The 57671-nt window shown below is 71.8% G+C and carries 48 protein-coding genes and 2 tRNA genes (1 of these 50 running past the window's edge); 20 read left to right on the top strand and 30 right to left on the bottom strand.

Annotated elements, in window-relative coordinates; all coding sequences use genetic code 11:
• Positions 1–98: 98 nt before the first annotated feature.
• The 14 genes from ACIOFR_RS17900 to dnaA form a co-directional block, all read right to left on the bottom strand.
• Positions 99–171, bottom strand: a tRNA-Ala gene (locus ACIOFR_RS17900).
• A gap of 160 nt (positions 172–331) precedes the next feature.
• Positions 332–460, bottom strand: a complete 129-nt coding sequence (locus ACIOFR_RS17905; RefSeq protein ID WP_014137031.1) for a DLW-39 family protein — start codon at positions 458–460, stop codon at positions 332–334.
• Between the two features lie 153 nt (positions 461–613).
• Positions 614–1015: a DUF6191 domain-containing protein gene (locus ACIOFR_RS17910; protein ID WP_400998004.1), complete on the bottom strand. Its 402-nt coding sequence runs from the start codon at positions 1013–1015 to the stop codon at positions 614–616.
• Positions 1016–1033: 18 nt separating this feature from the next.
• Positions 1034–1789, bottom strand: coding sequence for a hypothetical protein (locus tag ACIOFR_RS17915; protein ID WP_400998007.1), 756 nt, complete (start codon positions 1787–1789; stop codon positions 1034–1036).
• 340 nt (positions 1790–2129) lie between these two features.
• Positions 2130–2203 (bottom strand) — tRNA-Ile (locus tag ACIOFR_RS17920).
• Between the two features lie 16 nt (positions 2204–2219).
• On the bottom strand, positions 2220–3611 hold the full coding sequence (locus tag ACIOFR_RS17925; protein ID WP_400998009.1) for a class I SAM-dependent methyltransferase: 1392 nt from the start codon (positions 3609–3611) through the stop codon (positions 2220–2222).
• A gap of 278 nt (positions 3612–3889) precedes the next feature.
• Positions 3890–4582 (bottom strand): DUF3566 domain-containing protein, encoded by a 693-nt coding sequence (locus ACIOFR_RS17930; RefSeq protein WP_400998012.1) that lies wholly within the window; start codon positions 4580–4582, stop codon positions 3890–3892.
• A gap of 143 nt (positions 4583–4725) precedes the next feature.
• On the bottom strand, positions 4726–7266 hold the full coding sequence (gene gyrA, locus ACIOFR_RS17935) for a DNA gyrase subunit A (protein ID WP_400998469.1): 2541 nt from the start codon (positions 7264–7266) through the stop codon (positions 4726–4728).
• A gap of 116 nt (positions 7267–7382) precedes the next feature.
• Positions 7383–9383, bottom strand: coding sequence for a DNA topoisomerase (ATP-hydrolyzing) subunit B (gyrB, locus tag ACIOFR_RS17940; protein WP_400998014.1), 2001 nt, complete (start codon positions 9381–9383; stop codon positions 7383–7385).
• Between the two features lie 270 nt (positions 9384–9653).
• Positions 9654–10166, bottom strand: coding sequence for a DUF721 domain-containing protein (locus ACIOFR_RS17945; RefSeq protein WP_371498311.1), 513 nt, complete (start codon positions 10164–10166; stop codon positions 9654–9656).
• 82 nt (positions 10167–10248) lie between these two features.
• A complete protein-coding gene (gene recF, locus ACIOFR_RS17950) occupies positions 10249–11382 on the bottom strand; it encodes a DNA replication/repair protein RecF (protein ID WP_400998016.1) in 1134 nt (377 codons plus the stop codon).
• 40 nt (positions 11383–11422) lie between these two features.
• On the bottom strand, positions 11423–12298 hold the full coding sequence (gene gnd, locus ACIOFR_RS17955; RefSeq protein ID WP_400998020.1) for a phosphogluconate dehydrogenase (NAD(+)-dependent, decarboxylating): 876 nt from the start codon (positions 12296–12298) through the stop codon (positions 11423–11425).
• 155 nt (positions 12299–12453) lie between these two features.
• Positions 12454–13584 (bottom strand): DNA polymerase III subunit beta, encoded by a 1131-nt coding sequence (dnaN, locus tag ACIOFR_RS17960; RefSeq protein ID WP_371498308.1) that lies wholly within the window; start codon positions 13582–13584, stop codon positions 12454–12456.
• Between the two features lie 1100 nt (positions 13585–14684).
• Complete coding sequence (dnaA, locus tag ACIOFR_RS17965) at positions 14685–16667, bottom strand: chromosomal replication initiator protein DnaA (RefSeq protein ID WP_400998023.1); 1983 nt, start codon at positions 16665–16667, stop codon at positions 14685–14687.
• Between the two features lie 429 nt (positions 16668–17096).
• Here dnaA and rpmH point away from each other — a divergent pair, with 429 nt between their 5' ends.
• The 9 genes from rpmH to ACIOFR_RS18010 all read left to right on the top strand — a co-directional run bounded on the left by rpmH (position 17097) and on the right by ACIOFR_RS18010 (position 23760).
• The gene (gene rpmH / locus ACIOFR_RS17970) at positions 17097–17234 is read left to right on the top strand and encodes a 50S ribosomal protein L34 (RefSeq protein ID WP_033823201.1); all 138 of its coding nucleotides are present in this window, start codon (positions 17097–17099) and stop codon (positions 17232–17234) included.
• A gap of 19 nt (positions 17235–17253) precedes the next feature.
• Positions 17254–17682 (top strand): ribonuclease P protein component, encoded by a 429-nt coding sequence (gene rnpA / locus ACIOFR_RS17975; RefSeq protein ID WP_400998027.1) that lies wholly within the window; start codon positions 17254–17256, stop codon positions 17680–17682.
• Positions 17679–17993 (top strand): membrane protein insertion efficiency factor YidD, encoded by a 315-nt coding sequence (gene yidD, locus ACIOFR_RS17980; protein ID WP_400998030.1) that lies wholly within the window; start codon positions 17679–17681, stop codon positions 17991–17993. Before rnpA ends, yidD begins: the two co-directional genes overlap by 4 nt.
• A gap of 3 nt (positions 17994–17996) precedes the next feature.
• The gene (gene yidC / locus ACIOFR_RS17985) at positions 17997–19148 is read left to right on the top strand and encodes a membrane protein insertase YidC (protein ID WP_400998032.1); all 1152 of its coding nucleotides are present in this window, start codon (positions 17997–17999) and stop codon (positions 19146–19148) included.
• 80 nt (positions 19149–19228) lie between these two features.
• Entirely contained in the window at positions 19229–19774 is a 546-nt protein-coding gene (locus ACIOFR_RS17990) for a protein jag (RefSeq protein WP_400998035.1), read from the top strand.
• A gap of 155 nt (positions 19775–19929) precedes the next feature.
• Positions 19930–20718: a 16S rRNA (guanine(527)-N(7))-methyltransferase RsmG gene (gene rsmG / locus ACIOFR_RS17995; RefSeq protein WP_400998038.1), complete on the top strand. Its 789-nt coding sequence runs from the start codon at positions 19930–19932 to the stop codon at positions 20716–20718.
• Between the two features lie 120 nt (positions 20719–20838).
• Complete coding sequence (locus ACIOFR_RS18000) at positions 20839–21909, top strand: ParA family protein (RefSeq protein ID WP_400998041.1); 1071 nt, start codon at positions 20839–20841, stop codon at positions 21907–21909.
• Positions 21906–23015: a ParB/RepB/Spo0J family partition protein gene (locus tag ACIOFR_RS18005; protein ID WP_400998044.1), complete on the top strand. Its 1110-nt coding sequence runs from the start codon at positions 21906–21908 to the stop codon at positions 23013–23015. The genes ACIOFR_RS18000 and ACIOFR_RS18005 overlap by 4 nt, the downstream gene beginning before the upstream one ends.
• Before the next feature lie 127 nt (positions 23016–23142).
• Positions 23143–23760 (top strand): GNAT family N-acetyltransferase, encoded by a 618-nt coding sequence (locus ACIOFR_RS18010; RefSeq protein ID WP_400998047.1) that lies wholly within the window; start codon positions 23143–23145, stop codon positions 23758–23760.
• 155 nt (positions 23761–23915) lie between these two features.
• On the opposite strand, the gene trxA is transcribed toward ACIOFR_RS18010, so the two are convergent.
• From trxA to ACIOFR_RS18045, 7 genes are all read right to left on the bottom strand, one after another.
• The gene (gene trxA, locus ACIOFR_RS18015; protein WP_400998050.1) at positions 23916–24248 is read right to left on the bottom strand and encodes a thioredoxin; all 333 of its coding nucleotides are present in this window, start codon (positions 24246–24248) and stop codon (positions 23916–23918) included.
• A gap of 226 nt (positions 24249–24474) precedes the next feature.
• Complete coding sequence (trxB, locus tag ACIOFR_RS18020) at positions 24475–25440, bottom strand: thioredoxin-disulfide reductase (RefSeq protein WP_400998053.1); 966 nt, start codon at positions 25438–25440, stop codon at positions 24475–24477.
• Between the two features lie 188 nt (positions 25441–25628).
• The gene (locus ACIOFR_RS18025; protein WP_400998056.1) at positions 25629–26621 is read right to left on the bottom strand and encodes a zf-HC2 domain-containing protein; all 993 of its coding nucleotides are present in this window, start codon (positions 26619–26621) and stop codon (positions 25629–25631) included.
• On the bottom strand, positions 26618–27352 hold the full coding sequence (sigM, locus tag ACIOFR_RS18030; RefSeq protein ID WP_400998058.1) for an RNA polymerase sigma factor SigM: 735 nt from the start codon (positions 27350–27352) through the stop codon (positions 26618–26620). The genes ACIOFR_RS18025 and sigM overlap by 4 nt, the downstream gene beginning before the upstream one ends.
• Positions 27353–27375: 23 nt before the next feature.
• Positions 27376–29775 carry a hypothetical protein gene (locus ACIOFR_RS18035; RefSeq protein WP_400998061.1) on the bottom strand — a complete coding sequence of 800 codons (2400 nt, stop codon included), beginning with the start codon at positions 29773–29775 and terminating at the stop codon, positions 27376–27378.
• A 265-nt stretch (positions 29776–30040) separates the two neighbouring features.
• Positions 30041–32455: a murein biosynthesis integral membrane protein MurJ gene (gene murJ / locus ACIOFR_RS18040; RefSeq protein ID WP_400998063.1), complete on the bottom strand. Its 2415-nt coding sequence runs from the start codon at positions 32453–32455 to the stop codon at positions 30041–30043.
• A 47-nt stretch (positions 32456–32502) separates the two neighbouring features.
• The gene (locus tag ACIOFR_RS18045) at positions 32503–34866 is read right to left on the bottom strand and encodes a DUF6049 family protein (RefSeq protein WP_400998065.1); all 2364 of its coding nucleotides are present in this window, start codon (positions 34864–34866) and stop codon (positions 32503–32505) included.
• A 362-nt stretch (positions 34867–35228) separates the two neighbouring features.
• On the opposite strand from ACIOFR_RS18045, the gene ACIOFR_RS18050 reads away from it, so the two are divergent.
• The gene (locus ACIOFR_RS18050) at positions 35229–36665 is read left to right on the top strand and encodes a CCA tRNA nucleotidyltransferase (protein WP_400998471.1); all 1437 of its coding nucleotides are present in this window, start codon (positions 35229–35231) and stop codon (positions 36663–36665) included.
• Positions 36666–36693: 28 nt separating this feature from the next.
• Here ACIOFR_RS18050 and ACIOFR_RS18055 read toward each other — a convergent pair whose 3' ends face one another.
• On the bottom strand, positions 36694–37512 hold the full coding sequence (locus ACIOFR_RS18055; protein ID WP_400998068.1) for a hypothetical protein: 819 nt from the start codon (positions 37510–37512) through the stop codon (positions 36694–36696).
• A 277-nt stretch (positions 37513–37789) separates the two neighbouring features.
• Here ACIOFR_RS18055 and ACIOFR_RS18060 point away from each other — a divergent pair, with 277 nt between their 5' ends.
• Positions 37790–38506 (top strand): restriction endonuclease, encoded by a 717-nt coding sequence (locus tag ACIOFR_RS18060; protein WP_400998070.1) that lies wholly within the window; start codon positions 37790–37792, stop codon positions 38504–38506.
• A gap of 33 nt (positions 38507–38539) precedes the next feature.
• Here ACIOFR_RS18060 and ACIOFR_RS18065 read toward each other — a convergent pair whose 3' ends face one another.
• The 4 genes from ACIOFR_RS18065 to ACIOFR_RS18080 all read right to left on the bottom strand — a co-directional run bounded on the left by ACIOFR_RS18065 (position 38540) and on the right by ACIOFR_RS18080 (position 42622).
• Positions 38540–39175 (bottom strand): hypothetical protein, encoded by a 636-nt coding sequence (locus tag ACIOFR_RS18065; protein ID WP_400998073.1) that lies wholly within the window; start codon positions 39173–39175, stop codon positions 38540–38542.
• 51 nt (positions 39176–39226) lie between these two features.
• The gene (locus ACIOFR_RS18070; RefSeq protein ID WP_400998076.1) at positions 39227–40576 is read right to left on the bottom strand and encodes an MFS transporter; all 1350 of its coding nucleotides are present in this window, start codon (positions 40574–40576) and stop codon (positions 39227–39229) included.
• Positions 40577–40720: 144 nt separating this feature from the next.
• Positions 40721–41803: an inositol-3-phosphate synthase gene (locus ACIOFR_RS18075; protein WP_400998079.1), complete on the bottom strand. Its 1083-nt coding sequence runs from the start codon at positions 41801–41803 to the stop codon at positions 40721–40723.
• Between the two features lie 147 nt (positions 41804–41950).
• On the bottom strand, positions 41951–42622 hold the full coding sequence (locus ACIOFR_RS18080) for a PadR family transcriptional regulator (RefSeq protein ID WP_400998082.1): 672 nt from the start codon (positions 42620–42622) through the stop codon (positions 41951–41953).
• 396 nt (positions 42623–43018) lie between these two features.
• Between ACIOFR_RS18080 and ACIOFR_RS18085 the strand changes: the two genes are divergently transcribed.
• Positions 43019–45598 (top strand): transglycosylase domain-containing protein, encoded by a 2580-nt coding sequence (locus ACIOFR_RS18085; RefSeq protein ID WP_400998085.1) that lies wholly within the window; start codon positions 43019–43021, stop codon positions 45596–45598.
• Between the two features lie 137 nt (positions 45599–45735).
• Positions 45736–47343 carry a glycosyltransferase family 87 protein gene (locus ACIOFR_RS18090; protein WP_400998088.1) on the top strand — a complete coding sequence of 536 codons (1608 nt, stop codon included), beginning with the start codon at positions 45736–45738 and terminating at the stop codon, positions 47341–47343.
• A 19-nt stretch (positions 47344–47362) separates the two neighbouring features.
• Here the strand turns inward: ACIOFR_RS18090 and ACIOFR_RS18095 are convergent, their stop codons facing one another.
• From ACIOFR_RS18095 to ACIOFR_RS18105, 3 genes are all read right to left on the bottom strand, one after another.
• Entirely contained in the window at positions 47363–48391 is a 1029-nt protein-coding gene (locus tag ACIOFR_RS18095) for an alanine racemase (RefSeq protein ID WP_400998090.1), read from the bottom strand.
• 50 nt (positions 48392–48441) lie between these two features.
• Positions 48442–49560, bottom strand: a complete 1119-nt coding sequence (locus ACIOFR_RS18100; RefSeq protein WP_400998093.1) for a lipid II:glycine glycyltransferase FemX — start codon at positions 49558–49560, stop codon at positions 48442–48444.
• Positions 49561–49761: 201 nt separating this feature from the next.
• Entirely contained in the window at positions 49762–50058 is a 297-nt protein-coding gene (locus tag ACIOFR_RS18105; protein ID WP_400998096.1) for a hypothetical protein, read from the bottom strand.
• Positions 50059–50376: 318 nt separating this feature from the next.
• Here ACIOFR_RS18105 and rpsF point away from each other — a divergent pair, with 318 nt between their 5' ends.
• The 4 genes from rpsF to rplI all read left to right on the top strand — a co-directional run bounded on the left by rpsF (position 50377) and on the right by rplI (position 52196).
• Positions 50377–50667 (top strand): 30S ribosomal protein S6, encoded by a 291-nt coding sequence (gene rpsF / locus ACIOFR_RS18110; protein WP_033821230.1) that lies wholly within the window; start codon positions 50377–50379, stop codon positions 50665–50667.
• A 103-nt stretch (positions 50668–50770) separates the two neighbouring features.
• Positions 50771–51379, top strand: coding sequence for a single-stranded DNA-binding protein (locus ACIOFR_RS18115; RefSeq protein ID WP_371498280.1), 609 nt, complete (start codon positions 50771–50773; stop codon positions 51377–51379).
• Positions 51380–51495: 116 nt separating this feature from the next.
• A complete protein-coding gene (gene rpsR, locus ACIOFR_RS18120; protein WP_033821237.1) occupies positions 51496–51732 on the top strand; it encodes a 30S ribosomal protein S18 in 237 nt (78 codons plus the stop codon).
• Between the two features lie 17 nt (positions 51733–51749).
• The gene (gene rplI / locus ACIOFR_RS18125; RefSeq protein WP_400998100.1) at positions 51750–52196 is read left to right on the top strand and encodes a 50S ribosomal protein L9; all 447 of its coding nucleotides are present in this window, start codon (positions 51750–51752) and stop codon (positions 52194–52196) included.
• 144 nt (positions 52197–52340) lie between these two features.
• On the opposite strand, the gene ACIOFR_RS18130 is transcribed toward rplI, so the two are convergent.
• Positions 52341–53669 carry an MATE family efflux transporter gene (locus tag ACIOFR_RS18130; RefSeq protein WP_400998103.1) on the bottom strand — a complete coding sequence of 443 codons (1329 nt, stop codon included), beginning with the start codon at positions 53667–53669 and terminating at the stop codon, positions 52341–52343.
• 452 nt (positions 53670–54121) lie between these two features.
• Here ACIOFR_RS18130 and dnaB point away from each other — a divergent pair, with 452 nt between their 5' ends.
• The 3 genes in view from dnaB to ACIOFR_RS18145 are tightly spaced (at most 55 nt apart) and all read left to right on the top strand, a layout consistent with a single transcriptional unit that may run on beyond the window.
• Entirely contained in the window at positions 54122–55741 is a 1620-nt protein-coding gene (gene dnaB / locus ACIOFR_RS18135) for a replicative DNA helicase (protein ID WP_400998106.1), read from the top strand.
• 55 nt (positions 55742–55796) lie between these two features.
• Positions 55797–56777, top strand: coding sequence for a hypothetical protein (locus tag ACIOFR_RS18140; RefSeq protein WP_400998109.1), 981 nt, complete (start codon positions 55797–55799; stop codon positions 56775–56777).
• Positions 56717–57671 carry the 5' portion of an amidase gene (locus ACIOFR_RS18145; protein WP_400998112.1) on the top strand. Its footprint extends 497 nt past the window's final position, so only the first 955 of its 1452 coding nucleotides appear in the window; the start codon lies at positions 56717–56719; its stop codon lies beyond the right edge, outside the window. The genes ACIOFR_RS18140 and ACIOFR_RS18145 overlap by 61 nt, the downstream gene beginning before the upstream one ends.

Genomic DNA, 57671 nt, shown 5'->3' on the forward strand with positions numbered 1-57671 from the left:
CCTCACCCGCACTATTTCAGGGGGCCCCCCTGCGGCGGCGCGTGGTGTTTTTAGGGCGTGTGTTTTGGGTGCGCGTTTTGAAGGCCCCGCCGCGGTTGTGGAGCTTAGGAGATTCGAACTCCTGACATCTGCCATGCAAAGACAGCGCTCTACCAACTGAGCTAAAGCCCCGCGTTCTGGGCACTAGCGTACCCGCTCCCGGAGCGAATGCTGCGCGGGCCGTCACCTCGGCCCCGCAGGCACCCGGGAGTCGCGGCCCGACCCCGGCCGATGGACCGGGGTCGACCCGCGGGGAGACCGGAGACCGGCCTCGAAAGATCGTTCGCAGGCCTCAGCGGCCGGCGGGAACCGGGTCGGTGGCCTCGGTCCACAGGTCCTGCTCGGCGCGGTCGGCCTGAACCTGACGGTAGACAAAGAAGCCGCCGAGGGCGACCAGGGCGACCAGGAGGAGCTTCTTCACCGTGGGACCTCGTCCTTCTTGCTTGCGGTAGCGGATCGTCGGCCCGACGTCCCGGCCGGGAGGCACAGCCCCCGAAGCCTTGGGTGTACGAGCACGAACCAGCGGCCGTGCTGGAGACCGCCTTGCGGCCGATGATACACACCGGTAACCGGTTCAAGAGGTGCCACTGCCCGGTCCAACCGACCCGTCCGCACCCAGGATTGACGCCGCGCCTCCTGTCGTACGGTCCGCCCGGTCGCCCGGCGGCCGCACCACCGCCGTTCCGGCCGCCGGATCCACCCGCGTCCTCGGCGGCGCGCCCTCGCCCTCCTCGTCGCGCCGCATCAGGGTGCTCCGCCGCCGGTCCAGCGCGTGCTGCTCCCCGGCGGCGAACCGGGCGTGCAGCCGTTCGAACCCGGTCGCGGAGATCCACCCCCCACGCCCAGTCCCCCGCCACGGCACCCACCAGACCCGGCTCGCCCGCAGCGCCGGCCGGTCGACGAACGCGACCGCCACCGGGGCGCAGACCGGCCCCGGGGAAGCGGATGGGGCCGGCGCGGCACCCGCACGCCGCACCGGCCCCGGGACCGTCCGCTACGGCCGCCGGCGCCCGCGCCGGGCCGTCACCTCCTGCCGCAGGATCCGCAGGTCGTCGCGGACCGCCCGCAGGTCCTCCCCGTGCCGGCCGAGCCGCTGCCCGATCGCCGCGACCACCCGGTCCCCGGCGTCCAGCCGCCGTTCGATCGCCAGCAGCCGCAGCTCGACCCGGTCGAACGGGTCCTCGCCGTCGATCCGCCGCTGCCACTCACGGACCGCCGGGTCGGCCACCGCCCGCTCGTACTCGTCCCAGCGCAGCCGGCTGTCCGGCCACGGCCTGGCCCGGAAGGCCTGCACCTGCGGCTCGTCCGGCTCGTTCGGCCCGGACCGCCAAACGCGCTCGGCGACGTCGAGCAGCTGGCACCGCACGGCCCGGGCGACGTCGCTGTCCCGCAGCAGCATCGCCACGTTCAACACCGCCCGCGGGGGCAGCACGGCGAGCCCGGAACGGGCCTGTGGATAACCTCCGGGATAGAGGGACAGCGTGTCCCTCTTGAAAGTCTCCAGGTCAGCACCCCGGAGCACGAGCGCTCCGTTGTTCTTCAGCTCCTGGCGGTGACGGAGGAAGACCTTGCGGACGGTCTCCTCCCCGACCTCGAAGTAGTCGGCGGCCATCCGCAGGGTGATGTAGACGCTGCCCGGGAGCAGGGTGAGCGCCTTGACCTTGTCGAGCGCCTCGGTGCGGCCGCCCAGCCGCTGGGTGAGTTCCCGGCGCAGCGTCGGGGATTCGAGCATGACGGAGTCCATGGACATGGGAATGCCCTCCATGGTTGAAGTGGATCGTGGAGCGCCACGTCACCCGGGGCGTACGGGACCGGTCTTCCGCCGGCAGGAACAGAGGTCGCACACGTCCACGGATCCACCGACCGGTTCTGACGCCCGGCCATCATCGACTTCACAGGAGTTTCGAGTCGTCCATCCCACACTGCCTCTGCGCACCAGGCTCAACGAGCAGGAGGGCACGGGGTCACGCAGCGGATGATGTGACGACCGCCACACGGCGGCCACATCGGGGAGAGGGGCCAGGTCGGCCGTCGGCGCCGCAAACGGCGAAGGACCCCGGTCACTGGGTGACCGGGGTCCTTCTTGCAGGTGGGCCTAACAGGACTTGAACCTGTGGCCTCTTCCTTATCAGGGAAGCGCTCTAACCGTCTGAGCTATAGGCCCTTGCCGCACTGAAAGATTAGCGGACCGAGCGCCGATCTCCCAAATCCGTATCCGCGGCCACCTGCGGCCCGGGCTGCGAGCCGTGCAGCTCACGGTCCCGCGGGCCGGTCAGCCACTGCCCCCGGGTGGCCGGCAGGCCGCTGTGGCCGGCCGTGGTGGCGCGGACGGCGAGGACCTGGTTGATCCCGATCCGGTTCTGCTCGAAGGCCACCGCGGACGCCGCCATGTACAGCCGCCAGACACGGGCCCGCCCCCGGCCGACCAGCCGGACGGCCTGCGGCCAGTGGGCCTCCAGGTTGGCGACCCACTCGCGCAGGGTCAGGCCGTAGTGCTCGCGCAGCGCCTCGACGTCGCGGACCTCGAAGCCGGCGTCCTCCAGCAGGCCGACCGTGCTGCCCACCGGCGCCAGCTCGCCGTCCGGGAAGACGTAACGGTCGATGAACGGGCTGGGCCGGTACGCCTCGCCGGGCAGGTCGGGCCGCCGGGCGATCTGGTGGTTGAGCAGGCGTCCGCCGGGCGCCAGCAGCTCGTACAGGCCGCGGGCGTAGACCAGGTACTGGGCGGAGCCGACGTGCTCGGCCATGCCGACGCTGGAGACGGCGTCGAAGGGCCCGTCCGGGATCTCCCGGTAGTCCTGCAGCCTGATCTCGATCCGGTCGCCCAGACCGGCCTCGGTGACCCGCCGGCGGGCCAGCGCGACCTGCTCCGCCGAGATGGACACCCCGACGGCCGTGACGCCGTAGTGGCGGGCCGCGTGCAGCACCAGCGAGCCCCAGCCGCAGCCGACGTCCAGCAGGCGCTGTCCGGGGCGCAGGCCCAGCTTGCGGCAGATCAGGTCCAGTTTGGCCTCCTGGGCGTCCTCCAGGCTCTTGGCGTCGGGCGTCCAGTAGGCGCAGGAGTAGACGAGGGTGGGGCCGAGGACCAGCCGGTAGAAGTCGTTGCCCACGTCGTAGTGGTGGCTGATCGCCGCCCGGTCGCGTCTGCGGCTGTGCAGGCGGCCGCTGGGGCGGCCGGCCTCCTCGGGCGGCGGCGCGGGCTGCGGGCCGACGGCGCCGATCCGCAGCAGGGTGGCGAGCAGGCCGCGGCCGTGCGCCCCGAGGGCGTCGCCGAGGCCGAGGTCGAGCTGGCGCACCTCGGGCTGCTCGGCGAACGCGGCGACGGCGGACAGCACCTCGTAGAGGTCGGTGTCGGGGCCGAGTTCGAGGTCGCCGGAGACGTAGGCGCGGGCCAGGCCGAGCTCGCCGGGCTGCCAGAGCAGGCGCCGGGCCGCGCGGCGGTTGCGCAGGACGAGCGTGGGGGCGCCGGGCGGCCCCGCGGTGCTGCCGTCCCAGGCGCGGATCCGCACCGGGATCCGCAGCCCCAGCAGCCCTTCCACCGCACCGACCAGTTGTGTTGCGACCTCAGCCATGACGGGCCTCCGACCAGCCGTAACAGCTCCACCGCTTGCCTGCTCCACCGCGCCGCCCACCGGCGCGACGCCGTGCCGGTGTGAATGGTTGCCCGGTCGACGCGGGCACTAACCCCGCGTCGGCCAACCGGTCCACTTATCCACGGACGGGTGCCGCGGGACCGCCCGGCACGCCCGCCGGGCGCGTGCCGTCACCCGAACGCCGGTACCGACGCGGACGGGCCCCGAAGGCGTCAACAGCCTTCGAGGCCCGTCCATTCCGAGCGGGTGACGCGGCGTCAGTCCTCCTCGGCGAGGGTCAGCTCGACCCCGCCGGTGAAGCCGGCCGCGGTGTTGTAGATGAACGCCGAGAGGGTGGCCAGGGCGGTCATCAGCACCACGTCGACCACGGCGATCAGGAAGGTGAACATCATGACCCGGCCGAAGCCGATGAAGTCCATCAGGTTGAAGCTGCCGGCGCTGTCGTTGCCCGTGACGTCCTTGAGCGTGCTGCTCAGCGAGTCGAAGACGCCGAGGCCGTCGAGGGTCATCCAGAGCACGGCCGCCGCGACGATGAGGATCACGCCGACGGCCAGCGAGAGCAGGAAGCTGACCTTCATGACCGACCACGGGTCGGCCTTGACGATCCGCAGCCGGGCCTTGCGGGTCCGGGCGCCGCCCGGCGAGGCGGCCGCGGGGGTGCCGGGGCGGCGCGGGGCCGCACCCGGGACCCGGGTGCCGCGGGCCGGGGTCGGCTGGCCCTTGGTGTAGGTGGTCGGCGTGGAGAACCCGTCCGTGCCGCCGCCGGCCGGGGCGGCCGCCTGTCCGCCATAGGTGACGCCGCCGCTCTGGCCGGCCGCGCCGACCGGCGGCATCAGCGAGGTGGACGCCGCCGTCGGGTGCTCGGTCGGACGGGGTGGCACCCCGCCGCCGTACGGCGCACCGCCCGGCAGGCCGCCCGTGGCACCTCCAGCACCCGTGGCTCCACTCACCCTGGTCCTCCTGCAGTTCCCGCCAGGTCGGCGGTCCGCCCTGGTCATCGCTTCCCGTCCGGTGGCCGGCCCTGTGGCCGGCACCGGTCAGCGGTCCGGCGCCCGCCCCGGCAGGGGGCGGGCTCCGGACCGCCGGCGCGAGGTCAGGCCTGGTCGGCCCCGCCACCCGCCGTCGTCCCGTCCTCGGTCACGGGCACCTCGGCCGTGGCCTCGGTTGCCTCGTCCTCCGAGGTCTCCTCGTCCTCCGCCTCCGCGTTGCGGGCCATGCCCACGACCGCGTCGCGCTTTCCGAGGTTGATCAGTTGGACGCCCATCGTGTCACGTCCGGTTTCACGAACCTCGGAAACCCTGGTCCGGATCACGCCGCCGGACAGCGTGATGGCCATGATCTCGTCGGTCTCCTCGACGACCAGGGCCCCGACCAGCGAGCCGCGGCCCTCGACGATCTTCGCCGCCTTGATGCCAAAACCGCCGCGTCCCTGCACACGGTACTCGTCGACCGAGGTCCGCTTGGCGTAGCCGCCGTCCGTGGCGGTGAAGACGAAGGTGTTCGGACGGATCGAGTTCATCGAGAGGAGCTCGTCGTCCTCGCGGAAGGACATGCCCTTCACGCCCGAGGTGGCCCGGCTCATCGGCCGCAGCGAGTCGTCGGTGGCGGTGAACCGGATCGACTGCGCCTTCTTGGAGATCAGCAGCAGGTCGTCCTCGGCGGAGACCAGCTCGGCGCCGATCAGCTCGTCGTCCCGGCCGTCCTCGTCCTGCCGCAGGTTGATCGCGATCAGGCCGCCGGAGCGCGGCGAGTCGTAGTCCTTCAGGCGGGACTTCTTGACCAGGCCGTTTCGGGTGGCCAGTACGAGGTACGGCTTGTCCTCGTAGGTGCGCACCGCCATCACCTGGGCGATGTGCTCCTCGGGCTGGAAGGCCAGCAGGTTGGCGACGTGCTGGCCGCGGGCGTCCCGGCCGGCGTCGGGCAGCTCGTAGCCCTTGGCGCGGTAGACCCGGCCCTTGTTGGTGAGGAAGAGGATCCAGTTGTGCGTGGTGGTCACGAAGAAGTGGTCGACGATGTCGTCCTGCTTCAGCTGGGCCCCGCGCACCCCCTTGCCGCCGCGCTTCTGCGAGCGGTAGAGGTCGGACCTGGTCCGCTTGACGTAGCCGCCGCGGGTGATGGTGACGACGATGTTCTCCTCGGCGATCAGGTCCTCGATCGAGAGGTCGCCGTCGGAGGGGATCAGGGTGGAGCGCCGCTCGTCGCCGTACTTCTCGACGATCGCGGTGAGCTCCTCGGAGATGATCTCCCGCTGGCGTGCGGGCGAGGCGAGGATCGCGTTGTACTCGTTGATCTTCGCCTGGAGCTCGTCGTGCTCGCTCAGGATGCGCGCGCTCTCCAGCGCGGCCAGCCTGCGCAGCTGCATCTCCAGGATCGCGTTGGCCTGCAGCTCGTCGATCTGGAGCAGGTTCATCAGACCGCTGCGGGCGGCGTCGGCGCTCTCCGAGGCCCGGATCAGCGCGATGACCGCGTCGATCTGGTCCAGCGCCTTCAGCAGCGCGCGCAGGATGTGGGCGCGCTCCTCGGCCTTGCGCAGCCGGAAGGTGGTGCGCCGGACGATGACCTCGACCTGGTGGGTGACCCAGTGCCGGATGAAGGCGTCGAGCGACAGCGTGCGCGGCACGCCGTCGACCAGGGCCAGCATGTTGGCGCCGAAGTTGGTCTGCAGGTCGGTGTGCTTGTAGAGGTTGTTCAGCACGACCTTGGCGACGGCGTCGCGCTTGAGCACGACCACCAGGCGCTGGCCGGTCCGGGACGAGGACTCGTCCCGGACGTCGGCGATGCCGGCGACCCTGCCGTCCTTGACCAGGTCGGCGATCTTCAGCGCCAGGTTGTCCGGGTTCACCTGGTACGGCAGCTCGGTGACCACCAGGCACTGCCGGCCCTGGATCTCCTCGACCTCGACCACCGCGCGCATCGCGATCGAGCCGCGGCCGGTCCGGTAGGCGTCCTCGATGCCGCGGCGGCCGACGATCAGCGCACCGGTCGGGAAGTCCGGGCCCTTGATCCGCTCGATCAGGGCTTCCAGCAGCTCCTCGTTGGTCGCCTCGGGGTTCTGCAGCGCCCAGAGCGCGCCGGAGGCCACCTCGCGGAGGTTGTGCGGCGGGATGTTGGTGGCCATGCCGACCGCGATGCCGGTGGCACCGTTGATCAGCAGGTTGGGGATGCGGGCCGGCAGGACGGTCGGCTCCTGCTGGCGGCCGTCGTAGTTGGCGGCGAAGTCGACGGTCTCCTCGTCGATGTCCCGCATCATCTCCATGGCCAGCGGCATCATCTTGCACTCGGTGTACCGCATGGCGGCGGCCGGGTCGTTGCCCGGGGAACCGAAGTTGCCGTTGCCGTCGACCAGCGGCATCCGCATCGACCAGGGCTGGGCGAGGCGCACCAGGGTGTCGTAGATCGAGGTGTCGCCGTGCGGGTGGTAGTTGCCCATCACGTCGCCGACCACGCGGGCGCACTTGTAGTAGCCCTTCTCGGGCCGGTAGCCGCCGTCGTACATCGCGTAGAGCACCCGGCGGTGCACCGGCTTGAGGCCGTCGCGGACCTCGGGCAGCGCACGGCTGACGATCACGCTCATCGCGTAGTCGAGGTAGGAGCGCTGCATCTCGGTCTCGAGCTCGATGGGCTCGATCCGCATGGTGGCCTGGCTGGTGCTGTTCTCCGGCTGCTCGTCGCCGTCCGGACGGTTGTCGTCGACCACTGGTGGTCAGTTTCCTTTCACGCGGGGCCTGGTTACGTGGGGGACCGCGGGGGTCACACGTCCAGGAACCGGACGTCCTTGGCGTTGCGCTGGATGAAGGACCGGCGGGCCTCCACGTCCTCGCCCATCAGGACGGAGAACAGGTCGTCGGCGCGGGCCGCGTCCTCCAGGGTGACCTGGAGCAGCAGGCGGTGGGCGACGTCCATGGTGGTGACGCGCAGCTCCTCGGCGTTCATCTCGCCGAGACCCTTGAAGCGCTGGATCGCGTCGTCCTTGGGCAGCCGGCGGCCGGCCTCGACGCCGGCGGCGATCAGCGCGTCGCGCTCACGGTCCGAGTACGCGTACTCGAAGTCGTCCCGGCCCCACTTGATCTTGTAGAGCGGCGGCATCGCCAGGTAGACGTAGCCGGACTCGACCAGCGGCCGCATGAAGCGGAACAGCAGGGTGAGCAGCAGGGTGCGGATGTGCTGTCCGTCGACGTCGGCGTCCGCCATCAGAACGATCTTGTGATAGCGGAGCTTGGACTCGTCGTAGTCCTCCTGGATGCCACAGCCGAAGGCCGAGATCAGCGCCTGGACCTCGGTGTTCTGCAGCACCTTGTCGATCCGGGCCTTCTCGACGTTCAGGATCTTGCCGCGGATCGGGAGGATCGCCTGGGTGCGCGGGTCCCGGCCCTGCTTGGCCGAGCCGCCGGCGGAGTCACCCTCGACGATGAAGATCTCGCACTCGGCCGGGTCCTTGGACTGGCAGTCGCTCAGCTTGCCCGGCAGCGAGGCGCTCTCCAGCAGGCCCTTGCGCCGGGTCAGGTCGCGCGCCTTGCGGGCGGCGACGCGGGCGGTGGCCGCCTGGATCGACTTGCGGATGATGTCCGAGGCCTCGTTGGGGTGGCGGTCCAGCCAGTCGTTCAGCTGCTCGTGCACCACCTTCTGGACGAAGGTCTTCGCCTCGGTGTTGCCCAGCTTGTCCTTGGTCTGGCCCTCGAACTGCGGCTCGCCGAGCTTGACCGAGATGATCGCGGTCAGGCCCTCGCGGATGTCCTCGCCGGAGAGGTTGTCGTCCTTCTCGCGGAGCAGCTTCTTGTCCCGCGCGTAGCGGTTGACCAGGCCGGTCAGCGCCGCGCGGAAGCCCTCCTCGTGAGTGCCGCCGCCGTGGGTGTGGATGGTGTTGGCGAACGAGTAGACCCCCTCGGTGTACGAGGAGTTCCACTGCATGGCGATCTCGACCGAGAGCGTCTTGTCCTTGTCCTCGGCCTCGAAGTCGATCACCGACGGGTGGACCGGGTCGCCCTTGCGGGAGTTGAGGTGCGCCACGAAGTCCGCGATGCCGCCGTCGTACTTGTACGTGACGGAGAGCGGGCGGCCCTCCTCGTCGGCGTGTTCGGCGCGCTCGTCGGTCAGCGAGATGGTCAGGCCCTTGTTGAGGAACGCCATCTCCTGGAAGCGCCGGGAGAGCGTCTCGAACGAGTAGACCGTGGTCTCGAAGATGTCCGGGTCGGCCCAGAAGGTGACGCTGGTGCCGGTGCGGTCGGTGTCCTCGTGCCGCTCCAGGGCGGCCGTCGGGGCGCCGGCCTTGTAGTCCTGGGACCAGCGGTGGCCGTCCCGGTGGATCTCGATCGCCAGGCGGGTGGAGAGCGCGTTCACCACCGAGACGCCGACGCCGTGCAGGCCGCCGGAGACGGCGTAGCCGCCCTGCCCGAACTTGCCGCCGGCGTGCAGGACGGTCAGCACGACCTCGACGGCCGGGCGGCCCTGGCCGGGGACGATGTCCACGGGGATGCCGCGGCCGTTGTCGACCACGCGCACCGCGCCGTCGGCGAGGATCGTCACGTCGATGGTGTCGGCGTACCCCGCCAGCGCCTCGTCGACGGAGTTGTCCACGACCTCGTACACCAGGTGGTGCAGGCCTCGCTCACCGGTCGAGCCGATGTACATGCCGGGGCGCTTGCGGACGGCTTCGAGGCCCTCCAACACCGTGATGTTGCTACCGGTGTAGGAAGCCTCGGCGGTCTGGTCGGTGGGGTCTGGGTTCTGGCTGGGGTTGCCGGAATCGGCCACGAAGCGCCCTCTCTGGCACAGCGCGGGTCGCACGCCACCCGGTGATTCGGACGGCCTGCGACCACGGCGTTTCGACTCGGTTGCTGCGAGCAACAGTGTTTGGCTCTCAGTCTACCGGTACGACTGACAGAGAGGGGCGTTTGGCAGCCCCTGAGGGCAGATGTGCCGCCCTGAATCCCCTCTGCACATGTCCCGATACTCGACCAGGGGGCTCAGGGGCCTCACACCGGCCGCCAGCGATTCCGGACCGACCGGCTCCACTCCGGACGGTCACCCCCAGGTGTCGCCCGGTCCCTTGCTCCCCGGTGCGCGCAGCCTCCCGTACCCCCGAACCGGCGCGTCAGGCCCCAGCACCTTGATCACCTTGACCGTGCCGTGCCCCAGCTCGTGGTTCAGCCGGGCCACCAGCTGCCGGGCCAGCAGTCGCAGCTGGGTCGCCCAGGCGGTGGAGTCGCACTGCACCGTCAGCACCGCCTCGGCCTCCGCGTAGTTCTTGGGCACGCAGTGCGCCGCGATGTCCGGGCCCACGATCTGCGGCCAGCGGCCCATCACCCCGCCGACCGCGGCCGGCGCCTCCCAGCCCCGTTCGGTGATCAGACGGTTCAGCGCGGCGCCCAGCGGCACCGGGTCCCGCCCGTCCGCCCGCGCACCGCTGCGCAGGCCGTGCCGCTTCGCCTCGCGCTTCTCCCTGACCTGCTCGCCGCGCTTCCTGGCCTGCTCCTTGGCCGCGCGCAGCGCCACCCGCGCCAGGTCCACACCCGACGGCTCAGGCGTCTCGCTCATGCACCCCGCACCTTTCCCCAGGCTGTGGACAGCCCGCCCGGAGCCGGACGGTGGACCGTCCAGCGTACGAGGTTCCCGGGGCTCACGGGTCCAGACGGGACACCGTGCCGTCCGAGACCGCGAAGCGCGCGCCCGCCAGCGCCTTCGGCACGTCCTCCGGCACCGCCGCCGTGACCAGCACCTGCTCGCCGCCCGCCACCAGCTCCGCCAGCCGGTCCCGCCGCCGCGCGTCCAGCTCCGCGAACACGTCGTCCAGGATCAGCACCGGCTCACCGCCGTCCGCCTTCAGCAGCTCGTACGAGGCCAGCCGCAGCGCCAGCGCGAACGACCAGGACTCGCCGTGGCTGGCGTACCCCTTCGCGGGCAGCGGGCCCAGCCGCAGCGTCAGCTCGTCCCGGTGCGGGCCGACCAGGGTCAGGCCCCGGGCCACCTCCTGACCACGGGCCGCCTGCAGCGCCGCCAGCAGCTGCTCCTCGGCCTGCTCCCGGCTGGCCGGCAGTTCGCCCTCGAAGGAGCTGCGGTACTCCAGCAGGGTGTCGCCGCCCTCGGGCGCCAGCTGCCGGTACGCCTGCGCCACCAGCGGCTGCAGCGCGGCCACCAACTGCAGCCGAAAGGCCGTCAACTCGGCCCCGGTGCGCGCCAGATGGCCGTCCCAGACCTCCAGGGTGGACAGGTCGGCGCCGCGGCCGCCGCCCGCCCGGCGGGCCGTCGCCGCGGTCTTCAGCAGGGCGTTGCGCTGCTTGAGCACCCGCTCGTAGTCCTGCCGGACCCCGGCCAGCCGAGGGGCGCGGGCGGTCAGCAGTTCGTCCAGGAAGCGACGCCGCTCACCCGGGTCGCCCTTCACCAGGGCCAGGTCCTCGGGGGCGAACAGCACCGTCCGCAGCAGCCCGAGCACGTCCCGCGGGCGGACGTTGTCGGAGCGGTTGATCCGGGCCCGGTTGGCCTTGCCGGGGGTGAGCTCCAGCTCGACCAGGGTCTGCCGGGCGTCCCGCACGATCGAGCAGCGGACCACCGCCCGCTCGGCCCCCAGCCGGACCAGCGGGGCGTCGGTGGCGACCCGGTGGCTGCCCAGCGTGGCCACGTAGCCGACCGCCTCGACCAGGTTGGTCTTGCCCTGGCCGTTGGGCCCCACGAACGCCGTCACGCCCGGGTCGAGCGGAACCTCGACCCGGGCGTACGAACGGAAGTCGGCGAGCGACAGGTGCGCGACATGCATGGCTGGGACTGCGCTCGCCTTCTGCGGGACGGGCCGGTGACTACTTGGACTCGACCGCGTGGCCGCCGAACTGGTTGCGCAGCGCGGCGATCATCTTCATCTGCGGGGAGTCGTCCTGGCGGGACGCGAAACGGGCGAACAGCGAGGCCGTGATGGCCGGCAGCGGCACCGCGTGGTCGATGGCGGCCTCGACCGTCCAGCGGCCCTCGCCGGAGTCGGCGGCCCAGCCCTTGAGCTTGGCCAGGTGCTCGTCGTCGTCCAGCGCCCGGACGGCCAGGTCGAGCAGCCAGGAGCGGATCACCGTGCCCTCCTGCCAGCTGCGGAAGACCTCGCGCACGTCGGTGACCTCGGGGGCCGCCTCCAGCAGCTCCCAGCCCTCGGCGAAGGCCTGCATCATCGCGTACTCGATGCCGTTGTGGACCATCTTGGCGAAGTGGCCGGCGCCCACCTTGCCCGCGTGCACGGCGCCGAACTCGCCCTCGGGCTTGAGCGCGTCGAAGATCGGCTGGGCCTTCGCGACGTGCTCGGCCTCACCGCCGTACATCAGCGCGTAGCCGTTCTCCAGGCCCCAGACACCGCCCGAGACACCGCAGTCGACGAAACCGATGCCCTTGGCCGCCAGCTGCTCGGCGTGCTTGATGTCGTCCGTCCAGCGGGAGTTGCCGCCGTCGACCACCACGTCACCGGGGGACAGCAGCTCGGCCAGCTGCTCGACGGTGTCCTGGGTCGGACCGCCGGCGGGCACCATGACCCAGACCACCCGCGGGCCCTGGAGCTTGCTGACGAGCCCCTCCAGGCTGTCCACGTCGGCGAGTTCCGGGTTCCGGTCGTAGCCGATGACGGTGTGGCCGGCGCGGCGGATGCGCTCGCGCATGTTGCCGCCCATCTTGCCGAGACCGATGAGGCCGAGCTCCATGACTAGTCCTTCACTGTGGTGTCGTGCCTGATGACGGCGCCGTTGCCGCGTTTCCCCGAGCCTACGCCGCGAACGGTGCCAGGCCTCCCCCGGCACGGTCTGTCCGGGGAAGGCCTGGCGTGGTCCACAGCCTGTGGACGGGGCTGTGCGGGCCGTCAGCCCGACAGGCGCACCGGCATGATCAGGTACTGGTAGGCCTCGTCCGCCTCGGCGTCGACCGCGACCTTGCCGCTGAGCAGGGCCGGCTTGGTCGGCGTGGTGAAGCTGAGCTGGGCGTACGCGGAGTCGATGGCCTTCAGGCCCTCCTCCAGGTAGCCGGGGTTGAACGCGATCGAGATGTCGTCGCCCTCCAGGTCGGCGTCGATCCGCTCGGTGGCCTGGGCGTCGTCGCCGGAGCCGGCCTCCAGGGTGAGCACGCCCTGCTCGAAGTTGAGCCGCACCGGGGTGTTGCGCTCGGCCACCAGGGAGACGCGCTTGAGGGCCTCCAGGAACGGCTGGGTCTGGATCGCCGCGACCGCGCTGAACTCGGTCGGGAAGAGGCTGCGGAACTTCGGGAACTCGCCCTCCAGCAGCCGGGTGGTGGTGCGGCGGCCGGCGCCCTCGAAGCCGATCAGGCCCTCGCCCGCGCCGCCCGAGGCGAGCGCGATGGAGACCGTGTCGCCGCTGCCCAGGGACTTGGCGATGTCCTGGAGGGTCTTGGCGGGCACCAGGGCGACGGCCGAGATGTCCGACTGCTCGGGCTTCCACAGCAGGTCGCGCACGGCGAAGCGGTACCGGTCGGTGGCGGCCAGGGTGATCCGGTCGCCCTCGATCTCGACCCGGACACCGGTGAGGACCGGCAGGGTGTCGTCCCGACCGGCGGCCACGGCGGCCTGGCTGACGGCGGCGGCGAAGACCTCGCCGGCGACGGTGCCGGTGGCGCTCGGCATCTGCGGCAGGGTCGGGTACTCGTCCACCGGCAGGGTCGGCAGGGTGAATCGGGAGCTGCCGCAGACCACGCTGACCCGCATGCCGTCGGTGGAGATCTCCACCGGGCGGTTGGGCAGGTTGCGGGAGATGTCGTTGAGCAGCCGGCCGGAGACCAGCACCGTGCCCGCCTCCTCGACGTCCGCCTCCAGCTCGACCCGGGCCGAGACCTCGTAGTCGAACCCGGAGAGGGCCAGCGAGCCCTCCTGTGCCGTCAGCAGCAGGCCGGCCAGCACCGGCACCGGCGGCCGCGCCGGGAGGCTGCGAGCAGCCCAGGCCACCGCCTCCGCGAGGACATCACGCTCCACCCGGAACTTCACCGGTAACCGCCTCCTGGCTCCTGCTGTCGCTGTATGCGTTTCGATCTTCGTCGTCCGGCTTCCGGCCCACCGGGGAGTCCCCCGGCTCCAGTCGCCGGAGAACAGTCTGACGTACTCCACCGACAGACGGAGCAGATGGGCGGAAGCAACCCGAACAAGTGTCGGGCCTCCGTTGTCCACAGATTTCGGCCAGCCCCACTGTTGATCAAGCTCATGGGTCTCTAAGGGTAGTAGTAGTAGTAGGGCCTGTGGAAACCGTGGATAACCCTGTTTTCGCAGCTCAGAGCCTGTTTTTTGTCCACAGCGGCTGTGGAGGGCGGATGTGGACAACCAGGGCCTGCTGTGGACAGCGGAGCGTTACCCACAGGGCACGTTGAGTATCCACAGGTTATCCCCAGGTCCGTCCCCAGATCATGGACCGGTTATCCACGGGGCTCGGGCAACATCACGTGACGCCTTTCACACCTGGGCATGAACGTCCCGCCAATGTTGTCGAACTGTGGACGCAGCTGTGGAGAACCTGGGGATAACCGACCCATTCCTGGGGACAAGCGGTGGATAACCCAGATGGCCCTCTGGCGGGCCGTCAGTTGTCCACAGCCTGTGGACAACCGTTGTGCACAAGTCCACAGCCACCTGACCTGCGCGGAAGAGCGTAGCGGCGTAGCCCCTGTGGAGGAATTCTGGATAACTTCGGCCGTCTCCGGGGTGTGGACGGGGAAAACGCACCCGACCTGTGGACTACGCCGTTCGGCGGCGGCCGAGTTCGAATTGCCGGTCAGATGTTCGACCTGGCACGGAAGTCGGCGCGGCGTCGCTCGACGGATTCCTGCCCCGCGGGAGCGTCGGCCACACCTGGTGTGACAACGCGTCATTCGCAGGGCCGGGCGTCGGCGGCGGCGGAGGGTGCCGCGCACGCGGGTGTCGGGCTCGTGGCCGTCGTGGACCACCGCGGGGCCACCGGGGTCGCCCCGGAGCCGCCCTGGAGCCGCCCTGGGGTTGTCCCGGGGACGCCCGTCCGTCCCGTTCGTCCGGACAGGCCGAAGGGGAGCCGGCACGTTCCCCGACTCCCCTTCAACTCCCGCTGCCCAGCAGCAGGTTCAGCTCTTGATCCGGTTGGTCAGCTCGGTGACCTGGTTGTAGATGGACCGCCGCTCGGCCATCAACGAGCGGATCTTCCGGTCCGCGTGCATGACCGTGGTGTGGTCCCGACCGCCGAACTGCGCGCCGATCTTCGGCAGTGACAGGTCGGTGAGCTCGCGGCAGAGGTACATCGCGATCTGCCGGGCCGTCACCAGCACCCGGCTGCGCGAGGAGCCGCAGAGGTCCTCCACGCCGAGCCCGAAGTAGGCCGCGGTCTGCTGCATGATCACCTGAGCGGTGATCTCGGGGCCGGCGTCCTCGTCCCCGCCCGGAATCAGGTCCTTCAGGACGATCCCGGCCAGCTCCAGGTCGACCGGTGCCCGGTTCAGGTTGGCGAAGGCGGTCACCCGGATCAGCGCGCCCTCCAGCTCCCGGATGTTCCGGGTGATCCGGGACGCGATGAACTCCAGCACGTCCGCAGGCGCGTTCAGCTGTTCCTGGATCGCCTTCTTGCGCAGGATCGCGATCCGGGTCTCCAGCTCCGGCGGGGTGACGTCGGTGATCAGACCCCACTCGAAGCGGTTCCGCAGCCGGTCCTCCAGGGTGATCAGCTGCTTGGGCGGCCGGTCGGAGGAGAGCACGATCTGCTTGTTGGCGTTGTGCAGGGTGTTGAAGGTGTGGAAGAACTCCTCCTGCGTCGACTCCTTGCTCGCCAGGAACTGCACGTCGTCGACGAGCAGGATGTCGATGTCCCGGTACCGCTTGCGGAACGCGTCCGCCTTGCCGTCGCGGATCGAGTTGATGAACTCGTTGGTGAACTCCTCCGAGCTCACGTACCGCACCCGGGTGCCGGGGAAGAGGCTGCGCGAGTAGTGCCCGATGGCGTGCAGCAGGTGGGTCTTGCCGAGGCCGGACTCGCCGTAGATGAAGAGCGGGTTGTAGGCCTTGGCCGGCGCCTCGGCCACCGCCACGGCGGCCGCGTGCGCGAAGCGGTTGCTCGCCCCGATCACGAAGGTGTCGAACAGGTACTTCGGGTTCAGCCGGGCGTTCGGCTCGTCCTTGCGCGCTCCACCGGCCGGCGGAGCACCCGGCGGGGCCGGGACCCCCGGGGCGGGCTGGCGCTCGACGGCGCCGCCTGGGGCGGGCCGGGAGCCGGCGGGACGGCGGGCCGGCGCACCGGGCCGCTGGCGACCGGGCGCGGGGGAGTGCTCCAGCACCCCGTCGAACAGGTCACCCTGGGACGGCGTGACGGCCGGCAGGCTCTTGGGGCGCTCGGTGGCCGGCGGCGGCGCCTGCTCCCAGCCGTCCTCGGACCCGCCCTGGGAGTGCCAGGCCGGCGGCTCGTCGCCGTAGCCGGCGGTCCGCTGCGGGTACCCGGAGGGCTGGTCGTAGCGGTCGGGCGGGTACCCCTGGCCGTACTGCTGCTGCGGGTAGCCGCCGCGGGAGTAGTCCTGGGCCGGCGGGTACTCCTGCGGGCCCGGGTAGTTCTCGGACCGCGGCCAGCTGCCCGGGGCGTCCTGGCGGCCGCCGAACTCGGAGTGCTGGCGGTGCTGCGCCTGGTGCTGTTGCTGGTGCTGCTGGGGGTGCGGGTGCTGTGAGTGCTGTTGCTGCGGGGCGTGCTGGTGCTGGGGTGCCCAGTCCTCGGGCTCGGAGCCCTGCTGGTCCTGGTCGTGGCCGCCGTGCGGTTCGCCGTGGCCGCCGGACTCGGCGCCCGGGCTGCCGGCCGGCGGGACGGCGTTGGCGTCCACCATCACCGCGATCCGTACGGGGCGGGCGAACACGCGGGAGAGCGCGTCGCTCAGCTGCGGCAGCAGCCGGCCCTCCAGCACCTGCTTGGCGCGCTCGTTGGGCGCGGCCAGCAGGGCGGTGTCGTGCATCATCCACATCGGCTGGGTCCGCCGGAGCCACATCTTGTCGCTGTCCCCGACACTTGCGTCGTTGACCAGCCGCTCGACGACCGACGCCCAGACCGGGACGAGATCGCTGTTGACATCAGCCACTGGTGCACGCTTTCTCGTTCCCCGTACGGGGGTGTCAAGGGGCTTCGGGGGGTGGTGGTCCGCCCCGAAGAACAAACCAGACAAGTCCTGCAACGGTAGTCAGCGGACAGAGCTGATTCAAGTTGTTGTCCACAGGCTGTGGGTATCGTGGATTTCCGGCCGCGGCGCAGGCCCGGGACCACCCGGTTTGACCCTCCACCCCTGGTCCGCGTACCGTAACCAGGTCGAGTTGTCGATGGCCGCTGCCGCATGTCCGCGGGTCCGCCCGCTTCCATGACGCGCGCAGCACGGGCGCCGTGGATTGCCTCAAACCCCAGCAGATCTGGGTTTTTGGGGCCGGACTTCCCATTGATGGGGGAGATCACGCGGACGCACGGTGACGGCCAAGCGATACCCGGTCACCCTACGATTCACCTCAGGAGCCCCCGAGTGAGCAAGCGCACCTTCCAGCCGAACAACCGCCGTCGTGCCAAGACCCACGGCTTCCGGCTGCGCATGCGGACGCGTGCCGGCCGCGCCATCCTGGCCGCGCGCCGTGGCAAGGGCCGTTCCGCCCTGTCCGCCTGATTCGCGCCAAGGGTCTGCAGTGCTGCCCTCCGAGCATCGGCTGCGGCGGCGCCAGGACTTCTCGATCGCGGTGAAACGCGGTCGGCGTGCCGGTCGGCCCCTGCTGGTCGTCCATCTCAGTAGAGATGGCGTCCTGGCGGGGGCAGCCGGCGCGTTGAGTGACTCCAGCCCGCACGTCGCCGAGGGGCTCCCTCCGGCGCGTGCGGGTTTCGTCGTCAGCAAGGCCGTCGGCCCTGCTGTGGTGCGCAACCTGGTCAAGCGCCGGTTGCGGCATCTGATGGGCGCGCGTATGTCCCGGTTGCCCGCAGGTAGCCTGGTGGTGGTACGCGCGCTGCCGCCGGCGGCGGCGGCCTCGTACCTCGAACTTGAGCACGACCTGGACGCGGCGCTGAGGCGCCTGCTCAGGGCGGAGCCGAGCGGCGGCGCGCCGACGGGAGCAGGGCGATGAAGTACCTGCTGATGGGGCTGATCCGGCTCTATCAGTGGACGATCAGTCCACTGTTGGGCCCGGTCTGCCGTTACTACCCCTCGTGTTCGCACTACGGGTACGAGGCAGTGCAGGTGCACGGAGCGGTCAAAGGCACTGGCCTGACCGCCTGGCGCATCCTGCGCTGCAACCCCTGGTCGCCCGGTGGGGTCGACCATGTACCGCCGCGCAAGCACCCGGTGTGGCACCGACGGCTGCGCGATCTGCTGAGCCCCACGAGCGGGACTGCCGGGCCGGAGCCGGTGGCGAAGCCCGATGCCCAAGGAGTCTGACCGGTGACTTTCGGTTTTCTGAGTCCCCTCTACACCGCGGTGTCCTGGATCATCGTCCAGTTCCACTCGCTGTACAGCCACGTCTTCGATCCCAACGGTGGTTGGGCGTGGGGCCTGTCGATCGTCTCCATGGTCATCGTCATCCGGATCTGCCTGATCCCGCTGTTCGTGAAGCAGATCAAGGCGACCCGGGCCATGCAGGCGATCCAGCCGAAGATGAAGGCCATCCAGGAGCGCTACAAGAACGACCGGCAGCGCCAGTCCGAAGAGATGATGAAGCTCTACAAGGAGGCGGGTACCAACCCCTTCTCGAGCTGCCTTCCGATCCTGGTGCAGGCCCCGTTCTTCACCGCCCTCTACGGCGTGCTGGCCTCGGTGGCCAAGGACAAGCCGATCGGGGTCTTCAACGAGACCCTGCTCGACAGCGCCCAGCAGGCACACATCTTCGGTGCCCCGCTGTCGGCGACCTTCCTCGGTTCCACCGAGATCAGCGTCAAGATCGTCGTCGCGATCATGATCGTCCTGATGTCGCTGTCGCAGTTCATCACCCAGCGCCAGCTGATGACCAAGAACATGGACCTCACGGTCAAGACGCCGTTCATGCAGCAGCAGAAGATGCTGATGTACGTCTTCCCGATCATGTTCGCCGTGATGGGCATCAACTTCCCGGTCGGTGTGCTGGTCTACTGGCTGACCACCAACGTCTGGTCGATGGGCCAGCAGCTGATCGTCATCCGCAACAACCCGACGCCCGGCAGCAAGGCCTTCGAGGAGCGCCAGGTCCGTCTGAGGAAGGCCGGCCGGATCAACCCGGACGGCTCGGTCAAGAAGGTCGGGGTGCTCGCCCTGATCTCCGGCGGCGGCAAGGGTGCGGCGCCGACCAGTGCCGAGGCCGTGGTCGAGGACAGCGTGCAGGTGCGCCGGCAGCAGCCGCGCAAGCAGACCAAGGCCCAGCGGCAGGCCGGTGGCCACACCACCACGACCAGCCTGACCAAGCCGGCCGAGCCGGCGGAGTCCGCCGAGCCGGCCGAGGAGGCCCCCGCCCCGGCGGCGGAGCGGAAGGCCCCGGCGGCGAGGACGGCGGCGGCCAAGCCGGGCCAGCGCCAGCAGCCGAAGCGCGGACAGAGCGGCCAGCGGCCGAAGAAGAAGTCCTGACCGGTCCCAGACCGTCGACACCGGCCCCAGATCTTCGTTCTCGGCCCCACCCGAGGGCCCATCCCTGAAGGAGTCCAGCAGTGACGGAAGGCACCATCTCCGCCGTCGACACCGAGGCCGAGGCCGAGGCCGAGGCCGGCCCTGGCGCCGAGGGCGCCGTTGCCCGCCTGGAGCAGGAGGGTGACATCGCGGCCGACTACCTGGAGGGTCTGCTCGACATCGCGGACCTCGACGGGGACATCGACATGGACGTGGAGGGCGACCGGGCCCTCGTCTCCATCGTCGGCGAAGGGTCCGACCGGTCGCTCCAGCGCCTGGTCGGCCACGACGGCGAGGTGCTGGAGGCGCTGCAGGAGCTGACCCGGCTGGCGGTCCACCGGGAGACCGGTGAACGCAGCCGGCTGATGCTGGACATCGCGGGCTTCCGGGCCCGCAAGCGGTCCGAGCTGGCCGCGCTCGGCGCCGAGGCGGCCGAGCGGGTGAAGAGCTCGGGCGAGCAGGAGAAGCTGCGTCCGATGACCCCGTTCGAGCGCAAGGTGGTGCACGACGCGGTGGCCGCGGCGGGCCTGCGCAGCGAGTCGGAGGGCGAGGAGCCCGAGCGTTGCGTGGTCGTGCTGCCGCGCTGACGCCGGTGGCGGTCTGACCGTCGACCCCGTCCGCCTCGCGCGGGCGGGGTCGTCCCCTTTGTGGCCGGGCTCGGGTCGGTCGGGTGGGGGCTGGATGTTTCACGTGAAACAGTGCTTGTACGGGTGGGTGGATTTCGGTGAGCGGAGAGGTCGAGATGGACACGGACGGCGTGGCCGCGGAGGGCGGTGCGACGGAGGGCGGTGCGGTGGCCGATCTGGCGCCGGCCCCCGCCGTGGCGGCGGAGATCTTCGGCGACCGGTACCCGGTCGCGGTGCGGTACACCGAGCTGCTGGCCACGGCCGGGGTCCAGCGCGGGCTGATCGGCCCGCGTGAGGTGCCGCGGCTGTGGGACCGGCACGTGCTCAACTGCGCGGTGCTGGCGGAGTTGCTGCCGGCCGGCGCGACGCTGTGCGACGTGGGCTCCGGCGCCGGTCTGCCGGGCATCCCGGTGGCGCTGGCCCGTCCGGACGTGTCGGTGACGCTGCTGGAGCCGCTGCTGCGGCGGACCACCTTCCTGGAGGAGGTGGTGCGGCTGCTGGGCCTGGACAACGTGACGGTGCTGCGCGGCCGCGCCGAGGAGATGGTCGGCAAGCTCGCGGTGGACGTGGTGACCGCACGGGCGGTCGCCCCGCTGGACCGGCTCGCCGGCTGGGGGATGCCGCTGCTGCGTCCGTACGGTCAGATGCTGGCGCTCAAGGGGGACACGGCCGAGCAGGAGCTGGCCGACTCCCGGTCGGCGCTGACGAAGCTCGGTGCGGTCGGCTGGTCGGTGCTCGCGGTCGGCGAGGAGACCCTGGAGACCTCGACCCGGGTGGTCCGGGTGGAGGCCGGGGAGAGCCCGGGCGGTGTGAAGGCCGCCACCCGGCGGGCCAAGGCGGCCAGGGCCGGACGCGGGGGAAAGCCGTCCGAGGGCGGTCGCGGCGGAGCGCGCCGGCGGCGCTGAGCCCGGACGACTGTCCTGGTGGGCGACCCGGGCGACGGTGGATGTCGCCCGGGTGCCGGAGTGTCGGTCCGTCAGATTTCCGGCATTTTGGGCATCGTGTTTCACGTGAAACGTCGCTCCATGCTTTCCGGAATCCTCGGCCGCAGCCGGGCGGTGACTGTTGCCGCTCCGGTTTCACGTGAAACACTGACCCCCATGCAGGACTCGGAGACCATCGACCTGATCGATGACACCCCCATCGCGCGGGCTGCCCAGGCCGCCGTTCAGGCCGTCGGCCGTACGGGAGAAGGCCTGCCCCGGCCCGCCGCCACCCGGGTGATGGTGGTGGCCAACCAGAAGGGCGGGGTGGGCAAGACCACCACCACCGTCAATCTGGCCGCCTCGCTGGCCCTGCACGGGCTGCGGGTGCTGGTGATCGACCTCGACCCGCAGGGCAACGCCTCCACCGCGCTCGGCATCGATCACCACGCCGAGGTGCCGTCCATCTACGACGTCCTGGTGGAGGGCAAGCCGCTGGCCGACGTGGTGCAGCCGGTGGTCGACGTGGAGGGGCTGTTCTGCTGCCCGGCCACCATCGACCTGGCGGGCGCCGAGATCGAGCTGGTCTCGCTGGTCGCCCGGGAGAGCCGCCTGCAGCGGGCGATCGCGGCGTACGAGCAGCCGCTGGACTACATCCTGATCGACTGCCCGCCCTCGCTCGGCCTGCTCACCGTGAACGCGATGGTCGCCGGCCAGGAGGTGCTGATCCCGATCCAGTGCGAGTACTACGCGCTGGAGGGCCTGGGCCAGCTGCTGCGCAACGTCGAGCTGGTCCGCGCGCACCTCAACCCGGTTCTGCACGTCTCCACCATCCTGCTGACCATGTACGACGCCCGGACCAGGCTCGCCGCGCAGGTGGCGGAGGAGGTCCGTACGCACTTCGAGCAGGAGGTGCTGCGGACGGCCATCCCGCGATCGGTGCGGATCTCCGAGGCACCGAGTTACGGGCAGACGGTGCTCACCTACGATCCTGGTTCGACCGGTGCGCTGTCGTACCTGGAGGCCGCCCGGGAGCTCGCGCTCCGGGGGGCGCCGGGGGCGCAGGCAGACGGTGACGTGGCCGCCTACGGCGGACTGGGACAGCAGCGGAACGGCGCCGGCGAGCGGCCCGCTCCGGTGGCACAGCAGAGCACGATGGAGGACAACCGGTGAGCACGCGCAGAGGCCTCGGACGAGGGCTGGGGGCACTGATCCCGGCCGCCTCGCCGGCCGCAGGAGCGACCGCACCGGCCGCCGGCCAGGAGTCGGAGGCGGTGGCCACGGTCCGGACGGGCGGGACGGTCTCCCCGGCGGCGGTGCCGGTGCTGCCGACCGGCCGGGGCACGGTGGCCGCGAAGGCGGCGGCCGAGAGCCTGCGGGAGCTGGCTGCGGAGGCCCATCCGCGCAGCGTCCTGGAGGCGGCGCTCTCCCCGGTGGAGGGGGCCCGGTTCGCCGAGCTGCCGCCGGCCGTGATCCGGCCGAACCCCCGCCAGCCCCGCGAGTACTTCGACGAGGACAAGCTGGCCGAGCTGGTCGCCTCGATCAGGGAGGTGGGCCTGCTCCAGCCGGTGGTGGTCCGCCAGGTCGGTGCGGACAGCTACGAGCTGATCATGGGCGAGCGCCGCTGGCGTGCCTCCCAGGAGGCCGGCCTGGAGCTGATCCCGGCGATCGTGCGGGCCACCGAGGACGACAAGCTGCTGCTGGACGCGCTGCTGGAGAACCTGCACCGGGCCGAGCTGAACCCGCTGGAGGAGGCCGCCGCCTACGACCAGCTGCTGCGGGACTTCTCCTGCACCCACGACGAGCTGGCCGACCGGATCGGCCGCTCCCGCTCGCACGTCTCCAACACCCTGCGCCTGCTGAAGCTCTCCCCGGCGGTGCAGAAGCGGGTGGCGAGCGGCGTGCTCACCGCGGGCCACGCGCGTGCGCTGCTGGGGTTGCCGGACGCCGAGCAGCAGGACCGGCTGGCGAAGCGGATCAACGTCGAGGGGCTCTCGGTGCGCACCACCGAGGAGATCGTCGCGACGATGAACCGCGACGAGAAGCCGGCCCGGCCGGCGGCGCCGAAGGCGGGCAGGCTGCTGTCGCCGGCCTTCAACGAACTGGCCGGGCGCCTGTCGGACCGCTTCGACACCCGGGTCAAGGTCGAGGTGTCACAGCGGAACGGCAAGCTCGGCAAGGGCAAGGTGGTGCTGGAGTTCGCCTCGGTGGAGGACCTGAACCGGATCCTGGACGGGCTGGCGCCCGGCGAGGACGGGCTGAAGCTCTCGCAGGGCTGAACCGGGCGGTCCGGACGGCGGTGGGTGCATGTTTCACGTGAAACGTGCACCCCTTTCGTTTGGGTAGGTGTCTCGGTGGAGGGGCGGGCCGCTCGGGCGGCCCGGGCTGCGGAGGAGGTGTGGGGGCGTGGGACGCAGGATCGTTCCGCTGACGCTGGACAGTCTCCAGGACCTGCCGGTGGGGTGTCGCTCCTGCGTGTTCTGGGAGCTGGATCCGGTGACCGGGCGGGCGGCGGTGGAGTCCGGGAAGGCCGAGGCGGAGAAGGAGGGCTGGATCTCGGCGGTGCTGCTGGAGTGGGGCTCCTGCGGCCGGGTGGCCTACGTCGACGACCGGCCCGCGGGGTTCGTGCTGTATGCGCCGCCGGCCTACGTGCCGCGCTCGCAGTCGTTCCCGACCAGCCCGGTGTCCGCGGACGCGGTGCAGCTGATGGTCAGCCGGGTGCTCCCGGGCTACCAGGGGCAGGGGCTCGGCCGGGTGCTGGTGCAGACGGCGGCCAAGGACCTGATCGTCCGGGGCTTCCGGGCGGTCGAGGCGTTCGGTGCGGTCGGCCGGGAGACGCCGAGCTGCGTGCTGCCGGCCGACCACCTGCTGGCGGTGGGGTTCAAGACGGTCCGTCCGCACCAGCGCTTTCCGCGGCTGCGGTTGGAGGCCCGCACCACGCTCAGCTGGCGCAGCGACGTGGAGGGCGCGCTGGAACGGCTGCTGGGCGGGGCGCGGAAGGAGCCGGCGCTGCGGCCGTTCTGAACGATGGGCCCGACGGTGGGCGGGGGAACGACGGACGGCGGAGGCGGGCCCTCGGTGGGCCTGCCTCCGCCGTCCGTTCTCCGCTGCCGGGACTCCGGCGTCGGGGCTCCGCTGCGCCGGGGATCAGCTGCCGGGCTCCGCTGCCGGGTTCGGGCTCAGAGGGCGATGTAGTCCGCCAGCTCGCGCAGCAGCGCGGCCTTCGGGCGGGCACCGGTGATGGTCTTCACCAGCTCGCCGTTCTGGTAGACGTTGAGGGTCGGGATGGAGATCACGTTGTAGCGGGCCGCGGTCTCCTGGTTGGCGTCGACGTCGAGCTTGGCGATGGTGATGGCCTCGCCGTGCTCGTCCGCGATCTCCTCCAGGATCGGGGCGACCTGGCGGCACGGGCCGCACCAGGTGGCCCAGAAGTCGACCAGGACGGGCTTCTCGCTCTTGAGGACGTCGGCGTCGAAGGACGCGTCGGTCACGGTGATGGTGGCGCCGGCCACGGGAACTCCTAAGGGTCACGTACGAGGTGGTGCCCCGCCGCGTGTGGGTCGGTTGGGCACCTTCGAGAGTCACAACAACGGCGGGGGCCGTTCTGTTTCTCGACGGGGGATGGTCCTGCGGGGCCACCGCGCCACGTGTCCGGGGGCGGTTTCACGTGAAACGGTGGCGGGTCCGGGGCCGGCCGGACCGGGGTGGTCCGGCCGGCCCCGGCAGGTGTGCGTTCGCTCAGACCGCGACGGCGGCGGCCTGGGCCTCCAGGTCGGCGAGCGAGGCGAGGTAGCGCTCGGCGTCCAGGGCGGCGGCGCAGCCCGTCCCGGCCGCGGTGATGGCCTGGCGGTAGGTGTGGTCGACCACGTCGCCGGCGGCGAAGACGCCGGGGATGTTCGTCCGGGTGGAGGGGGCCTCCACGGTGAGGTAGCCCTCGGCGTCCAGGTCGAGCTGGCCGGTGAAGAGCTCGGTGCGCGGGTCGTGGCCGATGGCGATGAACAGGCCGGTGACGGCCAGCTCGCGGGTGTCGCCGGTGGTGGTGTCGCGCAGGGTGAGACCGGTCAGCTTGGGGTCGCCGTGGATCTCCTCGACGGCGCTGTCCCAGGCGAAGCTGATCTTCGGGTCGGCGAAGGCCCGCTCCTGCATCGCCTTGGAGGCGCGCAGGCTGTCGCGGCGGTGGACGACCGTGACGCTGCGGGCGAAGCGGGAGAGGAAGGTGGCCTCCTCCAGGGCGGTGTCGCCGCCGCCGACCACGGCGATGTCCTGGTCGCGGAAGAAGAATCCGTCACAGGTGGCGCACCACGAGACGCCGCGTCCGGAGAGCGCGTCCTCCCGGGGCAGGCCGAGCTTGCGGTGCTGGGAGCCGGTGGCGACGATCACGGCGCGGGCGCGGTGCACGGTGCCCTCGGAGTCGGTGACGGTCTTGACGTCACCGGTGAGGTCGACCGCGACGATGTCGTCCGGGACCAGCTCGGCGCCGAACTTCTCGGCCTGTGCCCGCATGCCGTCCATCAGCTCGGGGCCCATGATGCCGTCCCGGAAGCCGGGGAAGTTCTCCACCTCGGTGGTGTTCATCAGGGCACCGCCGGCCGTCACGGCACCCTCGAACACGAGGGGCTTGAGGGAGGCACGGGCGGTGTAGAGCGCAGCGGTGTATCCGGACGGGCCGGAACCGATGATGATCACATTACGGACGTCGCTCACTGCATCTCCTGGTTCGCATCGCGACCCGCGCATCTGCGGGGAGGGCGGTCCTGCTCCGCCGCCCGGGACAACGACTGACCAGTCTCCCGCATTCCCAGGCCCCGGTGCACCAGGCGCCCGGAGTCCGGGCACGGGGGGCGGTGGGACCGGTGGTTCACAAGGTACGGGGACGGATCTTCCTTGGCTGGTCAGGGCGCCGGGACGGTGCGGTGCAGCAGGACCTTCGCGCCCGGGCAGTCCGGGGTGACCAGGTAGACATCCATCAGGTCGGTGCGGCCGTCCAGGGGGTAGACCAGCGCGGTGACCGGGTCGGTGCCGTACCGGCCGGGGCCGGCCGCGAGCGGTGCCCGGCCGGGGTGGCCGGCGGCGAGGGTGACGCAGGCGGGCGGCGGGCTGGTGGGGGCCGTGGGGGAGCCGGTGGCCGTCCCGGGCGGGACGCTGCCCTCCGCGCCGATGCCCGGCTGGACGTCGGTGTGGGATCCGGGGACGGCCGGGGCGGACGCCGAGGCGAGCAGGTCTCGGACCTGTTGGGCGAGCTGGTCCTCGCGGTACTCGGGGGCCCCTTCGGCGGCGGCCTTCGGCGAGCGGTTGCCGGGGGCGAGGGCGGCGGCGTGGCCGCTGTCGGAGCCGGCCGCGCTGGAGGCCGGGCCGGCCCCGGACTGCCAGGGCTGGGTGATCAGGAGGGAGCCGAGGGACAGCACGGCCGCGAGGGCGGCGGTGCCGAGCAGGATGCGGCCGGTGCGGCGCCGGCGCGGACGGCCGGGACCGGTGGCCGGTCCACGCCCGGTGCCGGCCCCGGGACGTGACGGACCGGCCGGGCCGCCGGGCGGGGCGGTGCGGGCGGGGGCGACGGCCGGTGTCCCGGGCTCCGGCGCGGGGGTCCGCTCGGCTGCGGCGGCCGCCAGAGCGGCGTCGATCCGGTCGGCGACGTCCTCGGGCATGGTCGGGGCCGGGTCGGCGCCGAGCAGCAGGGCGACCTCGGTCAGCGCCGCGTAGGTGTCGGCGCAGTCCGGGCAGCCGGTGAGGTGCTGCCGGAGCGGGGCGGCGTCGGCCGGGTCGAGCAGGTCCTCGGCGAGGTCGGCGAGGGTCTCCACGTCCGGGTGGGCGCTCGCGTCGTTCGGGTCGGGCGCGCCGGCGCCGTCCCGGTCGGATGGGGGCGGGGAAGGGGTGTGCGGCGTCATCGCGTGGTCACATCTCCTTCCAGGGCGGTGGCCGGACGTGCCTGGCCCGGTGATGGGACGGTGCCGGGGCCCGGTGGGTTCCCCGGCGGTGTTTCACGTGAAACAGCGCTCGGTGGTCGGCCGGGACCGGGGTCGGTCCGTGCCGGTCCGGTCTCCGGAGGGGCGGCGCCGGGGCGCAGGTGGCGGACCAGCGGGAGCAGCTTGGCGCGGCCGCGGGCGCACCGGCTCTTGACCGTGCCGACGGGGATGTCGAGGAGCTCGGCGGCCTCGGCCACCGAGTAGCCCTCCATGTCGACCAGGACCAGGGCGGCCCGCTGGTCGGCGGGCAGGGTGGCGAGCGCGCCGGTCACCTCGCGGCGCAGTTCGGCCCGGACGGCGGCCGCGTCGGCGCCCTCGGCGCTGCCCAGGACGGTGTCCAGGCGGGCCGGGTCGCCGTCCAGGGGGCCGGTGCGGCGGGTGGCGGTGCGCCGGGCGCGGTCGAGGCAGGCGTTGACCACGATGCGGTGCAGCCAGGTGGTGACGGCCGACCGGCCCTGGAAGGTGTGGGCGGCCCGGAAGGCGGACACCAGGGCGTCCTGGAGGGCGTCGGCGGCCTCCTCGCGGTCGCCCAGGGTGCGCAGGGCGACCGCCCAGAGCCGGTCCCGGTGGCGCCGGACCAGGAGGCCGAAGGCGGCCGGGTCACCCGCGGCGTGCCGGGCGAGCAGTTCGGCGTCGGTCGGCTCCGCTGCCATCCTCGCCCCCTCTCCGGTGTGGTTCAGCCGTTCACCTTGATCTCGGCGATCTTGCCGCGGAACGCTTCCCCATCGTTGGGGATGCTGGTCAGCCAGATCAAGAGGTAGCGGGTGGTGACCGGCTTCTCGGGCTTGAGCTGGACCTGGCTCCCGGACTTGGTGGCGATCGACGGGCCGAGGCTGTTGAAGCCGTTCTTGTCCGCGGTGGGCGGGGAGGTGAGCCCGGTGGGGCCGGCCTTGAGCTCGACCTGGTGGTCGCCGATCAGGGTGACGTCCACCGAGCTGACCTGGTGGGGGGAGCCGAGGTCGACCAGGATGCCGTTGCCCGGGCGGTAGCCGCCGGGGCTGAACTGGTCCTGGTAGCCCTGGGTGGTCCAGGCGGTGGCGGGGTTGCCGTCGCGGGCGAGCGGCAGTTCGGAGGAGTGACCGTCCTTGTCGTCGCCGAAGGCGTTGAAGTTGCGGAGCTCGGCGATGGTGACCGGCCCGGCGGAGGGGGCCGGCGAGGACCCGGCCGAGGACTGGACGGGAGCCGGCTGGTCGGCCGAGGTGTGCTTGCGGTGGTTGAGGTGTTCGACCAGCTGCCAGGAGCCGAGGCCGATCGCGGCCAGGGCGACGGCGGAGGCGCTCCACCTGGCCAGGGCCCGCATCCGGCGGCGGGGCCGGGGAGCCGGGGGGACCGGGCGGGTGGTCTCGGGGTGGGCGCTCTCGCCCCCGGGGCGGGGGCGGGTCGGACCGCCGGCCCCGCCCGGGGCGGGGGTGGGCCGGGCCGGGCGGTGGGCCGGGTAGCGGGGCGGGGTGAAGGCGGGCGGTGCCGGCGGCTCGGGCTGCCGGATCTTGGGCATCAGGGCGATCGCCTTGGCCAGCTGCTCGGGGCTGGTGATCGGCTCCTGGTGGTGCGGCAGGTGCTCGCCGAGCGCGCGGGCGGCCAGCTCGGAGAGCCCCTTGTGGATGCCGGCCCTGACCTGGTCGGGCGGGACGCAGCCGAGGCTCTTGGGCATGCCCTGGAGGTCGTAGCGGTCCTCGGGGTACGGCCAGCGATGGGTCAGCGCCGCGTAGAGCAGCGCGCCGATGGCCTTGGTGTCGGTGAGCTCGGCGTCCTCGACGGGCAGCCCGCGGATGGCGGCGTCCACGGCGATGCCGTTGATCCGGTACTGGCCGGTCTCGGTCCGCAGCACGCAGCTCGGGGTGAGCCGCAGGTGGGCCTGGCCGCGGCGGTGGGCGGCGGCGATGGCGTCGGTGACCTGACGGACCATCTGGTAGGCGTCGTAGGGCTCCATCGGGCCGGCGGCGAACAGCCGGGCGAGGTCGGACGCGTCCGGGAGCCACTCCCGGATGACGTAGACCAGGTCGCCCTCCTGGACGGCGTCCAGGACCTGGACGAAGCGCGGGTCGCCGAGCAGGGCCGCCGACCTGGCCGCGGTGAGGACGGCCTTGGCGCGGCGGTGCCGGGCGGCGAGCAGGTGGACGCCGACGGCGCGCCGGAGCTTCTCGTCGACCGCCCGCCAGCTGCTGAAGACCTCGGAGTGGGTGATGCACTCCTCCAGCCGGTAGCGGCCGGCGATCTTGTCCCCGCTGCGGCGCAGGGGGGCGGCGAGCGTGGCGGGGAGGGTGGCGGTGTCGGCGTCGAGGGTCTCGGTGCTGGTGGCGGGGGCACGCTCGGGACGACGGTCCGGGGCGTCGGTCCGGGTCTTCTCCTTGGCCCTGCGGGCGGCTCCGTCGGCCAGTTCGGCGGCGATCTCGGCGGCCGACAGCGGGGCGGTGCTCTCGGCCGGCTCCTCGGGCTCGGGGGTCTCGTCGGGCTCGGACGTCCCCTCGTCGGAGGCTTCGTCGGCGGTCTCGTCCGCATCCGTGCCCGCGTCCTCGTCCGCGTCCTCGTCCGCGGCGGAGTCCCCGGTGTCCTCGGAGTCCCCGGAGTCCCCGGCGGCGTCGCCGTCCTCGGAGGTCGGGGCCGCCGCGGAGGCGGACTCCTCCTCCGCGGACGCCGGCTCCTCACCGGTCTCGGGCGCAGCCTGGGGCTCGGAGGCCTCCGGGGAGATCTTCGGTGCGCCCGTCGCGTCCGGTGCACCCGGCACGGCCGTCGCGTCCGGTGCGCCCGTCGGGTCGGCCTGGTCGGGCTCCTGCGGGCCGTCCGTCGCACCAGGACCCCGCGGGGCGTCCGGTGCCTTCGGCGCGGCCTGGGCGGCCCGGGTCGCCCCGGTGGCCCGCGCGGTCTCCGCGGGCTTGCCGGACCTGGTGTTCCGCTTCGCCTTCCCACGGGTCTTCGCGGTCGCGCCGGCCGAGGTCGTGGCGGGCCCTGCGGCCTCGCGGGCCGGCTTGCCGGCCGGCTGCGCCGGGGTTTCCTCGGGGAGCTCCCCGAGTGCCATGGCGAGTGCCGCCGCGTCCGTCACGGACGTGTCGACAACCGCCTTGGTGCCATCAGCCACCGTGGTCCTGCCTCCCCTTGTATCGCCCCGGTACCGAGAAGTCCGGCTCCGACCCGTCCCTGGCGGGGGGCGAGCGGTGCCAGGACAATTGTGCCCACTCCCGGCCCCCTGGTACGACCGCTGAGAAGGCCGAGTGGTTGCGTATTCGTGCACACCTGGGGGGATTCGGCCGGGACCGGGCCGGATTCGGTGAAGATCGCCGAATCCGGCCCGAAGTAGGCCACCTGAGGGAGCGGGAGATCCGCGTGGCCGGGTTGACGAAAGGTCAACGGCCGAGCCGACTGCGGACCATGCCGACCATCGCGTTGAGCTCCTCGATCCGCATCCGCCGGGCGAGCACGAGGAACACACCGAGCTGCAGCGTAGCGGCGATCAGGAGGGTCAGCAGGTCACCCGACCACCCGTCGACCACCGAACCCAGCAGCAGCTCCACCGCCAGGCCGACCGCGGCGGCGGGCAGGCAGGCGATGGCCAGCCGCACGTAGGTCTTGGCGATCCGCGGGGTGTCCAGCCCGCCCGTCCTGGCCTTCAGCCTGGGCACCGCGACCAGCACGCCGACGGCGTAGGAGATGCCGTACCCGAAGGCCATCCCGGTCACCGCCCAGCGGTCCGGCAGGACGAGGAAGAAGAACACCGCCGTGCCCGCCTGGGTCAGCGCCACCCAGACCGTGTTGGAGAACGGCGTGCGGGTGTCCTCGTAGGCGTAGAAGCCGCGCAGCAGCACGTACTGCACCGAGTACGGGATCAGGCCGAGGGCGAAGGCGGAGAGCATGTAGCCGACGGCGGTCGAGCCGTGGGCGACCGCGCCGCCGTTGCCGAGGCCGTAGATGGTGCTGCCGATCACCGGGCCGAGCGAGAGGAACAGGAACGCGCCCGGCACGATCGCGACCGCGGAGGTGCGCAGCCCGTACGAGAGGTCGTCGCGGACGGCGCCCTGGTCCTGGTCGGCCGCCGACCGGGAGAGCCGGGGCAGGACGGCGCTCATCACCGAGACGGTGATGACCGCCATCGGCAGCTGCCAGATCAGCAGGGCGTTGGAGTAGGCGGCGAGGCCGACGCCCAGGTAGCCGTGGTTCTCCGCGTTGCTGCCGGCGGCGGTGGCGAGCTGGGTCACCACGAGGTAGCCGGCCTGGTTGGCGAGGACGAACAGGAACGTCCACTTGGCCAGCCGGGCGGCCTTGCCGAGGCCGTGGCCGCGCCAGTCGAAGCGGGGCCGGAAGCGGAAGCCGGAGGCCCGCAGGTACGGGATCATCGACAGCGCCTGGACGGCCAGGCCCAGCAGGGTGCCGATGCCCAGCAGCCGGATGCCCTCGGAGGAGATCCGGTCCGGCGTCACCTCGGTGTGCTCGAAGGTCCCGAAGACCTTGATGTACATCGCGAAGGTGAAGATGACCACGAGGTTGTTGAGGACCGGGGTCCACATCATCGCGCCGAACCGGCCCCGGGCGTTGAGGATCTGGCCCATCACCACGTGGACGCCCATGAAGAAGATGGTCGGCAGGCAGTACCTGGCCAGGGCCACCGTGGTGTCGGCGCTGCCCGGGTTGCGCATCAGCGAGTGCGAGATCAGCTGCACCAGGACCGGCGCGGCGAGCACCGACACGAAGACCACGCCGGCCAGGCCGGTGACCACCAGGGTCAGCAGGCGGTTGGCGTAGGCGGTGCCGCCGTCCTCGTCCTGCTTCATGCTGCGCACCAGCTGCGGCACGAACACGGCGTTCAGCGCGCCGCCGCCGATCAGGATGTACAGCAGGGTCGGCAGGGTGTTCGCGGCGTTGTACGAGTCGCCCATGGTGCCGACGCCGATCGCGGCGGCGATGACCATGGTGCGCAGGAAGCCGGTGGCGCGGGAGACCAGGGTGCCGGCCGCCATCACCGCGCTGGAGCCGAGCAGACCGGCCACCCGGCCCACGACCGGCCGTTCGGCGCCGGGTTCGGCGGTGCCGCTCTCCTCGGTGCCGGGGGCGGGCTGCGCGGCGGGTGAGGCCGTGGCGTTCCGGTCGAGGGCCGCGATGGTGGCCTCCCGCACCGCCGCGTCGGCTTGCAGGAGGGCCTCCTCCTCGGACAGCGGCGGGTCGAACTCGATCGGCGGGACGAACTGCTCCCCGGCCTTGTCCGGGTGCTCCGGCTTCGCAGGCCCGTCCGGCCGGTTCGGTCCGTCCGGCTCGGGACGCTCGGCGGCTTCGGGGGACTCGGCCTCCTCGGGCCGGTCGGCGGGGTCGGGCCGCTCGCGGTCGTCCCCGGCCGCGGCGGGGGGCTGCCCGTGCGGGGCCGCGCCGCCCAGCAGGTCGTCCACCCCGACGTACTCCGTGTCCGGGTCCCAGGAGGGCCCCGGGCGGGGCGGCGCCGACTCGGGGCGGGGGACCGCCGCCAGCCCGGCCCAGCGGGTGGCGGGGGCGGTCAGCTGCGGTTCCGGTGCGGCCGGTGGGAGGTCCTCGTCCGGCTCGCCGGCGGGGTGACCGGTGGACTGCGGGGGCAGCGAGGCGGCGGCCTCGGCGGCCGCCGCGCGGTACGGGTCGGTGTCGTCGGCGGCCGGGTCGAAGGGCCCGGCCGCGAACGGGTCACGGGAGAAGGTGTCGGCGACGTACCAGTCGGCCGCGGATTCGGTGGACCCGGCGCCGCGGACCTGCGGTCCGCCACTGCCCTGGGTGTCTGCTCGCTCCTCGCGCGGCCCGGTCATGCCACCTCAATTCGCTGCTGGGGGCGGGTGTCCGGTGCGGGGCACCCTCAGTGACCAACCTTCTCATCACCGGCTGCCCGATCAGCGTCATCCAGGGCCGACGCCGGGTCCGCGTCGGTGCCGTCACCGCTGCCCTCGCCGCCGTGCCGCGCCCCGCCGGCGGCGTCGGCCTCGGGGGCCTCGCCGTCCTCGGCCTCGGCGTCGTCGGCGTCGGTCGCCGCGGCGGCGTGCTTCTTGCGCTGGAGGTAGAACCGGACCCCGGCCAGCACCATCAGCACCACCCCGCCGCCGATCACGTACAGCACGCCGCTCGCCACCGAGGTGACCTCGACCTTGAAGGTCACCGGCTCGCCGTAGGCCTGCGGATTGGGGCCGGTGGTCCACAGCTGGGCGGTCATCTGGACCGAGCCGTTGACCTGTGCCTCGGCGGGGAAGCGGAACGTCCGGCTGGTCGTGCCGTCCAGGACCACCGGCTCCGCCGGGCCGACGTTGAGCCGGTTCAGCTGGGTGGAGACCAGGCGCAGCTCCAGGTTGCCGACCGCCTGGTTGAGGTCGTTCTTGACACTGATCAGCAGCGTGGCGTTGTCACCCGGCAGGGTGATCTCGCTCTTGTCCGGCACCCGCACCGCGGCGGTGAGGTTGCCCAGGTACTTCTGCACGCCCTCGCGGTAGGAGGCGCCGGGCCTGGCCTGCTCCCGCCATCCGGTCGACATCGAGCGGACCATGGCCGCGCTGAACGGGCCGCGGACCCGCTGGGGCTGGGTCAGGATCAGCATCAGCTTGTCCAGCCCGGCCTGCACCGACGTGGTCTTGCCGAGCTCGGCGGCGGACAGCTCGGAGGCGGCCAGCTCCTGCGGGTAGCCGTCCGGGACGCCGGTGCCGGCCTCCGGGTCGGCCGGGGCGGCGGCCACCGTGTGCAGCGCCGCCGGGGCGACCCAGCCGCCCTGCTGGGCCTTCTGCACGGCCGTGGCGAGGGCCTCGGCGGTGTCCCCGGTGAGGTTGCGCGGCGGCAGGACCAGCAGACCGCGCTGCTGCTCCGGCATCTGCCGCGTGATCAGCAGGGTCTCCACCAGGAAGCGCTGGACGGCGGAGGTCTTCGCCTCGGCCGTCTTCAGGTCCGACTGGAACAGCCCGGACACGGTCGGGTCGGCGACCACGGCGGTCTGCCCCTCGCCGATCGGACGGGCCGCTCCGGGGGTGTACTCCAGGGAGCCGGACTCCCGGATCGAGGACCCGTCCACCAGCACCAGCCGGCCGCCCACCGTCCGGGCGGTGGCGGCCGTCCGCCGGTCCAGCCAGCCCTGGTACGGCCAGGCCACGTCGGACTTCACGTCCACCGACAGCCGGCCCTCGGTGGTCAGCCGGCCGGCCGTGGCGGCCTTGCGCAGCGCCGTCTCCACGCCCGGCAGTCCGGCGCCGTTGTGCGCGATCGAGGCCAGGTCCGGATCGGCGTACGGCAGCGAGACCACCTCGTGCCCGGCGGTGGCGACCGCGGTGCGCAGCAGTGCCAGCCAGGCGGTGGCCGCGTCCCTGCCGGCGCCCGGCACGGTGTTGTCGTCGCGGGCCGACTCGCCGGCGGTGTTGGGCTTCTGCACCCGGTACGGCCTGGTCATCGCGTACACGGTGTCCAGCAGGTCCGGGTCCACGGCCCAGGTGAGGTTCTGCAGGGCGGCGCCGGTGGTGACCAGCCGGTGCAGCCGGCCGCCGGGGGCGAGCTCAGTGGCCAGGGAGTCGTCGCGGAGCACCGGCGTCTGGTCGTTGTCGGGCATGGTCTGGGCGACCAGCTCCGGGGCGTGCGTGATCGGCCAGACCACCGAGACCTGGGTCTGCTTGGGGGTCGCCTCGACGGCGTACGGCAGGAAGGTGCGGGCGATGCCGAGCACCCGCTCGTGGCCGCCGCCCGCGGTGCCCCAGACGTCCACGGCGAGCTCGTACACGCCGGGCCGGGAGAGCTCCAGGTCCGCGGTGGTGACCGGGATGCTGAAGTCGTGCGACTGGCCGGGGCCGATGTCGCCGAGCTGGATCTGGATGCCGGGTACGTCGGTGCCGTCCGTCCCGGTGGGGCTGGAGCGGTCGGCGACCGACGCGACCTCGCTGCGGGTGCCCAGCGGCTTCTTGCCGGACAGCGGGGCGCGGACCCCGACGTGGGCGGATTTGAGGGGTTCGCGGCCGGCGTTGACCACCTGGCCGGTGATCGTCACGGTGCCGTTCTCACCGGCCGTCGCCGGGGTGACCGTGCCGATGCTCATGGCCGCCGGGTAGTCGGGGGCGGCCGGGGCCGCCGGAGCCGCGGCGGCGGGCAGTGCGGCGGTGCACAGCAGCACCGCACCGGCCGCCAGGAGACCGCCCAGTCGCCGGGCCGTGCGGCGGGCGCGGGCCGCCCGCCGGACCCGGGCCGGGGCAGACCCCACGCTTCGCTCGTCCACGCGTTTCGCCCTCGCCGTCCTCGTTGCAGAATCAGTCACTCGACACCGGGCCGACCCACCCCATCCACCGGCCGTCAGCGGCGCCGCGGCGGCACCTCACGGTGCCGGGGCAGCCCCGACCGACCGGTTCGCGACGGTCCCGTCCCGCCTGTCCCCTCCCGCATGGTAACGACGCTCGCCGGGCCGCAGTGTTGCGGGCCGGACGCTGAGCCTGCGGGTGGACCCCCGGCCGGGACCGGTGGACATATCGGCGGGCGCCCGGCAGGCACGGGCACGTACCCTTGTGAGCCGTGTCCACTGCCAGCGCGTCCAACGCCAATCATTCCAGTTCCGCCGCCGTCGCCGCCCTGCCGGGCCTGAGCGAGGCGCAGACCCGCGGCCTGCAGGAGCTGCTGCGGGTCTCCCCGGTCGCCGACGAGATCGCCGGCCGCTTCCAGGCCGCCGGTTTCCGGCTCGCGCTGGTCGGGGGCTCGGTACGGGACGCCCTGCTCGGCCGCCTGGGCAACGACCTGGACTTCACCACCGACGCGCGCCCGCAGCAGGTCCTCCGGCTGGTCAAGGGCTGGGCCGACGCGGTCTGGGACGTGGGCATCGCCTTCGGCACCGTCGGCGCCCGCAAGGACACCCCGGACGGCAGCTTCCTGATCGAGATCACCACCTACCGGAGCGAGGCGTACGACCGCACCTCCCGCAAGCCGGAGGTGACCTACGGCGACACCATCGGGCAGGACCTGGTCCGCCGCGACTTCACCGTCAACGCGATGGCCGTCGACCTGCCCGGCCGCGGCTTCGTCGACCCGCACCACGGCCTCGACGACCTGGAGGCCCGGGTACTGCGCACCCCCGCCACCCCGGAGGAGTCCTTCTCGGACGACCCGCTGCGGATGATGCGGGCCGCCCGGTTCGCCGCCCAGCTGGACTTCGAGCCGGCCCCCGAGGTCATCGCGGCGATGACCGCGATGGCCGAGCGGATCACCATCGTCTCCGCCGAGCGGGTCCAGGCCGAGCTCAACAAGCTGCTGCTCGCCGCCCACCCCGTCAAGGGCCTGCGCCTGCTGGTCGACACCGGCCTGGCCGACCACGTGCTGCCCGAGCTGCCGGCCCTGCGCCTGGAGCGCGACGAGCACCACCGGCACAAGGACGTCTACGAGCACTCCCTGACCGTCCTGGAGCAGGCCATCGCGCTGGAGCAGGACGGCCCGGACCTGGTGCTGCGGCTGGCCGCGCTGCTGCACGACATCGGCAAGCCGCGGACCCGGCGGTTCGAGTCCGACGGCCGGGTGTCCTTCCACCACCACGAGGTGGTCGGCGCCAAGATGACCCGCAAGCGGATGCGCGACCTCAAGTACTCGAAGGAACTGGTCGAGGAGGTCTCCCGGCTGGTCGAGCTGCACCTGCGCTTCCACGGCTACGGCGGCGGCGAGTGGACCGACTCCGCGGTGCGCCGCTACGTCACCGACGCGGGCCCGCTGCTGGAGCGCCTGCACAGGCTGACCCGCTCCGACTGCACCACCCGAAACCGCAAGAAGGCGGCGGCGCTGGCGCGGACGTACGACTCGCTAGAGGAGCGGATCGCCCGGCTGCAGGAGCAGGAGGAGCTGGACTCCATCCGGCCGGCGCTGGACGGCAACCAGATCATGGAACTGCTCGGCCTGCGGCCGGGCCCGCAGGTCGGCAAGGCCTACAAGCACCTCCTGGAGCTGCGGCTGGAGCACGGTCCGATGGACCGGGAGACGGCTGAGGCCGCCCTCCGGGAGTGGTGGGCGGCCGAGCAGCAGCAGTGACGCCGGGAGGGCGGGCGCCGGCGCCGGGTCAGCGCCGGTGGCGCTTGAGGCAGAGCACGTAGCCGGTGGAGCCCTGCTCCTTCACGAAGGAGATGGTGGCCTCCGGGTAGACCGCGCAGCGCTTGGTGTCCGAGGTGCCGCTGACCTTGCCCACCAGGTCGTAGTCGGCGTCCGGGCCGGAGCAGTCGACGACGCTGACCTCGGGCCGGGAGAAGGTGCCGGAGTTCTCCAGGCAGTCACCGGCCTCGGCGAAGTCCGCGTCCTGCTGGGCCGCGAGCACGATCACGCCGACGATCAGGGCCGGGATCAGGAAGCCGAGCACCGCGATCCGCCGGAACAGCGGTTTGCCGGGTGCCATCGGCCGGCCCGGGGCGCCGGGGATCGGCTCCGGCAGCTTGTTGATCTTCGCCCGGTTCGGGAGGTTGACCAGCATGGTGATCGGGTTGATCAGCATCGACCCGATGCCCCACCAGCCCTGCCACAGGCTCCTCGCGGTCATGTCGCGGTGGGCGGCGACGCCGCAGGTGCGGCAGAACGGGCCCTGGAGCTTCAGGAACCTCATGATCACCAGGAGGCCCTGGTGGCCGCGGATCGTGGCCGCGACGGCCGGGACGGCGCCGCAGAAGCGGCAGCTCGGGCCGTAGCCGAACGGGGCGGGCGCCCCGAAGGCCTGCTGCGGCGGGAGGGGGAACGGCGGCGGGGGCGGCGTCTGCGCGGCGGCCTGCGGGTCGAACGCCGGCGGGCCGAACCCAGGGGCGCCGACGGGCGGTGCGCCGAACGCCGGGGCGCCGTGGGTCGGGGCGCCGTGGGTCGGCGACGGCGACGGTGGTGGTGTGGGCGTGGACAAGGCTGGTCCCCCGATGGTGTGGAACGAAGATCGTGAAGACCCGGAGGTTACTGGTCCCGTGGGGCCGGGGACAGCTGGGAGGCCCGTGGTCATCAAACCGTGATCACCGGACGGGTGATGACGGGTGGACAGTTCGTGCGTGTACGGGAATAGGACACCTGAGCCGCTCCGGCTCGATCGTGTGTTCCTCGGCGGTAGCCCTGACGCGCGTCCGCGCGGGGGCGTTCGCTACTCCCGGGGACGGAGGTGCCGTCCCCGGGAGAGTTGAGGTGCTGTCATGTCTGTCGACGCCGTCCTGCTGGAATCCCCGACCATGCGGTCGACCGTCGCCGGCCGGGTCGAGGTGCTGGACCGGGTGCGGGCACTGCGGCTGCTGCCCGACGGGATCCACGTCACCACCGAGGTGGCGGCGGCCTACTTCGGGGTCGCTGAGACCGTCATCAAGGCGGTGGTGTTCGACCACCGGGCCGAACTGGTGGCCAACGACTACCGGGTCGTGACCGGTCGGGAACTGGGTTGCTTCAAGGAACTCTGTGGGATCCAGTCCCGCGCCAGGTCCCTCGCGCTGTTCACCCGGCGCACCGTGCTGAACGTCGCGATGCTCCTGCGGGACAGTGAAACCGCACGTCAGGTGCGGTGCTACCTGCTCGACGCCGAGCAGGCGGGCCGCTCCCACGCGCCTGTGAATCGCCGACCGGGGCCTGTGGAAAACCTCGCCGCGATGCCCGAGGGCAGCACGGACGCCGCCGTCGCCAGGGTGGCCGAGCAGGTCGTGCGTTCGGTCGTGGGAACGGCCGTCGTCCCGCTGCTCAACGCCCTGGTGGCCGAGGTCGGCGGGAACAGCCGCCGGCTGGACGCGCGAGACGCCCGGGTCGACCGGCTGGAGCGGGCCGTGCTGGGCGACGAGGAGTGGGAGGCGGGTCGCCGACGGCAGCGCCTGCTCGACGCCCTGGACGAGGGGGTGCCGGACAGCCTGGAGGGCTTCGATCTCTGACCGCCCTCCGGCGCCGCGCGGGATCCGGCCGGGTCAGCTCTTCTTGGCCGGGCCCGTCGCGGTGCGCGGTCCGAGGCACAGGACGTACTTCTTCTTGTGCCAGCGCCGGCCGGACGAGCCCCAGTACTGCGCGGTGGTCCCCGGGGTCTTGGCGCACCTGGCGGTGTCCGTCGTGTCGTTGAAGCGGCTCAGCACGGTGTAGTCGGCCTTCGGGTCGGTGCAGGCGACCTTGTCCAGGCTGTTGCGGCCGGTGGAGTGCACGCAGTCACCGACGGAGGCCTTCGCCGGGCTGCTGCCGCCGACGAACAGGCCCACCACCAGGACGACCAGGCCGAGGCTCACGCCCACCGTGCGGAACCAGAAGCGCAACGGCCGCCGGGGCTTCGGCGGCGCGGGGGCCGGCTGCGGGTAGCCCTGTGGCGCGAACCCCTGCGGCGGGAGCTGCTGGGGCTGCGGGCCGTGGCCGGGCGGTGGGAAACCGGGCTGGCCGTACCCGGGCTGTCCGTAACCGGGCTGGCCGTACCCGGGAGGCGGTACCGGTGCGCCGTACCCGGGCGGGGGCGGGGTGCCGTACGGCTGCGGTCCGGTCGGCGGTCCGTACGGGGGTGCGCCGTACGGCTGGGCGCCGTACTGGGGTGAGCCGTACGGATGGGGCGGCGGTGTGCTCATCAGTTTTTCCCCCGAATCAACTGTGGTGGCGGCGCTGCGCGCTGACGTACCTTAGCGACTTCCGGAGGGGTCCACCGGGCCGGCCGCGGCGGCCGCGGTGCGCCGGGCGGCCCGGGCGTACCAGACGGCGCCGAGCGCGTAGACCACGGCGACGCCCGCGATCACGCCGACCGAACGGCCGTCCAGCGGCAGGACCAGGGCGGTCACCCCGGCCGCGGCCACGAAGGAGATGTTGAACAGGACGTCGTAGAGGGCGAAGACCCGGCCCCGGTACTCGTCCTCCACCGACTCCTGGACGAGGGTGTCCGCGCAGATCTTCGTGCCCTGGGTGACCACGCCGAGCAGCAGTGCCGCCACCATCGCCGGGACCTCCGCGAAGGACAGCCCCAGCGCCGGGACGAACACGGCGGCCGACGCCAGGCAGACGGTCATCCAGCCGGACAGGCCGAGCCGCCGGGTGCACCAGGGGCTCACCACCGCCGCGAGGAAGAAGCCGACGGCCGAGAACGCGACGGCCTGCCCGAGCGTGGCCAGGCCGGCCGCGCTGTCCTGCGAGCTGTTGAAGGTGTACCGGGAGAGCATCAGCACGACCACGATCAGCACCCCGTAGCAGAACCGGGCGATCGTGACGGCGACGAGTGCGTGCGCCGCCGGCCGGCAGTCGTGCACCAGGTGCCGGACACCCGCCAGCAGTCCCTGCCCGGCGGTGGCCAGGGCCTGCCGCAGTGGCGGCCGCCCGGGGTGCTGCGCCGGGCCCAGCAGGTCCAGCGGGATCCGCAGCGCCGCCAGTGCCGCGGCCAGGTAGAGCACGGCGGCCAGGGTGACCAGGACGGCGTCGGCCTGGCGTCCGGGCGGGAGCAGCTGGTGCACCAGGAAGCCGAGACCGCCGCCGGCCGCCGCGGCGACGGTGCCCAGGGTGGGGGAGACGGCGTTGGCCGTCACCAGCTCACCGGAGTCCACGACCCGCGGCAGGGCGGCGGAGAGACCGGCCAGGATGAACCGGTTGAGCGCGGTCACCAGCAGCGCGGCGGCGAAGAAGAGCCACTCCGGGGCCCCGCCGAGCAGCATGGCCGCGGTGGCCAGCCCGAGTCCGAACCGGGCCAGGTTGCCGAGCTGGAGCACCCGGCGCCGCCGCCAGCGGTCCAGCATCACGCCGGCGAACGGTCCGACCACGGAGAACGGCAGCAGCATCACGGCGAGGACGGCCGCGATGTCGGCGGGCGAGGACTGCCGCTCGGGGGAGAAGATCACGTAGGCGGCCAGCGAGACCTGGAAGACGCCGTCGGAGAGCTGCGAGAGCATCCGTACGGTCAGCAGGCGCCGGAAGTCCCGGCCGCGGACCAGCCTGCCCAGCGGGGTCCGGTGCGGGGTCTGCGGCTGTCCGTGCTCCGTGATCGACACCCGCCCAGGGTGCCATGCCGACGGCCCGTGTTTCACGTGAAACATGGGCCGGGAACGCCCGAGGGGGTCCCGGTGCTCGACCGGGACCCCCTCGGGTCACAGAGCGTCAGAAGGACTGAGCTCAGCGTTGGGCGGGCGCCGGGATCAGCGCTCGACCTCACCCTTGATGAACTTCTCGACGTTCTCGCGGGCCTCGTCGTCGAAGTACTGGACCGGCGGGGACTTCATGAAGTACGAGGAGGCCGACAGGATCGGGCCACCGATGCCGCGGTCCTTGGCGATCTTCGCGGCGCGGACGGCGTCGATGATGACACCGGCCGAGTTCGGGGAGTCCCAGACCTCGAGCTTGTACTCGAGGTTCAGCGGGACGTCACCGAAGGCGCGGCCCTCGAGGCGGACGTACGCCCACTTGCGGTCGTCGAGCCACGCGACGTAGTCGGACGGGCCGATGTGGACGTTCTTGGCGCCCAGCTCGCGGTCGCGGATCTGCGAGGTGACGGCCTGCGTCTTGGAGATCTTCTTGGACTCCAGGCGCTCGCGCTCGAGCATGTTCTTGAAGTCCATGTTGCCGCCGACGTTCAGCTGCATGGTGCGCTCGAGGACGACACCGCGGTCCTCGAAGAGCTTCGCCATCACGCGGTGCGTGATGGTGGCGCCCACCTGGGACTTGATGTCGTCACCGACGATCGGCACGCCGGCCTCGGTGAACTTGTCCGCCCACTCCTTGGTGCCGGCGATGAACACCGGGAGGGCGTTCACGAAGGCGACCTTGGCGTCGATGGCGCACTGGGCGTAGAACTTGGCGGCGGCCTCGGAGCCCACCGGCAGGTAGCAGACGAGGACGTCGACCTGGCGGTCCTTGAGGATCTGGACGACGTCGACCGGGGCCTCGTCGGACTCCTCGATGGTCTCCCGGTAGTACTTGCCCAGGCCGTCGAGGGTGTGGCCGCGCTGGACGGTGACGCCGGTCGGCGGCACGTCGCAGATCTTGATGGTGTTGTTCTCGCTGTTGCCGATGGCGTCGGCCAGGTCGAAGCCGACCTTCTTGGCGTCGACGTCGAAGGCGGCGACGAAGTCGACGTCACGGACGTGGTACTCGCCGAACTGCACGTGCATCAGCCCGGGGACCTTGCCGGCCGGGTCGGCGTCCTTGTAGTACTCGACACCCTGCACCAGCGAGGCGGCGCAGTTGCCCACGCCGACGATGGCTACGCGAACCGAACCCATTCCGGTTGCTCCCTGAGATCTCATGAGATCCGCCGTGGTTCAGCGGTTCTCGTTCAGCATCTGTATGACTGTCGTACTTGTCTGACGGGCGCACGAGGCGCCCTCACCTACCGTGAGCGCCGGGGCGCGCACGGTGCAGCGCTCCACTCAGGAACGCCCCGGGCGGTCGTGCGGTGGCCTCGGCGGGTCGAGGGACCCGGCCTCCTGGCCACGGCCGTCCGAAGTCTGTGGTGGGCCGGACTGGGGTCCGCCGCGGACGTTGCGGTTGGCCCGCTCGGTCTCGATCAGCTCGTTCAGCCATCGGACCTCGCGCTCCACCGATTCGAGACCGTGCCGCTGGAGTTCCAGCGTGTAGTCGTCGAACCGTTCGCGGGTGCGGGCGATCGAGCTCCGCATCCGCTCCAGCCGCTCCTCCAGCCGGCTGCGGCGGCCTTCCAGCACGCGCATCCGCACGGCCTTGTCCGTCCGGCCGAAGAAGGCGAAGTGCACTCCGAAGTGCTCGTCCTCCCAGGCGTCCGGACCGGACTCGGCGAGCAGCTCCTCGAAGCGCTCCTTGCCCTCCGGGGAGAGCCGGTAGACGATCTTCGACCGCTTGCCGTTGAGCGCGGTGGCGGGGACGTACTCGGAGTCCGGGTTGTCCTCGACCAGGAAGCCCTGGGCCACCAGGTTCTTCAGGCAGGGGTAGAGCGTGCCGTAGGAGAAGGCGCGGAACGACCCGAGCAGGACGTTGAGCCGCTTGCGCAGCTCGTACCCGTGCATCGGGGCGTCGTGGAGCAGACCGAGGACGGCGAATTCCAGCACTCCGGAGCGCCTGCTCACCCTGCCCGCCTCCTTCCCCTGCAGTCATGACGGCCGACCGCCGAGCGGCTTATGCCGTCCCGATGTATCGGCTCGATATATCGAGAACAGTAAACCTGGGTCACGGAACGAGCAAGGGGGGCTCGCGTGAACGTGATCACAAGCCGTCCGGAGCGGAATCGAACGTGCTTGTCGCGTGCGCACGGGCGGTGCTCCGCAACGGGCATGTAATGATCTGCCGGCCGTTTGCGGCTATTGCGACTTGATGCCCGATTAGTACGGTTTCAGAGATGCGTACGCTGTCGCGTGTGCACGAGGACCGCCATTGAGGAACCACCTGTTCCCGGGCGGGCCGGCCTCGGGCGCCGAGAACCCTGCCTTCAGGTCCGCAGGGCCTGACCGAGGAGTTGCTGAACGATGAGCGAACGACGGCGGAGGTCGTCCAACCCGGGCGACGGGGAGCAGTCTCCCGGCGGGGACGGCCGGAGCCCGTACGGCCACGGCGGTCCGGCGCAGGGTGCGTCCGGCTCCGGCGGCGGCCCCGACCAGCTGCGCTCCGACGGCATCCGGCGCGGTGTCCGGGAGACCGCTCAGCAGCCGCGGATGAGCCGGGCGGAGATGCGCCGGCAGGGCCAGAAGAACGGCGCCCGCGGTGACCAGCCGGGCCCCGGCGCCGGGCGGACCGGGAAGAACGGCAAGCCCGGGAAGAAGCGGTTCATCGACTACCCGAGGTTCGGCAAGTCCGGGTTCCGCCGGTGGCTGCCCTCCTGGAAGCTGGTGCTCAGCCTCTTCCTGATCTTCCTCGGCGGCGGCGTGGCCACGGTCGGGGTGGCGTACCAGATGACCCCGGTGCCGAAGCTGAACGACCTCGTGCACGAGCAGAACAACATCTACTACTGGGCCGACGGCTCGGAGATGACCCGCAAGGGCACCACCAACCGCCAGATCGTCGAGCTGGCGAACATAAGCCGGCCCGCTCAGGACGCGGTGATCGCGGCCGAGAACGAGTCCTTCCGCGACGACAGCGGCGTGGACCCCAAGGGCATCGCCCGCGCCGTCTACAAGATGGCCACCGGCGGTGAGACCCAGGGCGGCTCGACGATCACTCAGCAGTACGTGAAGAACGCGTACCTGAGCCAGGACCAGACCCTGACCCGCAAGATGAAGGAATTCTTCATCACCCTGAAGATCAACGGTCAGCAGTCCAAGGACGAGATCCTCACCGGGTACCTGAACACCGCCTGGTACGGACGCGGCGCGACCGGCATCCAGGCCGCCGCGCAGGCCTACTACGGCGTCGACGCCAAGGACGTGAACGTCTGCCAGGGCGCGATGCTGGCGGCCCTGCTCAAGGGCGCCGCGGTCTACGACCCGACGCTGAGCGACGGCAACCGCAAGAACATGCAGGAGCGCTGGACCTGGATCCTCGGCCGCATGGTGGCCACCAAGAAGCTCTCCCAGACCGACCGCGACGCGTGCGGCCAGGAGTTCCCCAAGCCGATCGACCGCAAGGCCCCGGCGAACATGAACGGCGAGGTCTACTACCTCGTCGACACCGCCAACAAGTTCCTGACCAGCAAGGACCCCTCGATCACCCAGCAGATGCTGGACAAGGGCGGCTACACGATCTACACCACCTTCGAGAAGGACAAGGTGGAGCAGCTCAAGAAGGCCGTCGACGACGTGCAGGCCGACTCGCTGAAGCCCGACAAGCGCGAGGCGGACAAGTTCGTCCAGGTCGGCGCCGCCTCGGTGCGGCCCGGTGACGGCGCGATCGTCGCCCTCTACGGCGGCCCCGGGATCGAGAACGGGCACTACTCCAACAACGCGGACAGCACCGGCGTCCCGGTCGGCTCGACCTTCAAGCCGTTCGTGCTGGCCACCGCGATGCAGACCGGCGTGCTGACCCAGACCGACAACCAGGGCAAGCCCAAGCGGATCAACTCGGCGTCGAAGTACCTGGCCGACGACAACTCCGAGATCCACCTGGCGAACGGCTCGCCCGCCATCGGCGACGACGGCAAGCCCTACCACCAGCGCAACGACAGCCGGAACAACCCGGGTTACGTCTCGCTGAAGACCGCCATGCAGTACTCGTACAACGTGCCGTTCGTCCAGCTCGGCCAGGACGTCGGCGGCAAGGCCGTCGAGGACATGGTGCTCAAGCTGGGCCTGCGTAAGGAGAGCCTGCGGCCGTCCTCCACCCTGACCTACCCGCTGGGCACCTCGACGCCGAGCTCGATCCGGATGGCGTCGGCCTACGCGGTGTTCGCCGCGCGCGGCCAGCAGGCCGATCCGTACTCGGTGAGCAAGGTGCTCAAGGACGGCAAGGAACTGCCCACCTTCACCAAGCAGCCGGCCAAGTCGGTGCTGGACCAGGCGGTCGCCGACAACGTCACCGACGTGCTGGAGAACGTGGCGAAGGCCGGTACCGGTACCAAGACCAACACCCTCGGGCGGCCGGTGGCGGGCAAGACCGGTACCACCGACGCCGGCACCTCGGCCTGGTGGGTGGGGTACACCCCGCAGCTGTCCACCGCGGTCGGCATGTGGCGCGAGGAGCCGGGCACGTCCAAGCTGCTCTCGCTGAACGGCACCGCCGGCCACGAGTCCGTGCACGGTGGTGACTTCCCGACCGACATCTTCACCCGGTACATGAAGCTGGCCCTCAACGGCCAGCCCAAGATGGACTTCCCGGACCCGGAGCCGATCGGCGAGGAGGTCGACTCCTCCGGTGCGCCGGTCTCGGCGTCGCCCTCGGCCTCGGCCAGCGACAGCCCGAGCGCCTCGGCGCCGGCCGAGCCGCAGCCCGGTCCGAGCGCGTCGGCCTCGCCGAGCGCCTCGCCGAGCGCCACAGCGCCGGACCCGGGCCCGTCCTGTCTGCTCGGGCCGCTGTGCCCGTCGTCCAGCCCGTCCAAGCCCACCGGCAAGCCGTCGGGCAGCAAGTCGGCCTCGCCCTCGGCGAGTACGTCGGGGAGCCAGGTTCCCGTCCCCTGACCGGTTCCGACCGATCCGGTGAGCCGTACCCGAACGCCGGCCGCCCCTCCCGGGGCGGCCGGCGTTCGGCCGTCCGGGGGAGGCCCGTCGGGAGGGGAGTCTCCTCGTGGGGCCGCCGGTGCGGCAGTATGTCCGCCATGACGTCGAGCACGCGTGACGAGGCCGCCGGGCCCGCCCCCGCCCCGGACCCGGTCGACCGGCCGCTGCCCAACACGGTGGTCGTCCCCGCGGACGAGGACCCGGTGGCGGCGGCCGGCAGTGAGTTCCTCGGCGGTCCGCCCGGCCGGCGGGCCCTGCTCGGGACCTCCTGGTGGATCCCGGCCCGGTTCCTGGCCCTGGTCGTGATCGTCGTCTACGTGCTCGGCATGGTGCAGAAGGCGCCCTGCTACGACGGCGGTTGGTTCCGCGGGGCGACCGCGCAGTACACCCACGCCTGCTACAGCGACATCCCGCACCTCTACTCGGGCCGCGGCTTCGACCAGGGGCTGCACCCCTACCTCGACAAGCTGCCGTCGCCCTCGCCGGACATGCAGTACCTGGAGTACCCGGTGCTCACCGGCCTGTTCATGCAGGTCGCCGCCTGGCTGACCACGCCGGACGGCACGCTGGAGCACCGCGAGCAGTGGTTCTGGGCCGTCAACGCGGTGATGCTGCTGATCTGCGTGGTGGTCGCGGTGGTGGCGGTGTCCCGCACCCACCGGCGAAGGCCCTGGGACGCGTTGCTGTTCGCACTGGCACCCTGCCTGGCGCTGGACGCCACCATCAACTGGGACCTGCTGGCGGTGGCGCTCACCGCGGTGGCGATGGCCTACTGGGCGAACTCCCGGCCCGGCTGGTCCGGGGTGTTCATCGGCCTGGCCACGGCGGCCAAGCTCTACCCGCTGCTGCTGCTCGGCCCACTGCTGGTGCTCTGCTGGCGGGCCGGCCGCTGGCGGGCGTTCGGCCAGGCCCTCGGCGGCGCGGTCGGCGCCTGGCTGGTGGTCAACCTGCCGGTCATCGTCGCCAACCGGGACGGCTGGGCGACCTTCTACACCTTCAGCCAGACCCGCAAGGAGGACTTCGGCTCGTTCTGGCTGATCCTCATGCAGGACCGCAACGAGCAGCTGGCCACCCTCAACACCTGGATCGGCGCGCTGCTGGTGGCCTGCTGCCTGGGCGTCGGCTGGCTGGCGCTGTCCGCCCCGCGCCGTCCGCGCTTCGCGCAGCTGGCCTTCCTGGTGGTCGCCGCGTTCGTGCTGACCAACAAGGTCTACTCGCCGCAGTACGTGCTCTGGCTGATCCCGCTGGCGGCGCTGGCCCGGCCGCGCTGGCGCGACTTCCTGATCTGGCAGGCCTGCGAGGCGCTCTACTTCCTGGGCGTCTGGTCCTACCTGGCCTACATCGGCGACTCCAAGCAGCACGGCATCGGCCAGGACTGGTACCACGTGGCGATCGTGCTGCACCTGGTCGGCACGCTCTACCTGTGCTTCATGGTGGTCCGCGACATCCTCCACCCGGACCGCGACCCGGTCCGCTGGGACGGCAGCGACGACCCCTCCGGCGGCGTGCTGGACTACACGCCGGACCGCTTCGTGCTCGGCACCGCCCGGCGGCTGCGCGAGGAGGCGACCTACGCGCAGTACGCCCCCGCGGGTGAGCCGGACTGGCTGACGCCGAGCACCGCGGCCGAGCTGGACGCCCGGCCGGTGGACGTGGTGCCGACCGACGTGGTGTCGGTCGAGAAGCGGGTCGGACCGGAGGCCTAGGCCGGACAGGGCCCAGCGGTCAGCGGTCCGCCACCCGGTCGAAGTGGGTGGTGGTGTGGCGGACGTTCAGCGACAGCTCGTCCCCGATCGCCGGGGGCTTGCTGTCGGACGGCAGGAACAGGATCGACACCTGCATGTGCGGCGGCTCCGCGAACCAGAGCTGGCGGCCGTCCCAGGCGTAGGGCGAGAGCGTGCGGTTGACGGTGGCGAGCCCGGCCCGGGCGAGTCCCTTGGCCCGCGGCACCACGCCGTGGACGTACTTGGGGGCCTCCAGGCCCACACCGTGCGCGGTGCCGCCGGTGACCACCAGCAGGTTCCCGTCCGAGGGGGCCTTGTGCTGGCGGTAGCCGTACCGCTCGCCCTTGGCGATCGGGGTGACGTCCAGGACGGTGGCGCGGGCCTGGAGGGCGCCGACCTCGCCGAGCCACAGCCGGGTGCCGATCCGGGACCGGAAGGCCGTCCCGGGGAACCGCTGCCGCAGTCGGCCGAGGTCGGTGGAGGCCAGGTGGCTGAGGAAGACCGTGCCGACCGGCAGCCCGGCCGCGGCGATCGCGGTGACCCACTGCGCGACCTCGGCCACCGGGTCGGAGCCGTCCGGCCGGTCCAGCGGCAGGTGCAGGGCGAAACCCTCCAGGACCAGGCCGTCCAGCGCGAGGCGGCCGAGGTCGCCGGGGGCGATGCCGTGCCGGCGCATGGTGGTCATGCACTCCACCACCACCCGTGAGCCGGTCGGCACCGAACGCAGCACCTCGGCGTGGGCGACCGTGCGGATGGTCCGCCCGGCCGGCCCGGCCTCGGGCTCCCCGGCCCGGTACGGGGTGAGCACCAGGACGTCGCCGGGGAACGCCGCGCCGACCTCGGCCGCCTCCGCGCCGGTGCCGACGGCCAGCAGACCCGCGCCCATCCGCACCGCCTCCGCGGCCAGCCGAATGTTGCCGAAGCCGTACCCGTTGCCCTTGGCGACCGGCACCAGACCGGGGAACTCGGCCAGTACGGACTGCTGGTGGGCCCGCCAGCGGGCGGTTTCCACGGACAACGAGAGGGTCATTCGTGCTCTCCCCGGGGGTGAGTCGAGTCGACGGGTGGGCCGACGGTCGGTCAGCGGCGGGACATGTAGAGGTCCAGTGCCTTGTGGAGCAGCTTGTTCAGTGGGAAGTCCCACTCGCCGAGGTACTCGGCGGCCTGGCCGCCGGTGCCCAACTTGAACTGGATCAGCCCGAACAGGTGGTCGTTCTCGTCGAGGGTGTCGCTGATGCCCCTCAGGTCGTAGACGCTGCCGCCCAGCGCGTAGGCGTCGCGGATCATCCGCCACTGGATCGCGTTGGACGGTTTGACCTCGCGCTTGTGGTTGGCGGAGGCGCCGTAGGAGTACCAGACGTGCTCGCCGACGGTCAGCATGGTGGTCGCGGCGAGGGGCTCGCCGTCGTGGTAGGCGAGGTAGAGCCGCATCCGGTTGGGGTCCTCGGCGGTGAGCGCCTTCCACATCCGTTGGAAGTAGGCCAGCGGGCGGGGGGTGAAGCCGTCCCGGTCGGCGGTGACGACGTACAGCTGGTGGAAGACGGCCAGCTCGTCGTAGCCGCCCTGGACGACCTCGACGCCGCTCTTCTCGGCCTTCTTGATGTTGCGCCGCCAGAGCTGGTTGAAGCCGCGCTGGACGTCCTCCAGCGAACGGCTGGCCAGCGGCACCTGGAACACGTACCGCGGCTGGACGTCGCCGAAGCCGGCGCCGCCGTCGTCGCCCTGCAGCCAGCCGGCCCCGCGCAGCCGGTCGGCCACCTCGAAGGCGCGCGGTTCGTACCAGTCGGGGTCGACGTCGCGCAGCCGCTTGGCCTCCTGGCCGGCGATCGCCTCCTTGATGGTCGGCGCGTCCCAGCGCCTGATCACCACCGGCGGGCCCATCTTCACCGAGAAGGCGCCCTGTGACTTCAGGTGGGCGAGCATCGGCTCCAGCCAGCGGCCCAGGTCCTGGTCGAACCAGTCGATCACCGGGCCCTCGGGCAGGTAGGCCAGGTACCGCTTGAGCTTGGGCAGCTGGCGGTAGAGCACCAGGCCGGCGCCGACCAGCTCGCCGTCCGGGTCGAACCACCCCAGGCTCTCGGACCGCCACTCCGCCTTCACCTCGGCCCAGGACGGCACCTGCATGTGACTGGCGGAGGGCCGGCTCGTGACGAAGGCCAGGTGCTCCTCGCGGGTGATGGTCCTCAGACGCAGGCTCATTCTCGGGTGCTCCTCCTCGGTGGGCCGATCCAGGGACTGACCCTAGCGCCCGAATGGTCCGTTTCGGGTGGTGCGGGCCGGACACGACACCGCCCTCCTTGCGGACCTCTGCACAGGTATCTACGCAAGGAGGGCGGTGAAGGTTACGGGCGCTCGCCGGGGCTCAGTTCGCGGATCGGAGCTCGCGCACCGGCGCGCGCCTCACCACAGTCCGCCGTGGGCGATGCCGAGGTAGAACCCGATGGCGGACATGCCGAGCGAGATGACCAGCACGAACCGTTCGGCCGTGGTCACCGACACGAACTGGCCCCACAGGGCGACGGCGATCCCGAACAGGCCGGTCCAGGACGTGAGCATGTGCAGGCCGTAGAACCAGCAGCTGATGAAGGCCACCAGGCCCAGCACGGCGGAGATGCCGACCAGGGTGTTCTCCCGCGGGTGCGGGCGGCCGTCGGTGTTGAGGGTGAACGCGGGCATTCGGCGGACAGTCTGTGCCATGAGGACCCACCTCCGTCGGAGGAGGCACGCCCGCTGGAGCGGGCATGCCGTTCTGTCCAGGTTGCTGCCGTATGGCGTGGATCACAACCCCTGCGCACGGTGGACCGGGGAGTTTGGTTGGGCCGTCCGTGGCCAGGTAGGCTGTGCGGTCTGCACTGGTGTAGTTGTGCCCCTTCATGCCCGTTCGCGGGTCGGGGCCCGTTGTCGGACCCCCGCACTACGGTGGGGAGGGTCGGGCACTGCTCCGGTGCCGACGCTGCACAACCCTCCTGCCACGGAGAGACCGTGGCCGTTGAGTCCAAAGGAGGTGGGTTCCACATGCGTCACTACGAGCTGATGGTCATCCTCGACCCGTCGGTCGAGGAGCGCGCTGTCTCCCCCCTGATCGAGAACTTCCTCAACGTCGTCCGCACCGCGGGCGGCAAGGTGGAGAAGATCGACACCTGGGGCCGGCGCCGTCTGGCTTACGAGATCAACAAGCAGTCCGAGGGCATCTACTCGGTCATCGACCTGAAGGCCACGCCTGAGGTCGTCAAGGAGCTCGACCGTCAGCTGAGCCTGAGCGAGTCGGTTCTGCGGACCAAGGTCCTGCGCCCGGACACCCACTGAACCACCTCTGACGCCCTCGGGCGCCAGATGGTTCACGTCCGCTGTTTCACGTGAAACAGCGGGCGAGCACCGCAGAACTCCGTTCCGAGAGGTCATCACCACCATGGCAGGCGAGACCGTCATCACCCTCGTCGGCAATCTCGTCGACGACCCCGAGCTGCGCTTCACCCCGTCGGGTGCGGCGGTCGCGAAGTTCCGTATCGCGTCCACCCCGCGCACCTTCGACCGTCAGACGAACGAGTGGAAGGACGGCGAGAGCCTCTTCCTCACGTGCAACGTCTGGCGTCAGCCGGCGGAGAACGTGGCCGAGTCGCTGCAGCGCGGCATGCGCGTGATCGTGCAGGGCCGACTGCGCCAGCGGTCTTACGAGACCAAGGAAGGCGAGAAGCGGACGGTCTTCGAGGTCGAGGTCGACGAGGTGGGCCCGAGCCTGCGCTCGGCGACCGCCAAGGTCACCCGCGCCAACCGCTCCGGCGGCCCCGGTGGCGGCCAGGGCGGCTCCGGTGGCGGCTTCGGCGGCCAGCAGGGCGGCGGCGGGTACGGCGGCGGCAACCAGGGTGGTGGCGGCTGGGGTGGAAACTCCGGCGGCGGCCAGTCCGGTCCGTCCGACGACCCGTGGGCGTCCAGCGCCCCCTCTGGTGGAAACCAGGGCGGCGGCGGTGGCTGGGGAGCCCCGTCCGGTGGCGGCTTCTCGGAAGAGCCCCCGTTCTAAGCGGTACTGAAGCGGTGCGCGCCGGGCCCTCGCGGGCCCAGGCATGCTGAGAGATTTCGTGCGGTCCGCCGGTGTTTTTGCAGGCACCCGGACCGTCAACCCAAATGGAGCACATGATGGCGAAGCCGCCTGCTCGCAAGCCGAAGAAGAAGGTTTGCGTCTTCTGCAAGGACAAGGTCACGTACGTCGACTACAAGGACACCAACCTGCTTCGGAAGTTCATTTCCGACCGCGGGAAGATCCGTGCCCGTCGAGTGACCGGCAACTGCACCCAGCACCAGCGTGACGTCGCCACGGCCGTGAAGAACAGCCGCGAGATGGCACTGCTGCCCTACACCTCCACCACGCGCTAAGAGAGGGTGACCGAAGAATGAAGATCATCCTCACTCACGAGGTCCCTGGCCTCGGCAGCGCCGGCGAGGTCGTCGAGGTCAAGGACGGCTACGCCCGCAACTTCCTGGTCCCGCGTGGCTTCGCCATCCGCTGGACCAAGGGCGGCCAGAAGGACGTCGACGCGATCCGTCGCGCTCGCAAGATCCACTCGATCCAGACCCTTGAGGCCGCCAACGAGGTCAAGGCCAAGCTCGAGGGCCTGCAGATCAAGCTGGCCGTCCGTTCGGGCGACGCCGGCCGTCTGTTCGGTTCGGTGACCCAGGCCGACGTCGTCGACGCCATCAAGGCGGCCGACGGCCCGGCCGTGGACAAGCGCGCCGTCGCGATCGCCTCGCCGATCAAGACCGTGGGCACCCACAAGGTCTCGGTCAAGCTGCACTCCGACGTCCAGGCCAACCTCGACGTCAACGTCGTGGCTGCCTGATCGCGTAGTCCGCAGTAGCCCGAGGGCCGGGCTCCTCCTCGGAGGAGCCCGGCCCTCGGCGTCTGCCGGGCCTGTGCCGTGCGCCCCCCGGTGGGCCGGCGGCAGGGTTGCAGGGCGGCAGGTGGTCGGCGTCCGCCGGCAGTCTCAGGCCCTGACCGCGCCGGTCACCAGCCAGCCGCCGCCGCGCACCCGCAGCACCAGGAAGCACGCGCGCAGCAGCATGAACAGGTTCATCGCCCACCACAGCGCGACCAGCCCACCGCCGAGGGCCGGCACCGCCAGCGCCACCGGGGCGAAGACCGCCAGGGTGGCCAGCATCGCCCCGGCCAGGTAGCCGCCGTCGCCCGCGCCCATCAGCACCCCGTCCAGCACGAACACCACCCCGCCCACCGGCTGGGTGAGCGCCGCCAGCAGCAGCACGGCGGTCAGGTGGCCGCGGACCGCCGGATCGGCGCTGAACAGCGGCACGTACAGCGGCGCGGTCAGCACCATCAGCAGCCCCAGCAGCACCCCCGAGCCGATGCCCCACTCGACCATCCGCCGGGTGGCGGCCCGGGTGCCGGGGACGTCGCCGGCCCCGAGGTGGCGGCCGATGATGGCCTGGCCGGCGATGGCGATCGCGTCCAGCGCGAAGGCGACGAAGGTCCACACCGTCATGGCGATCTGGTGCGCGGCCATCTCGGCGTCCCCCAAGGTGGCGGCGACCGCGGTGGCGATCAGCAGGGCCCCGCGCAGGCTCACCGTCCGGACCACGAGCGGGCCGCCGGCCCTGGCGCAGGCCCGGATGCCGACCGGGTCGGGCCGCAGCCCGGCGCCCTCGCGCCGGGCCCCGCGGACCACCACGACGAGGTAGGCGGCCGCCATCGCGTTCTGCGCCAGGACCGTGCCCCAGGCGGAGCCGGCGACGCCCAGGCCGGCGCCGTACACCAGGCCGAGGTTGAGGAGGATGTTGGCGCCGAAGCCGCCGACCGCGACCAGCAGCGGGGTCCGGGTGTCCTGCAGACCGCGCAGTACCCCGGTGGCCGCCAGCACCATCAGCATGGCGGGGATGCCCAGCGCGCTGATCCGCAGGTAGGTGACGGCGTACGGGGCCGCGGTCGGCGAGGCGCCCAGCAGGTCGGCCGCCTGCGGGGCGAGCGCCAGGGTGAGGGCGACCATGCCCAGCGAGAGCAGCAGGGCGAGCCAGATGCCGTCGATGCCCTGCTGCACGGCGGCCCGGCGGTCGCCGGCGCCGATCCGCCGGGCGACCGCGGCGGTGGTGGCGTAGGCGAGGAAGACGAACACCCCGGTCGCGGTGGTCAGCGCGGCGGAGGCCACGCCCTGGCCGGCCAGCTGGGCGGTGCCGAGGTGGCCGACGATGGCCGAGTCGGCGAGCAGGAACAGCGGCTCGGCGACCAGCGCGCCGAAGGCCGGCACCGCGAGGCGGAGGATCTCCCGGTCGTGCCGCCGGCGGTGGGGGGCGGGGGTGGTCATGGCTGCCAGCCTACTCATCCACAGGTAAGAGATGAAAGTGGTCTTGGACACTTACTGGTGACCGGACCCGAAAGGCTGTGGACAGTCGTGAAGCACGGGTTGACGAGCTGTGTGAAGAATTTCTCATGCACAGCCCCCAAAAGGGGTCGATGCAGGTCAGCGAGTTGACACCAGGGCGATCGTGTGGTTATCCACAGAGGTGTCCACAGGGTTGTTCACAGGTTTGGGTCGGTTCTCCACAGGCAGGGCCTCGTTATCCACACAGCCTGTGGATAACCATGTTGGCCGATCGGCCCCCGGCCCCGTAGCGTGGACGCCGCCCCGACTCCACCCGCCCGGCGACACCGCCCGGCCCGGCGCGGATGTGTCGGCCCGCTGGCGTAAGAAGGAGAGGACGCGCCATCGGTACGGCCGCTCCAACTGGCTCCACACTCGCTGATCGGGGAAGACGCGTGACCGGCCCCCAGTACGACGACCACGACGTCCCTCCCCCGCCGGAGGACGACTGGCAGCCGTCCGACGACGCCTTCCCCAGCAGCCCGTTCCCGGACGGCCCCGGCGACCGCCTACCCGTCGCCCGCCGCCGCGACGGCGGGGGCTCCGGCGGTGGCCCGGGTGGCTCCGGCAACGGTTCCAAGGGCGGCAAGGGCGGCTTCCAGGGCGGCAAGGGCGGTGGCCGGGGCGACCGCCGCGGCCGCGACGACGGGGACCGTCCCGAGGAGGGCTCCGCCGGTGGCGAAGGCTTCGAGCGGGTCCCCCCGCAGGACCTCGCGGCCGAGCAGTCCGTCCTCGGCGGCATGCTGCTCTCCAAGGACGCCATCGCCGACGTGGTCGAGGTGCTCAAGCCCGCCGACTACTACCGCCCCGCCCACGAACTCATCCACGGCGCGATCCTCGACCTCTACGCCCGCGGCGAGCCCGCCGACCCGATCACCGTCGCCGGCGAGCTCACCAAGCGCGGCGAACTCGTCCGCGTCGGCGGCCCCGGCTACCTGCACACCCTGGTCAACTCCGTCCCCACCGCGGCCAACGCCGAGTACTACGCCGAGATCGTCCACGAGCGCGCCGTCCTGCGCCGCCTGGTCGAGGCCGGCACCCGGATCGCCGGCATGGGGTACGCCGCCGAGGGCGACGTCGACGAGATCGTGAACGCCGCCCAGGCCGAGATCTACGCCGTCACCGAGCAGCGCACCAGCGAGGACTACGCCCCGCTCGCCGACATCATGGAAGGCGCCCTCGACGAGATCGAGGCGATCGGCTCCCGGGCCGGCCAGATGTCCGGCGTCCCGACCGGCTTCGCCGACCTCGACTCCCTGACGAACGGGCTGCACCCGGGACAGATGATCGTCATCGCGGCCCGACCCGCGATGGGAAAGTCCACCCTGGCCCTGGACTTCGCCCGGGCCTGCTCGATCCACAACAACCTGCCGAGCGTGATCTTCTCGCTCGAAATGGGACGCAACGAGATCGCGATGCGCCTGCTCTCCGCGGAGGCGCGGGTCGCGCTGCACCACATGCGGTCCGGCAACATGACGGACGAGGACTGGACCCGGGTCGCGCGGCGGATGCCGGACGTCACCAACGCCCCGCTCTACATCGACGACTCGCCGAACCTGTCGATGATGGAGATCCGGGCCAAGTGCCGCCGGCTGAAGCAGCGTCAGGACCTCAAGCTGGTGGTCATCGACTACCTCCAGCTGATGCAGGCGGGCGGCTCCCGGCGGGCCGAGAGCCGCCAGCAGGAAGTCTCCGACATGTCGCGAAACCTGAAGCTGCTGGCCAAGGAACTGGAACTGCCGGTCATCGCGCTGTCCCAGCTGAACCGCGGCCCCGAGCAGCGCACGGACAAGAAGCCGATGGTCTCCGACCTGCGCGAGTCCGGCTCGATCGAGCAGGACGCCGACATGGTGATCCTGCTGCACCGCGAGGACGCCTACGAGAAGGAGTCCCCCCGGGCCGGCGAGGCCGACCTGATCGTGGCCAAGCACCGTAACGGCCCGACGGCGACCATCACGGTGGCCTTCCAGGGCCACTACTCGCGCTTCGTGGACATGACCCGGGACGTGACCTGAGCCGCAGCGGGCCTTGGCGCACGAGCACTTCACACGGTGAAAGCCCGGTCCGGGCGTGATTCCCACCGTGCACGAAGGTGAGAAGGAGCACGGGCGGACCCGGTACACGCTGGTGGAGACGGAGCACGGCCGTGCCTGGGGCGTCTGCGCCGAGGCGGAAGGGCTGTTCGGAGAACCCCGACGCGGGACCTACGAGCTGTTCGGCTGGGTTCCACAGACAGCCGTACGCGGCTGGGTCGGCAGCCGGGTGTGGCTGGTGCCGGAGGACACGGCGCTCGATCCCTGGCTGTTGGAGGACGTGGAGAGCCCGGGGGAGCACCCCGGGACGGACAGTCTCGTGCTCACCGGACTGGACGACTACGAAGGACCATCCGAGGGATACCGGGGCCCGGTCCGAGTGCACGACGGGCACCGGTGGCTGGGCTCCTGTCGGGAATTCGCCCGGGTCCTGCCGGCGAGGAGACCGGCGCCGCCGCTCGTCCTTCGGGGGCTCTCCCCGGCCGAGCCACTGCGGGCGGCACTGACGAAGGGCACCCGGAAGGCGTTGGACCTGGAGCACGCCGCCCTGGAGATCCACGACGACCGGGGCGAGCCGCTCACCGATCGACCGATGTGGACCAGAGTCAGCGCCTGGCGCCCGTCCTCGTACGGGACGGACCTGATCGACCTGGAACTCGACGGGGAACACTTCACGCCCGTTCCCGCGTACGCCCGGCCCGTCTGGGAGCGGTGGTTCGCCGGGCCGCCGGACACCCCGGGAGCCTGGGCCGGCCTCGACACCCGGCGCCGCGGGGCCTGGCTCGACCTTGTCCGTGAACGCGGCTGCCGGCGAACCCGCCGCGATCGGTCGGCTGGTCACGCCTACGAACAGCACAGGGTCCGCGCATGCGGGCGGTCCCAAAATCCTTGCGTCCAGGCGTGGTTGTGCGACGCGGTGTTTTATGGCCTGCGCCGGGGGTGGGTACGTTCGGACGCATGGATTGGAACTTTCGGAGCGCCGGGGAACTCGCCGCCGCCCTGCGTGCCGGTGACGTGACCTCGGCGGAGCTGACCGACCGGGCGATCGCCCTCGTCGAGCGGGACGACGTGGCGGTCAACGCGATATGTGTGCCGGACTTCGACCGTGCGCGGGCCGCCGCGCGCGACGCCGACCGGGCGCGCGCCCGCGGTGAGGATCGGCCGCTGCTGGGCATTCCGGTGACGGTCAAGGAGTCCTACGACGTCGCCGGGCTGCCGACGACCTGGGGGATGCCGTCGCACCGGGACTACGTGCCGGCCGAGGACGCGGTGCAGGTGTCGCGGCTCAGGGCCGCGGGCGCGGTGGTGCTCGGCAAGACCAACGTGCCGCTCGGGCTGCAGGACGTCCAGACCTTCAACGAGATCTACGGCACCACCAACAACCCGTGGGACCACGGCCGCACCGCCGGCGGGTCCTCCGGCGGATCGGCGGCGGCCCTGGCGTCCGGATTCGGCGCGCTGTCCATCGGGTCCGACATCGGCGGTTCGCTGCGCACCCCCGCGCACTTCTGCGGCGTCTACGCCCACAAGCCGACGCTCGGGCTGGCGGCGACCCGCGGCATGGTCCCGCCGTCCGTGCCCGCCCTGCCGGTCGACGGGGACCTCGCCGTCGTCGGTCCCATGGCGCGTACCGCCGGCGACCTCACGCTCCTGCTCGACGTGATGGCCGGACCGGACCCGCTGACGTTCGGGGTGGCACACGAGGTGACGCTGCCGCCCGCCCGCCACGAGCGGCTCCGCGACTTCCGGGTCCTGGTCCTGGACGAGCATCCGCTCATCGCGACCGGTGCCGCCGTGCGGGCGGGCGTGGACCGGGTCGCCGGGGCGCTGGTCGCCGGCGGCGCCCGGGTCGAGCGGGCCGGCCTGCTGCTGCCCGACCTGGCCGAAGCCGCGCTGGTCTACACGCAGTTGC

The organism is Kitasatospora sp. NPDC088346 (assembly GCF_044740765.1).
Lineage (GTDB): Bacteria > Actinomycetota > Actinomycetes > Streptomycetales > Streptomycetaceae > Kitasatospora.

Bases quoted from the DNA above. Each gene is read 5' to 3' on its own strand.
- ACIOFR_RS17915 (WP_400998007.1), bottom strand. From the start codon at position 1,789: ATGTCCATGGACTCCGTCATGCTCGAATCCCCGACGCTGCGCCGGGAA.
- ACIOFR_RS17925 (WP_400998009.1), bottom strand. From the start codon at position 3,611: ATGGCTGAGGTCGCAACACAACTGGTCGGTGCGGTGGAAGGGCTGCTG.
- gyrA (WP_400998469.1), bottom strand. From the start codon at position 7,266: ATGCGGATCGAGCCCATCGAGCTCGAGACCGAGATGCAGCGCTCCTAC.
- ACIOFR_RS17945 (WP_371498311.1), bottom strand. From the start codon at position 10,166: ATGAGCGAGACGCCTGAGCCGTCGGGTGTGGACCTGGCGCGGGTGGCG.
- recF (WP_400998016.1), bottom strand. From the start codon at position 11,382: ATGCATGTCGCGCACCTGTCGCTCGCCGACTTCCGTTCGTACGCCCGG.
- gnd (WP_400998020.1), bottom strand. From the start codon at position 12,298: ATGGAGCTCGGCCTCATCGGTCTCGGCAAGATGGGCGGCAACATGCGC.
- yidD (WP_400998030.1), top strand. From the start codon at position 17,679: ATGAAGTACCTGCTGATGGGGCTGATCCGGCTCTATCAGTGGACGATC.
- rsmG (WP_400998038.1), top strand. From the start codon at position 19,930: ATGGACACGGACGGCGTGGCCGCGGAGGGCGGTGCGACGGAGGGCGGT.
- ACIOFR_RS18000 (WP_400998041.1), top strand. From the start codon at position 20,839: ATGCTTTCCGGAATCCTCGGCCGCAGCCGGGCGGTGACTGTTGCCGCT.
- ACIOFR_RS18025 (WP_400998056.1), bottom strand. From the start codon at position 26,621: ATGACGCCGCACACCCCTTCCCCGCCCCCATCCGACCGGGACGGCGCC.
- sigM (WP_400998058.1), bottom strand. From the start codon at position 27,352: ATGGCAGCGGAGCCGACCGACGCCGAACTGCTCGCCCGGCACGCCGCG.
- murJ (WP_400998063.1), bottom strand. From the start codon at position 32,455: ATGACCGGGCCGCGCGAGGAGCGAGCAGACACCCAGGGCAGTGGCGGA.
- ACIOFR_RS18060 (WP_400998070.1), top strand. From the start codon at position 37,790: ATGTCTGTCGACGCCGTCCTGCTGGAATCCCCGACCATGCGGTCGACC.
- ACIOFR_RS18065 (WP_400998073.1), bottom strand. From the start codon at position 39,175: ATGAGCACACCGCCGCCCCATCCGTACGGCTCACCCCAGTACGGCGCC.
- ACIOFR_RS18075 (WP_400998079.1), bottom strand. From the start codon at position 41,803: ATGGGTTCGGTTCGCGTAGCCATCGTCGGCGTGGGCAACTGCGCCGCC.
- ACIOFR_RS18085 (WP_400998085.1), top strand. From the start codon at position 43,019: ATGAGCGAACGACGGCGGAGGTCGTCCAACCCGGGCGACGGGGAGCAG.
- ACIOFR_RS18090 (WP_400998088.1), top strand. From the start codon at position 45,736: ATGACGTCGAGCACGCGTGACGAGGCCGCCGGGCCCGCCCCCGCCCCG.
- ACIOFR_RS18095 (WP_400998090.1), bottom strand. From the start codon at position 48,391: ATGACCCTCTCGTTGTCCGTGGAAACCGCCCGCTGGCGGGCCCACCAG.
- ACIOFR_RS18100 (WP_400998093.1), bottom strand. From the start codon at position 49,560: ATGAGCCTGCGTCTGAGGACCATCACCCGCGAGGAGCACCTGGCCTTC.
- ACIOFR_RS18105 (WP_400998096.1), bottom strand. From the start codon at position 50,058: ATGGCACAGACTGTCCGCCGAATGCCCGCGTTCACCCTCAACACCGAC.
- rpsF (WP_033821230.1), top strand. From the start codon at position 50,377: ATGCGTCACTACGAGCTGATGGTCATCCTCGACCCGTCGGTCGAGGAG.
- ACIOFR_RS18115 (WP_371498280.1), top strand. From the start codon at position 50,771: ATGGCAGGCGAGACCGTCATCACCCTCGTCGGCAATCTCGTCGACGAC.
- rpsR (WP_033821237.1), top strand. From the start codon at position 51,496: ATGGCGAAGCCGCCTGCTCGCAAGCCGAAGAAGAAGGTTTGCGTCTTC.
- rplI (WP_400998100.1), top strand. From the start codon at position 51,750: ATGAAGATCATCCTCACTCACGAGGTCCCTGGCCTCGGCAGCGCCGGC.
- ACIOFR_RS18130 (WP_400998103.1), bottom strand. From the start codon at position 53,669: ATGACCACCCCCGCCCCCCACCGCCGGCGGCACGACCGGGAGATCCTC.